The 42,813-nt window shown below is 36.7% G+C and carries 33 protein-coding genes and 1 riboswitch (1 of these 34 running past the window's edge); of the genes, 18 read left to right on the top strand and 15 right to left on the bottom strand.

Annotated elements, in window-relative coordinates; translation table 11 throughout:
* From CBW18_RS21665 to CBW18_RS10875, 5 genes are all read right to left on the bottom strand, one after another.
* Positions 1-1,574, bottom strand: a 1,574-nt coding sequence (locus tag CBW18_RS21665) for a phosphoenolpyruvate carboxylase (RefSeq protein WP_253249007.1), incomplete at its 3' end; no start/stop codon positions are given.
* A gap of 429 nt (positions 1,575-2,003) precedes the next feature.
* Positions 2,004-3,551 carry a DHA2 family efflux MFS transporter permease subunit gene (locus tag CBW18_RS10890; RefSeq protein WP_088301296.1) on the bottom strand — a complete coding sequence of 516 codons (1,548 nt, stop codon included), beginning with the start codon at positions 3,549-3,551 and terminating at the stop codon, positions 2,004-2,006.
* A gap of 7 nt (positions 3,552-3,558) precedes the next feature.
* A complete protein-coding gene (locus CBW18_RS10885; RefSeq protein ID WP_088301295.1) occupies positions 3,559-4,596 on the bottom strand; it encodes an HlyD family secretion protein in 1,038 nt (345 codons plus the stop codon).
* A gap of 8 nt (positions 4,597-4,604) precedes the next feature.
* Positions 4,605-5,924 carry a TolC family protein gene (locus tag CBW18_RS10880; protein WP_088301294.1) on the bottom strand — a complete coding sequence of 440 codons (1,320 nt, stop codon included), beginning with the start codon at positions 5,922-5,924 and terminating at the stop codon, positions 4,605-4,607.
* Positions 5,921-6,547 carry a TetR/AcrR family transcriptional regulator gene (locus CBW18_RS10875; RefSeq protein ID WP_088301293.1) on the bottom strand — a complete coding sequence of 209 codons (627 nt, stop codon included), beginning with the start codon at positions 6,545-6,547 and terminating at the stop codon, positions 5,921-5,923. Before CBW18_RS10875 ends, CBW18_RS10880 begins: the two co-directional genes overlap by 4 nt.
* A gap of 304 nt (positions 6,548-6,851) precedes the next feature.
* On the opposite strand from CBW18_RS10875, the gene CBW18_RS10870 reads away from it, so the two are divergent.
* Together CBW18_RS10870 and CBW18_RS10865 are read left to right on the top strand one after the other, a co-directional pair.
* On the top strand, positions 6,852-7,037 hold the full coding sequence (locus CBW18_RS10870) for a hypothetical protein (protein ID WP_088301292.1): 186 nt from the start codon (positions 6,852-6,854) through the stop codon (positions 7,035-7,037).
* Between the two features lie 46 nt (positions 7,038-7,083).
* A complete protein-coding gene (locus CBW18_RS10865; protein ID WP_088301377.1) occupies positions 7,084-7,653 on the top strand; it encodes a DUF2911 domain-containing protein in 570 nt (189 codons plus the stop codon).
* Positions 7,654-7,906: 253 nt separating this feature from the next.
* Here the strand turns inward: CBW18_RS10865 and CBW18_RS10860 are convergent, their stop codons facing one another.
* Both CBW18_RS10860 and CBW18_RS10855 read right to left on the bottom strand, forming a co-directional pair.
* Entirely contained in the window at positions 7,907-10,279 is a 2,373-nt protein-coding gene (locus tag CBW18_RS10860; protein WP_088301291.1) for a phosphocholine-specific phospholipase C, read from the bottom strand.
* Between the two features lie 29 nt (positions 10,280-10,308).
* Positions 10,309-11,811, bottom strand: a complete 1,503-nt coding sequence (locus CBW18_RS10855; RefSeq protein ID WP_088301290.1) for a glycerophosphodiester phosphodiesterase family protein — start codon at positions 11,809-11,811, stop codon at positions 10,309-10,311.
* A gap of 136 nt (positions 11,812-11,947) precedes the next feature.
* Between CBW18_RS10855 and CBW18_RS10850 the strand changes: the two genes are divergently transcribed.
* From CBW18_RS10850 to ybeY, 4 genes are all read left to right on the top strand, one after another.
* Positions 11,948-15,295, top strand: a complete 3,348-nt coding sequence (locus tag CBW18_RS10850; RefSeq protein WP_253249006.1) for a DUF4175 family protein — start codon at positions 11,948-11,950, stop codon at positions 15,293-15,295.
* Between the two features lie 44 nt (positions 15,296-15,339).
* The gene (locus CBW18_RS10845; protein WP_088301289.1) at positions 15,340-15,579 is read left to right on the top strand and encodes a hypothetical protein; all 240 of its coding nucleotides are present in this window, start codon (positions 15,340-15,342) and stop codon (positions 15,577-15,579) included.
* Positions 15,579-15,869: a type II toxin-antitoxin system RelE/ParE family toxin gene (locus CBW18_RS10840; RefSeq protein ID WP_088301288.1), complete on the top strand. Its 291-nt coding sequence runs from the start codon at positions 15,579-15,581 to the stop codon at positions 15,867-15,869. Before CBW18_RS10845 ends, CBW18_RS10840 begins: the two co-directional genes overlap by 1 nt.
* Before the next feature lie 69 nt (positions 15,870-15,938).
* A complete protein-coding gene (gene ybeY / locus CBW18_RS10835) occupies positions 15,939-16,379 on the top strand; it encodes an rRNA maturation RNase YbeY (protein WP_088301287.1) in 441 nt (146 codons plus the stop codon).
* On the opposite strand, the gene CBW18_RS10830 is transcribed toward ybeY, so the two are convergent.
* Positions 16,380-17,567, bottom strand: coding sequence for a low specificity L-threonine aldolase (locus CBW18_RS10830; RefSeq protein ID WP_088301286.1), 1,188 nt, complete (start codon positions 17,565-17,567; stop codon positions 16,380-16,382).
* Between the two features lie 476 nt (positions 17,568-18,043).
* Here CBW18_RS10830 and CBW18_RS10825 point away from each other — a divergent pair, with 476 nt between their 5' ends.
* The 3 genes from CBW18_RS10825 (at position 18,044) to CBW18_RS10815 (ending at position 23,625) form a co-directional block, all read left to right on the top strand.
* On the top strand, positions 18,044-19,903 hold the full coding sequence (locus tag CBW18_RS10825; RefSeq protein ID WP_088301285.1) for an ABC-F family ATP-binding cassette domain-containing protein: 1,860 nt from the start codon (positions 18,044-18,046) through the stop codon (positions 19,901-19,903).
* A 94-nt stretch (positions 19,904-19,997) separates the two neighbouring features.
* Entirely contained in the window at positions 19,998-21,860 is a 1,863-nt protein-coding gene (mnmG, locus tag CBW18_RS10820; RefSeq protein WP_088301284.1) for a tRNA uridine-5-carboxymethylaminomethyl(34) synthesis enzyme MnmG, read from the top strand.
* A 121-nt stretch (positions 21,861-21,981) separates the two neighbouring features.
* Positions 21,982-23,625, top strand: coding sequence for an Ig-like domain-containing protein (locus CBW18_RS10815; protein WP_088301283.1), 1,644 nt, complete (start codon positions 21,982-21,984; stop codon positions 23,623-23,625).
* Here CBW18_RS10815 and CBW18_RS10810 read toward each other — a convergent pair whose 3' ends face one another.
* Both CBW18_RS10810 and nadB read right to left on the bottom strand, forming a co-directional pair.
* Positions 23,626-24,141, bottom strand: a complete 516-nt coding sequence (locus CBW18_RS10810) for a gamma carbonic anhydrase family protein (protein WP_088301282.1) — start codon at positions 24,139-24,141, stop codon at positions 23,626-23,628.
* Between the two features lie 91 nt (positions 24,142-24,232).
* Positions 24,233-25,819 carry an L-aspartate oxidase gene (gene nadB / locus CBW18_RS10805; RefSeq protein ID WP_088301281.1) on the bottom strand — a complete coding sequence of 529 codons (1,587 nt, stop codon included), beginning with the start codon at positions 25,817-25,819 and terminating at the stop codon, positions 24,233-24,235.
* Between the two features lie 448 nt (positions 25,820-26,267).
* Here nadB and nadA point away from each other — a divergent pair, with 448 nt between their 5' ends.
* The 3 genes from nadA (at position 26,268) to thiL (ending at position 29,712) form a co-directional block, all read left to right on the top strand.
* On the top strand, positions 26,268-27,266 hold the full coding sequence (nadA, locus tag CBW18_RS10800; RefSeq protein ID WP_088301280.1) for a quinolinate synthase NadA: 999 nt from the start codon (positions 26,268-26,270) through the stop codon (positions 27,264-27,266).
* Positions 27,267-27,338: 72 nt separating this feature from the next.
* Complete coding sequence (locus tag CBW18_RS10795; RefSeq protein ID WP_088301279.1) at positions 27,339-28,574, top strand: dicarboxylate/amino acid:cation symporter; 1,236 nt, start codon at positions 27,339-27,341, stop codon at positions 28,572-28,574.
* A gap of 97 nt (positions 28,575-28,671) precedes the next feature.
* Positions 28,672-29,712, top strand: a complete 1,041-nt coding sequence (gene thiL, locus CBW18_RS10790) for a thiamine-phosphate kinase (protein ID WP_088301278.1) — start codon at positions 28,672-28,674, stop codon at positions 29,710-29,712.
* A gap of 136 nt (positions 29,713-29,848) precedes the next feature.
* Here thiL and rmuC read toward each other — a convergent pair whose 3' ends face one another.
* The gene (rmuC, locus tag CBW18_RS10785) at positions 29,849-31,219 is read right to left on the bottom strand and encodes a DNA recombination protein RmuC (protein WP_088301375.1); all 1,371 of its coding nucleotides are present in this window, start codon (positions 31,217-31,219) and stop codon (positions 29,849-29,851) included.
* A 155-nt stretch (positions 31,220-31,374) separates the two neighbouring features.
* On the opposite strand from rmuC, the gene purU reads away from it, so the two are divergent.
* The gene (gene purU, locus CBW18_RS10780) at positions 31,375-32,214 is read left to right on the top strand and encodes a formyltetrahydrofolate deformylase (protein WP_088301277.1); all 840 of its coding nucleotides are present in this window, start codon (positions 31,375-31,377) and stop codon (positions 32,212-32,214) included.
* Positions 32,215-32,723: 509 nt separating this feature from the next.
* Entirely contained in the window at positions 32,724-33,419 is a 696-nt protein-coding gene (locus CBW18_RS10775; RefSeq protein WP_088301276.1) for a zinc metallopeptidase, read from the top strand.
* A 130-nt stretch (positions 33,420-33,549) separates the two neighbouring features.
* Here CBW18_RS10775 and apaG read toward each other — a convergent pair whose 3' ends face one another.
* A complete protein-coding gene (gene apaG, locus CBW18_RS10770) occupies positions 33,550-33,936 on the bottom strand; it encodes a Co2+/Mg2+ efflux protein ApaG (protein ID WP_088301275.1) in 387 nt (128 codons plus the stop codon).
* 35 nt (positions 33,937-33,971) lie between these two features.
* Positions 33,972-34,979 (bottom strand): tRNA dihydrouridine synthase DusB, encoded by a 1,008-nt coding sequence (gene dusB / locus CBW18_RS10765; protein ID WP_088301274.1) that lies wholly within the window; start codon positions 34,977-34,979, stop codon positions 33,972-33,974.
* A gap of 43 nt (positions 34,980-35,022) precedes the next feature.
* Between dusB and CBW18_RS10760 the strand changes: the two genes are divergently transcribed.
* Genes CBW18_RS10760 through CBW18_RS10750 form a run of 3 tightly spaced genes read left to right on the top strand, consistent with a single transcriptional unit; the run spans position 35,023 to position 36,991 of the window.
* Positions 35,023-35,949 carry a CPBP family intramembrane glutamic endopeptidase gene (locus CBW18_RS10760; RefSeq protein ID WP_088301273.1) on the top strand — a complete coding sequence of 309 codons (927 nt, stop codon included), beginning with the start codon at positions 35,023-35,025 and terminating at the stop codon, positions 35,947-35,949.
* A complete protein-coding gene (locus CBW18_RS10755) occupies positions 35,930-36,136 on the top strand; it encodes a putative signal transducing protein (RefSeq protein ID WP_088301272.1) in 207 nt (68 codons plus the stop codon). The genes CBW18_RS10760 and CBW18_RS10755 overlap by 20 nt, the downstream gene beginning before the upstream one ends.
* 45 nt (positions 36,137-36,181) lie before the next feature.
* Positions 36,182-36,991, top strand: coding sequence for a phosphatidate cytidylyltransferase (locus CBW18_RS10750; RefSeq protein ID WP_088301271.1), 810 nt, complete (start codon positions 36,182-36,184; stop codon positions 36,989-36,991).
* Positions 36,992-37,080: 89 nt separating this feature from the next.
* Here the strand turns inward: CBW18_RS10750 and CBW18_RS10745 are convergent, their stop codons facing one another.
* Positions 37,081-37,467 carry an acyl-CoA thioesterase gene (locus CBW18_RS10745; protein ID WP_088301270.1) on the bottom strand — a complete coding sequence of 129 codons (387 nt, stop codon included), beginning with the start codon at positions 37,465-37,467 and terminating at the stop codon, positions 37,081-37,083.
* Between the two features lie 203 nt (positions 37,468-37,670).
* A complete protein-coding gene (gene metE / locus CBW18_RS10740; RefSeq protein ID WP_371566697.1) occupies positions 37,671-39,929 on the bottom strand; it encodes a 5-methyltetrahydropteroyltriglutamate--homocysteine S-methyltransferase in 2,259 nt (752 codons plus the stop codon).
* A 197-nt stretch (positions 39,930-40,126) separates the two neighbouring features.
* Positions 40,127-40,331, bottom strand: a riboswitch (cobalamin riboswitch).
* 218 nt (positions 40,332-40,549) lie between these two features.
* Here metE and CBW18_RS10735 point away from each other — a divergent pair.
* A protein-coding gene (locus CBW18_RS10735) for a M14 metallopeptidase family protein (RefSeq protein ID WP_253249005.1) crosses the window boundary here: on the top strand, positions 40,550-42,813 show its 5' portion. Its footprint extends 418 nt past the window's final position; 2,264 of the gene's 2,682 nt are visible here — the first part of the coding sequence; it begins with the start codon at positions 40,550-40,552; the stop codon falls past the right edge of the window.

The raw sequence follows: 42,813 nt of genomic DNA, 5'->3' as shown, positions 1-42,813 counted from the left end.
GTAGGGTGTGCCGTTAAAACCAAACGTAAGGATAACTCATCAATCAGCTTCTCAATTTTGGAAAGCATGGGCTTGTTATCCGCATTTTTCTTCAGGATAAAAGCAAGTGTGCTTTGCTCATCGGTGGTATTTAACTTTGTAAAAGAGGCATCTTCTACCGCATCAAATAGTACCACCTGACGCTCAATATATTGTATAAAACGAAACAATAAATCAATAATATCTTTGCGTTCGGTATAGTGTGTATATTTTGCAAAAAACTCTTCAATTACCTGAGCCGGCTTCTGGCCATTTAAAATTCCTTCCTCGCAACTTTTAAAAAATAAAGGCAGCAATGTACCGGTATCTTTAATTTTATTCAGGTTTTCTTTTAACTCATCAGAGATATCATGTGATTCACAAGCATGGTCAAAAGCATTTTTATACAGCACATCATGCAAATTGGCTATATTTTCTTCTACGCCTCTAAAAGTAATACGCCGTTTAATTACCCTGAAATCACGATAATAGCAACGGAAAAGAATCTGACGCAGCATTTTAGAAACTTCCAACGTGGTATCCACATGGATATTTGGATTGCCGTCACGATCGCCTCCCGGCCAGAAACCCAGCTCCAGAATTTTCTTGGTTTCGAGGTTATATTCATCCAGATTCTGGTCAATCTCTGCCTGAATATTCGCCGCAGCAAAGTAAAAGGTATTTTCCAAAAACCAGGCTAAATTTAAAGCCTCATCTACAGGTGTAGGCGATTTTTTATTAAAAAATGGCGTTTTTCCGAGTTGCTGTAACAGTGAATTCATTGAGGTGATGTTGTTCTCCCGAATGGCATGGGTTAAATCGGTAATGATGGCCAATACATTTCCCGGATAAAACTGCGTAGGGTGTGCCGTTAAAACCAAACGTAAGGATAACTCATCAATCAGCTTCTCAATTTTGGAAAGCATGGGCTTGTTATCCGCATTTTTCTTTTCTACAGGTGTAGGCGATTTTTTATTAAAAAATGGCGTTTTTCCGAGTTGCTGTAACAGTGAATTCATTGAGGTGATGTTGTTCTCCCGAATGGCATGGGTTAAATCGGTAATGATGGCCAATACATTTCCCGGATAAAACTGCGTAGGGTGTGCCGTTAAAACCAAACGTAAGGATAACTCATCAATCAGCTTCTCAATTTTGGAAAGCATGGGCTTGTTATCCGCATTTTTCTTCAGGATAAAAGCAAGTGTGCTTTGCTCATCGGTGGTATTTAACTTTGTAAAAGAGGCATCTTCTACCGCATCAAATAGTACCACCTGACGCTCAATATATTGTATAAAACGAAACAATAAATCAATAATATCTTTGCGTTCGGTATAGTGTGTATATTTTGCAAAAAACTCTTCAATTACCTGAGCCGGCTTCTGGCCATTTAAAATTCCTTCCTCGCAACTTTTAAAAAATAAAGGCAGCAATGTACCGGTATCTTTAATTTTATAGAATGGAAGGGTTAAAAAAAGACTGTTGAAGAGCTCAAATTTGGAAATGACTTCATTATTGAAGATAGATTCGCGCTGTGTAGTCAAACGGAGTTTTGGCATAGCTTAAGCAATAGTTTTGTATAGGGTAATACTACAAAAAATGCATAAGGTATTAAAATTCTAGCGCTTACAATTTGGATAATTGTAGAATAAATTTTAATTTTAAAATCTTATTTGGCTACTAGCTAGCGAAGTAAGAATATTTGCAATGTTTAAGGGCATTGCATTGATTGTTAATTTTTTGGGTTAAAACAGCCGATGTACAAAATACACCGGCTGTTTTTATTTAGTCCCATCTAAATCTTCCGCAAAAGCGAGTGCTTAAGGCAGCGTATATGAATTTTCGTAATTAATAGCTTTGTTCAACTGTTGTAACCCGTTGAATCATTTATATCAATACAGGTAAAAAGCATGACCATATCATTCCCTCTCTTCTGGAGAGGGAGTATATAAACCATGCCTAACCACAAACCTTATAGGTTAAGGCCTTTAATGCGCATCTGTAACAATATTGGCATTTTTCTTAAATTTCTGCAGATATAAAAGCGGAATGGAAAATAACATAATTAGTCCTGCAACCCAATAAGCATCACTATAGGTAAGCAACATGGTTTGTTTAATTACACTGCCTTCAATTGCTTTCATCGCCATTAATTTTGCATCGATAAAAGAAGTTCCTTTAGCCATAAAGCCGTTGGTTAACGCATTTAACTTTTGCATAAAAGCCGGGTTATAGTCATTGATGTTGGTCAGCAGGTTATTTCTATGGAACCCCGCACGAACGTGAATTAAAGTGGTTAATGCTGCAATTCCAAATGACCCACCTAACTGCCGACTCATGTTATTTAAGCCTGAACCCTGGCCAATCTCTGCCCCAGATAAATCTTGCATCGCCAGCGTAGTTAACGGCACGAACAATAAGGCCATACCAAAACCTCTAATCACCAGCGGCCAGAAGAAGTCACCTGTTCCGGAAGCCAATGTTGAATTACTCAGCATCCAACAAAAAACGAAGAATAAAAACATTCCTCCGGTAGCCATAAACTGTGCCGGAACTCCCTTTTTAAGCATAATACCAATAAATGGCATCATGGCTATGGTACAAATACCTCCCGCAATAAATAGCTTTCCGGTTTGTAAAGGTGTAAATCCTAACAAATTCTGTGCAAATACTGGGAAAACGAACACCGAACCATAAAGTCCGAATCCGAGAATAAAAGAGGTAAACATCCCGATAGAAAAGCTTCTTTTTTTCATAATCCGAAGATTTACAATCGGAAACTCAGTAGCGGTTTCCCTCCAGATAAAAAGCAGTAAACCAAAAACAGATATCACAGCTAATGCGGTGATATATGGTGTTGAAAACCAGTCTTCGCTTTCTCCCTTTTCTAAAACAGTTTGTAAACTACCCACAGCTACGGCCAGCAATGCAATACCCCACCAATCCACAGGCTTCCCTTTTCCATCTTTTGGCGTCTCTCGAATAAAGGTATAGGTACAATAGGCCGCGAGTATCCCGACGGGAATATTTACATAAAAAATCCATGGCCAATCTGCCACTTCTAAAATATAACCGCCAATGGTAGGACCAACAGTAGGGCCAACAACGGCACCTAAACCAAATAAAGCTGTAGCAATACCTACATCCTCACGAGGCCAGGTTTCGATCAGAATGGCTTGTGCTGTAGAAATCAATCCGCCACCGGCAACACCTTGTAAGATCCTAAATAAAATCAGTTCATTTAAAGATGTGGCGTTACCACATAAAAATGAAACCAATGTAAAAACGATAATAGAAGTTAAGAAATAATTTTTACGCCCGAAACGACTGCCTAACCAACCTGACATGGGCAGGATAATTACGTTCGCAACGGCATAACCAGTAGATAACCAGGCGATATCCTCAAGGGTAGCGCCCAGGTTTCCCTGTATTTGAGGGATTGCCACGTTTACAATAGTGGTATCAATCAACTCCAGTAAAGAAGCTGTGATTACCGTAAACGTAATAATCCATTTTTTTAAACCTACTTCGGCCATTTTAAATTTATTTAGTAGAAACTGAGGCCTTAACGCTCATTCCGGGGCGCAACTTTGCCAACATTTCTTTTGATGGATGAATTTTAATTTTGACAGGAATACGCTGAACAACCTTTACAAAGTTACCTGTAGCATTATCCGGAGGTAATAAAGAACCTTTAGCACCAGTTATCGGTGAGAAGTTATATACTTCACCCTGAATTTTTTCATCAGGATAGGCATCCACTTCAATTTCTACTTTAGAACCTGACTGAATTTTTTCTAACTGCGTTTCTTTAAAGTTCGCTGTTACGTAAATACTACCATCGTTTACTATAGAAAATAACGACTGACCTGGTTGAACCAGTTGTCCCTTTTGAACATTCTTTTTAGAGACAATACCTGTCGCAGGTGCCTTAATATCAGTATATGATAACTGAAGTTTGGCAAAATCGATATCGCTCTGGCGCTGGCTTATTACGTTACTGCTTACTGCCAGTTGAGATTGGGTTGTACCTACTTGCTTAATGGCAGCATTATACTGATCCTGAGCAGCTTGAAAAGCAGCTTCTGCTGATTCTTTCGATGCTTTTGCCTGATCAAATGCCTGCTGCGTAATTGAACCGTCCTTGATCAGGTTGGCATAACGGGCATAATCCTTATTCGCCAGGTTAAGCTTCACTCTTGCTGCTGCTACATTTGCTTTAGCCGTACTGGTATTGGCCTGAGTAGCGGCAATTTGTGATTGTGCAACCCCAACGCCTGCACTCGCACCTTTTTGACCAGATTGTGCCTGCTCCAACTTTACTTTATAATCATTATCATCAAGTTTTACTAAAACCTGTCCTTCGGTAACATGTGTGTTTTCTTCAAAATTAATGTCCTTCACATAACCACCTACCCTCGCTACAACAGGACTGATATCCCCATCAATCTGCGCATCATCTGTATCTACGTGTTTGCTGTAGTAATTCCATTCTATGATGCCAAAAACGATACCTATTACTAGTAAAACACCTAAAATGATGGGTACTACTATATTCTTTTTTTTCTTTTCAGTTGTCATTGTTGTATTTATTGCGTTATTTTTCCTGTTGATTTTAATAATGTGTAATAAGCCAAACCTGCATCAGCTTTAGCGATTTCCAGATTGATCTTTGCCTGATATAAAAGTGTTTCGGCATCAATTCTATCGGTAACCGATGCTACGTTGTTTTTGTATTTCGAGGCCAGTAACTTATCATTTTCCGTAGCTTGGGCAATGGAAGTTTCCAGAACCTGGATTTTGTTTACCGCTACCTGATAGGTCTGAAAGTTTTTGTTGATATCCGTTTTAACCTGATCAGTTAAAATATCTTTTTGAACAGTGATGGCACTTTGTTCAATTTTAGCCTCACTTACTTTATTTCTGTTTGTCCAGAGACTTCCAATATTCCATGAAACAGTTGCACCAACCGTTACCGGCATTAAATATTGATTTACAGGCGGAATAAAACTACCACTAGGGTTAATATAATATAGATTGGCACCAACGGCTACCGTAGGCAAAGTATTTGCTTTAATGGTTTTGATATTGTAATCAGCCACTTTATTTTGTACATCAAGTTGTTTCAGCTCCTGGCGGTTGGTCATGGCCTGGGCTATATATTCATTTAGAGAACCCACAGATTTCGGGCTTGCATCCGGATCTGCAATCTTAACCTCTGTATCATCCGGTAAACCGAGCAGAATATCCAGATTATAGTTAATGATTTTACGGTTGCTCTCAATATCCATTTGGTTAAGGGTTACATTAGCCTGTTGCAACTGGAAACGCAACACATCATTTTTAGTGACGATACCCTGTTCAAAAAAACGTTGCGCTTGTTTAATCTGTGCAGCAATCGATTCCAGATTCTGATCAACCACTTTTTTACTTTGTGCCACCTTGTACAAAGCATAATAAGTGTTAATCACCGCATAGGTAATTTCTTCTTTGTTCTTATCAGCATCCAGCCGGGCCACGTCAGCCAATAATTTCGTTGACTCTTTTGCGTATTTTAGCTTGCCTCCGCCATATACCAATTCCTGCACTGCTGCCGTGCCTACAAAAGCATCAGCTCTTTTTGGCAATTGCAAGGAAGAGCCGCCGCCAGGTAAGGTAAATGTGCTTGTCGGAATTTCAGCATGGTTGTAAATGAAGTTTGCATTTGCCGATGGCAGCGCATTATCTTTAACTACTTCAAGCTTTGCTACCGCCTGATCTATTTTATTTTGTGATAATTTTAAGTTTTTACTATTGGCTATGCCAAGTTCAATTGCCTGATTGATGTTTAATTCCTTTGTACTTTGTGCAAATAAAGCTGCAGGAACTAATGATGCCACAAGCAATAATTTAATGGATTTGGGTATCATTTTTTTGTTGTTAAATAAACAGTTACTAGGTTTTGTAAATAAGCGATGGCTCGCTCCTTAATTAGTTTGTTGTCTTTGGGCGTACTTAAATCGATTGTAGTGCCCTGAACAATTTTGTGCGGCGCAATAACCACATTTGTTAGCGTACCCATAATGGTTGAAATGACCATCCTTACATCAACATTGTTAAAACTCCCGTCTTCAATTCCATCAATAATTATCCTGTCAAGAAGCAACATGTTTTGGCTCATGGCATTCTTAATTTTGTCATACATCTCCGGCCTTTGCGTAAGTGATAACTCTCTATGCATCATTTTATGAAAGGCGATATTTGAAAATATCCTGTTGGCATAACCTTCAATTACTTTGTGCAATTTTTCGAGGGATGAAATTTTATCTTCATTAATGATTTTTAATTGAGAAGCAAACCCAGCGATTCTGTTGTTCATAATCTCAATAAAAACCCCTTCTTTTGAACCAAAATAATAATTAATCATTGCCATATTGGCCCCTGATTCTTTCGAAATCTGCCGGGTAGAAGTACCTTCATAACCTGTTTCGCAAAACAACTTTTCAGCTGCATCCAAAATGGCTTGTTTTTTATCTACTTTTTCTGTCTTCATCTCTTTTTGATGGCACAAAATTAATCAATCGTTTGATTAATATCCAAATGTTTTCAATGTTCTTTTACATTAGCCTGATAATTGTGACAAAAAGGATAAAAAAGGACAGCATGTTTACATAAAACAGAGCATCAAAATAATGCTTAACCCTACTGATCTGTATTCGCATTGTCGAATTTTGCAATCATTAAAAACTAAAGGGCTTTAAAAAGCTTTACATTATTAACATTTAGCAATAAATTGAGTACCGATCACAAATTATAATTTAAAATAAATATTAACTTTGCCACCAAATAATTAAAAAATGAACTTACAAGAAAACAGCAGCAATAATTTCAACTGGTTATATTATGCATTAGGATTATTCTTCGGGATTTTAACCGGGGCAATTATCACTCAAAATTATATTTTCGCTTTGCTGGGTGGCGTACTGGGTTTATTAACTGCCGGCTTATTTTTGAATGCCATTGTTAAAGGCAGAAAATACTAAGTGGTAACTTTTGCTTTCCTTTTGAATTAAAATGAACTCAAAGCAGATGAGAAATATTTTTGTTATCGCCTTCGCTTTGTTGTGCTTTAGTGTAAAAGCCCAGGAAAGTTTACCCGCAGAAATAAAGTTTCCGATTGCGGATCCCAGTCCTGCAGATATTCTTTATTTTCCTCTGAATAGTCCAAAGGCAAAGGATGCTGAAAACGTAAAGCCGGTTATTAAAATCATTTATTCGCGTCCTCAGAAAAAAGGCCGGGATATTTTTGGCGTGCTGGAACAGTACGGTAAAGTTTGGCGTTTCGGTGCGAATGAAAGTACAGAAATTCATTTCTTTAAGAAAGTAACTGTTGGTGGTAAAAAAATTAAGGCTGGTACTTATAGTTTATTTGCCATCCCAAATAAGGATAAATGGACCATCATCATCAATAAACAAACTGATAAATGGGGTGCTTTCACCTATAATCAATCTATGGATATCGTTCGTGTTGATGTTCCGGTTAAAACCTTAAACAAGCCAATCGAATATTTCTCCTTAACGTTTAACCCACTTCCGCAAGGTGCTGCATTGTTTGCAGCCTGGGATAAAACGCAGGTTGAACTGCCTATAATTTTTTAATTTAGCAGGCAACTGCACTGTCAGGAGAAACAAAAAAGCAATTTTTCACAACTCTTCCCCAAAGATTTCCCTTTCGGATGAAAGTGCCGATAGTCGGATAGTGATTATTTAATAAGTGCTATTAATCACCGATCCTCCTGACGAACTAAAGCCAAGTAGTGAAATTTTGGCATGAAGCAATCTTTCACGCAATAAGCAATGCTACAGAGATAGCTTTGCCGGCTGAAATAACCTTCCCGCAATTGCGATTTCTCTATACCACATTCCCCATAAAAGGATCAGTAGTTGTTACATCCCCTGTTTCTATTTTCCCCGCATAACAATGTTTAAATATTCTATTCCCCGTTTGGATAATGCTGAAATCATACCAGTTTTGGGATTTTGATAAACCTAAATTGACAGTAACAAAAGAGTGTGGTTTGATTTGCAGGTTTCGGGCTGTTGAACCATATTTCTGATCTGTAATTTGAATATTAACCAGAGATGCACCTTTGTTTTCAATTGAAAAAATCAAATTGCCGGTAAGTTTTTTATTCACCAAACCACTTTGTTCCGGCTTTGCCTGTATAACAATTTGCGGATTATTTTTACTTCCTGTGAAATGCCTGAAAAAACCATTTGGTCCGGCAATACTGAAGTCGTAAATACCCTGATCGAAATCATCCAGGCTGATCTTTTCAGTAAGAATATCACCAGATTTTACAGCATAAGCCCATGTTTTCCCTACCACACCTTTAAATTTGGCAATGGTGTTCATAATAAAAGGTGCTCCGGCAGTTTCGGTTACGCTTCCAAACAGTGTTTTGGCAGATTGAAAACGCAGCTGTATTTCATTATTTATAACAGAAGCATCAACCATTAAGTGATAAGGTAATGCGCAGGCAGGTTTGGTCCCATTTTCCTGTTTTGGGGCATGCACAGATGTTTGATGCGAGAAAGCTTCAAACTTATTAATTTTATCAACCTCAACCCTATTTAACGCCGTCGGACCAGCCTGTGCAGGCTTGTTTTTCGCGTTTTCAATATTGGTTACAACAGTTTGCCTGTTTAAAGGTAAAGGCGACTTTATGTCTTCTCCGTTATAAGGCCTGAACACTGATGTCAGGTCGCCACAGATCGTTCTTCTCCAGTCACTGATATTATTGCTCTTAATTTTCTTCCCTGTTTTCTTGCTCAGCCATTTCTCCATAAACATCAATGAAGATGTATGATCAAATACCTGTGAATTTACAAAACCACCTTTGCTCCAGGGCGATGCAATGACCATAGGTACACGGTAGCCTAAACCAATCGGACTTCCCTTTCTCCGTTCAAAATCTGTAGCATAATCGATTCCTGCTGATACTTTTCCTGAAGATTTATCATTTGGATTTGGCACTATAAAAGGTGGCTGATGATCAAAATAACCATCATTTTCATCATAAGTTAAGACGAAGATGGTTTTCTTCCATACATCAGGGTTCTTCGTCAGAATATTTAAAGCTTCGCTTACATACCAGGTACCGTAAAGTGGGGAACTGGTATGATCAGAAAATCGCTGTGGCGCCACCAACCAGGAAACAGTTGGTAGTTTCCCCTGATCTACATCCTGCCTGAACTGATAGAAAATATCACCTTTTGGGATATTGATGGTTTCTGATTTCCCTTCATCATTAGTAAAGGTAAAAGGCGCGAGATCCAAATAATCTTTCTGACTGATGTTGGTTTGAAAAGCCTTATTGATCAGATTTTTTTCCCGTTGGGATAACCGATCATACTTTTCCTGAACTTCTTTTGCACTTAAAGCCGGTTTAACAGTATGATCACCATTCTTTCTGAAATATGCTGAAAGTTTAACCTGATGCCGGGAAACATATTCAACCGGATTATCGCCATAATTTCCCAGCCAATCATCAATTTCGCCTTCAGGCAACTTTGATGTCCACAGTTCATTCTGGTAAATGCGCCAATCGATTCCATTATCTTCTAAAGTTTCCTGAAAAGTAGGCCAGTCTACGAAAACATTGTTTTGAGATTCTGCCTGGTCATTATTAACTACCGCAATGTCATTCGCGCTGTTCTCGCCACGCACAGTTCCGGTGAAAAAGAAAAGCCTGTTTGGTGTGGTTCCGGTTAATGACGAGCAGAAATGCTGGTCACAAACAGTAAAGGCATCTGCCAAGGCATAATAGAAAGGAATATCATTCCGATCATAATAAGCTAATGACATGGCCGATTTTACGGGCACCCATTTATCATATCTTCCTCCATTTCTGGCAGCAACCTGGTCGTTCCAGGAATGTGGCAATCCGCCCTGCCAGGTAATTTTGGTCTTGTTTATATCAACATGAAAAGGCGCATAAGTATAACCCTGCCCATCTTTTTGCAGCCAAACTTTGTTACCATCTGGCTGAATATGCGGATGTGGATCATTGAAGCCCCGAACACCTTTCATTTTGCCAAACATATGGTCGAAAGAACGGTTTTCCTGCATCAGGAATACGATGTGCTCCGCATCCTGAAAAGTAGTACCAGGTTCAGCATTAATAGCCATTGCCTTCAAAACGGCGGCAGGTAAGGTATTAGCAGCACCTGTTGCGCCGGCTAACAGTGCTGCTTTTTTTAAAAATTCTCTCCTCGAATCCATAAATTGAGTTCACTATTTGTGGTCTAACATTATTTCTGGTAAACCCTTACATAATCCACTTTCATCGTTGCCGGGAAAATTGAATCATCAACACCCTTCTTACCGCCCCAGTTACCGCCAACAGCCATATTCAAGATGAGGTGAAAATTCTGATCAAACGGCCATTCAGGCGCACCTTTACCCGTGTTTTTAAAAGTCAGGTATTTTTGATCATCGACAAAAAAATCAATTCTGTCTTTGTACCATTCAATGGCATAAACATGGTAAGCATCATAAGGATTGATTTTAATGCCTTTCCCCACCTGTGTATAAATGGTATGGTTAAATTTTGCCGTATGAACGGTTCCATAAACACTATCCGGTTCATAGCCTACATGTTCCATGATATCAATTTCACCGCTTTTAGGCCAGTCACCGTATTTCCAGTCGGTAGGCAATGCCCAGATTGCCGGCCATAAGCCCCTGCCTTTGGGTAACATTGCCCTTACTTCTACCCTTCCGTATTTAAAATCAAATTTATTTTTACTCACCAGCCTTGCAGAGGTATAATGATTTCCATCTTTATCTGCTTTAACAGCCGTGATATTCAGGTTTCCCTTTTTTACCTTTGCATTTGTTGAGTCGGCTTCGGTATAGTATTGCAATTCATTATTACCCCAGCCTTTTCCGCCTACATCGTACGACCAGTTTTTGCTAAGCGGAAGGCCCGTATCATAAAACTCATCTGCCCATTTTAATTTCCATCCAAGTGCAGATGGTGTTTTCTTCAGTTCATCAAAAGCTAATTCAGGTTCGTTGGTGGTGATATAATCGACCTGATGGGCCAGTAACCACTGAATTTCTGGTACAGTATTTACGGTCCAGGCATTTACAGTCAGGCCTAGCTGGTGTGCATTTTCAATCCAGCCTTCTTTTTGGTAAATGCTGTAATAATAGTCTACACCGGTTAAACGATCTGTTTTCATTTGTGCTGCACTAACATCACCTTTCAGGTAAGCCACCTTTGCATCAGGCATCAGTTCTAAAATACGTTTGCAATAATCATAATCGAAGCTGATGTACTCGATCCATGCTACAGCACCAACTTTTTTCACCATATCCACACATCGACTGGTTACGTCGATTCCGCGTTCCTTACTAACTAAAGAAGGTTTGATTTCGAGAATCAGTTTGGTTCCGCGTTGTTTCATCCCCGCTTTCAGGTAATCTTCAAGCGTTGGAATCTTTTCTCCATTGCTCATGGTTTTAGTCAGCAGGTCTTCATATTTGACTTTTTCGATGGTTAAACCTTGAAATTCAGGATCATGGTTAATCACTAAAATGTTATCGGCTGTCATCCATACATCAAACTCAGAACCGTAACAGCCAAGTTTAATCGCTTCATTTAAAGATGCTATTGAATTTTGAGGGTAATTATTCTTTTTCCAGGCACCACGATGGGCAATGACCTGGTTTTTATTCCAATGAAACTTTTGTGCAAATGAGGTGGTAAATACCAATACCATAATTGTTGAAATAACGATTCGCTTCATATTCAGGCTTAATATACAAAATCCAAAAGTAGATTTTTACCTGTACACTCATTTAAAATTTATGTAAATTTTATATTAACTATCCGCATCAAAATCCTCAATATTCTTAAAAACCTTGCAAGTTTATATTAAATTGATGGGAACAATTTTTTACATTTACGTTGATATGGTAAGCAACAACTACAGCGATTTACTGAGAAAGATAGAAGAGTTTATCCATAAGTTTTATCTCAATAAGATTTTAAGGGGAAGCATCTATACTGCTGCAATACTCTTAGGCTTGTATTTGCTGTTATTTTTGTGTTTGTATTACTTCCACCCCTCTGTCGGCTTAAAAACTTTTTCATTCTTTGGCTATTTGCTCATTGGTATGATATTGATCGGTTATCTAATCATTCGGCCTTTGCTTTCCATGCTTAAATTAAATAAGCACCTTTCATTTGATGAGGCATCTGTAATTATCGGAAATCATTTTCACGACATTAAAGATAAACTTTTAAATACACTTCAACTTTACCAGCTATCTGCCAGCCATCCGGAAAATAATCAATTGATTCTGGCCAGTATTGATCAGAAAATAATGGAATTAAAACCTGTTCCCTTTTATACAGCTGTTCGCATAAACGATAATAAGAAATACTTAAAATATCTTTTTGTACCCCTGTCTATCATCTTCCTGATTGGACTTTTTGCACCTGCAATTCTTCGTGAAGGCACGAATAGTTTTTTTAAATATGATGAATATATTGCTCCAAAAGCGCCCTTCACCTTTACCATTCTAAACCACAATTTAACCGTTACCCAGGGCGATGATATTACCGTTGATTTAAAATTGGATGGGGATGAGTTGCCCGCTGAAGTATATGTGGAAGATGGCAAGAATACTTATAAATTGGAAAAAAACAATATCAGCAGATTTAAATACAGCATCAAAAATATACAAAGTGATAAAAGCCTAATTTTCAAAGGTGGCGGTTTTAGCTCCTCCGCATTTGCGCTTACCGTAAAACCCCGTCCTGAACTCCTCAGTGCAATAGCCACTTTAAATTTCCCATCCTATTTAGGCAAAAAAGCAGAGGTGGTCTCCAATGTTGGTGATTTACTTCTTCCCGAAGGCACGCATGTAACCTGGACCTTTAAAACCGGACAAAGCAATTCACTAATATTTAAATTGAATGATCAAGAGCATGTTTTAAAAGTGGAAAATAACCAGTCTACATATCACGCAACCCTAAAAAATAACGCCAGATACAGCATTACGCCGAAGAATGAATTTGTTACCTTAAGAGATTCCCTTTCCCATCAGGTTACCGTGGTGAAAGATCAATCACCTGCTATTCAGGTGGAACAGAAACAAGATTCGGTTAGTAATAAAGCTTTGTATTTCAGTGGACAAGTTACTGATGATTACGGATTTAGCCGTTTAAGTTTTAAATACAACATCAAAGAAAACAATAAAATAATCAGTACTGTAAGCAAAGATATTTCGATAAAGGCGAACATCACTGAAAATACATTTTTCTATTTCTGGGATCTAAAAGCAGTTGCTGCCAGGCCAGGACAACAAATTGAATATTATTTTGAAGTTGCTGATAATGACGGCGTAAATGGTTCAAAAATAACCCGCTCTGAAATCAAAACCTTTAAGCAAGCCACAAAAGGTGAAACTGCACAGCAGGTTAATGCAAGCAACCAGGCCTTGAAACAAAAAATGCAATCGGCCATTCGTTTAGCCAACACCATTGAAAAAGAAAGCAAAAAAGTTGCGGAAAGCCTGATCGATAAAAAGCAGATTTCCTTTGAAGATAAAAAGCAAATTGAAGCTTTGTTGGATAAACAGAAACAACTGGATGAAGCTGTAAAAGAGATTAAAGCCCAGAATGATCAAAACATTCAGCAACAGGAAGATCAAAAGCAAACTGAAGAATTACAGGAAAAGCAGAAACAAATTAAAGACCTGTTTGACAATGTACTTGATGATAAAACCAAAGAACTTTTGCAGAAACTGCAAAACCTGATGAATGAGAAAAATAAAGACCAAACGCAGAACGAACTTTCGAAAATGCAGCTGGACAATAAAACCCTTAAAAATGAACTGGACAGAATCCTGGAACTCTATAAACAACTGGAATTTGAACAAAACCTTCAAAATGATATCGACCGTTTAAATGAACTGGCTAAAGAGCAAAAAGATTTAGCGAAGCAAACTGCAGATAAAAAACAGGATCAGGAAGCCCTTAAACAAAAACAGGAAGCCTTGAATAAGGAAATGAAGGATTTAAAGGATGACTTGAAAAAACTGGAAGAAAAAAATCAAAGTTTAGAAAAGCCAAATCCTTTCGAAAACCCGGAGAAAGATGTACAGGAGATTCAGAAAGAACAGCAGGACAGCAAGGATGCTTTAGAGAAGAAAGATTCAAAAAGTGCCGGTCAGAAGCAACAAAAAGCCGGCGAGCAGATGGAAAAACTTTCTAAAAAAATGAAAGACATGCAGCAGCAGGGAGAAGAACAAGAAAATAACCTGAATGCAAAAGAGTTACGCCGCTTACTGGAAAATTTATTGCATACTTCTTTCGAGCAGGAAAAAGTGATGCTCACGCTGAAGAAAATGACAGCAGCGGATCCAGCTTACACCACCAATGTTCAGAAACAACGAAATATTAAGGATAACCTGAAGACCATTGCAGATAGTTTATATGCACTAAGCAAACGTGTTCCTCAAATTGAATCGACAGTGAATGAGGAAATGAATAAAATCAATTTTAACCTGGACAAAAGCTTAGATCGCCTGGGTGAACGAAGTACACCAGAAGCCAACCGCTACCAACAATTTACCATGACTTCTATCAATAATTTAAGTCTGATGTTGAGTGAAGCTTTGAATCAGTTGCAGAATATGCAGAAAAACTCAAAAGGCGGAAGTGGTAAAAAGCAAAAGCAAGGCATGAAACAACTTTCGCAGATGCAGGAACAGTTAAATAAAAGCATGCAGAAAGCCAGAGAACAGATGCAAAAGTCGGGCGGAAACCAAGGTACAGTTGGTAAAGGTCAGATGAGCCAGGAATTTGGAAAAATGGCTCAACAACAGCAGATGATTCGACAAGCGCTGGAAAAGATTAATCGCGAAGAAAATAAGGATGGTTCTGGTAAAATGGGTAATCTCAATGAAGCCATTAAGGAAATGAAACAAACGGAAAGCGATCTGGTTAATAAACGTCTACAACAGGAAACCCTGAACAGGCAGAAAGAACTGTTAACTAAGCTATTAAATGCAGAAAAAGCAGAACGCGATCAGGAAGAGGATTCCAAACGCGAAAGCAAAGCTGCAAAAGAGTTTCCACCTTCCTACCAGAAAATGTTCGATCAATATAAAAAGCAACAGCAAAACGGAAGCGATATGTTGCAAAAACTGCCACCAAGCTTGAACTACTACTATAGAAATAAAATCGCTGAATATTTAAAATCTTTAAATATGGTACAATAGATTTAGCCACAAATTCGCAGCTTATTTTTTATTATATTTGTTAAATGACAAGTACAGCCATAAGAAAAAGATTAATTACGTATTTATCTGATGCAGAGGATAATAAGATAAAAGCTATTTATACTTTGCTTGAAAATGAGATTGAGAATGAAAAATCTTTTGTGCTTACAAAAGACCATTTAGAAATACTTGATAAAGAAAGAGAATTACATTTAAATGGCGTTACAGATTCTTATAGTAAACAAGATGCCCTTGATATTATTAAGGGAATCAAAGTATTATAATGCTTAGGCTTCAAATCAAACCCAGGGCCATTTTAATGGCAAAGGCTGCATATGATTGGTATGAAGAGCAAAAGAAAGGTTTAGGAGATTTATTTCTTGCCGAATTAAGTCGGTGTTACACGAAAATTGAAAAGAATCCTCAATACTATCAAAAAATCGAAAAAGAATATCGGCATTTAGTTCTCAATAAATTTCCTTATGTTATCATTTTTGAAATAATGGAAGATGAAATCATAATCTTTGCCATTTTCCATACGACCCGAAATCCTAAATTGAAATTTAACAGATAATAATCTGCTAATATTAGTCCCCTCACTCCTACAATATTTTCTTAAATTTGCAGTCTTAAATAATTCAAAATGCCTGCAATTTCATTCTTTACAGAATCCATACGTTATAATTTACCGCAAAAACTTAAAGTAAAAAAATGGGTTAAAGAGACTATTGAAAAAGAAGGTTTTAAATTGCAGGAACTCAACTTCATTTTTTGTAGCGATGAATACTTACTGGGTATTAATCAGCAATATCTCAATCATGATACCTATACAGATATTATCACCTTTGATAACTCAGAGGAAGAAAAACTGATTGTAAGTGATATTTTTATCAGCATAGAACGGGTTAAAGAAAATGCCAAAACCTTTAAAACAAACGATTTTGATGAGGTTTGCCGTATCATGATTCACGGAACATTGCATTTACTGGGCTATAAAGATAAAGGCAAAGCTGCTAAAACCATAATGACACAAAAAGAAGATGAATATCTTAGTTACAGAAGCAAATCCGGAATTATCCTCTAATTAAATTTTTGCAAATGCAAGGGCTTCTTTAAATGCATCGAAAATTTTCTTATTATCTCTTCGCAACAATGTGGGATTCATTTTTACCTTCACAAAGCCATCCTCTTGAGGCTGACCAAAAATAATGTTGTGTTCAGCTCTTAACCTTCCATTAAGTTTTTGAGCATCAATGGTTTTGTCTACCGCAACATTAAACTGATTCGTACCATTTTCAAACGGAATAAATGTTAACCCTTTCAGTTGCTTCATTTGTAACATAAAATCACTTGCTTTAGTCATTACCTTATTCATCACTTCATCAATATTGTTTAAATGATGTAGTGCCATTGCCGCACTTGGCCAGTTGGTAAAAATCCCACCTCCATGTATTTTAATCAGATGGTGCATTTGATCAATAACCACTTTATCGCCACATAAAACAGCGCCACCTGTAGCGCCCAGATATTTATATAAGCACATGTAAACCGTGTCAAAATAAGAAGCGTATTCTTTAACTGTGGAATGGGTGAAAGCCGTAGCCATATGCAAGCGGGCACCATCTAAATGCATCTTATAGCCTTGCTCCTTACACCATGCTGAAATCCTCTTCATTTCACTCAAGGGAAAAGCTTGATTAAAGGTTCTTCTAACTGGTGTTTCTATTGAAACCGCTCCAATAGCACCAAAAAAAGCTTCGTTTTCTTTATGATACCTAACCGATTCCTTCAATTCTTCTAAAGTAAAGTAAGTTTTACCTGTTGCAAGCGGAATTAATCTTTTATTAAATAAGGTTTGTGCTGCATCTGCCTCATCACGGTACACATGGCTTGTTTCCTGAACAAAAGCTTTCGTATTATTTCCACATAAAACACTTATAGCCAATTGATTCGCTAATGTTCCGCTTGGAAGATAAACGGCGGATTCCTTCCCTGTTATATCCTTAAACTTATTTAATAGCTTTTCTACAGTAGCACCTTCACCATAACTATCTCTTTCTATAGGATTTAAGCTATTGATTTCCTGAAGTTTCTGTATAAAGTCTTCAGGACGATAAAAAATTCCATCATTAATGAAATATACTGCCTCACTGTCTTTTGAGACTTGACCGTTTTTTCCACTGAATGCATTCAAAGGCATTGACGATGCGATCAATGGCAATGTAGACAGTGTAGATAATTTCAGGAAATCACGTCGCTTAAATTCAGACATATCATTAGATTTAGAAGCTTTCAATTTCTACTTTTTCTTTTTAAAATCCAATAGTAACTATATAATCATCACCTAAATCAATCTATTCTTTCTTACCTGTTTGTCTATTACTTGGCGGCGTTCATCGATGATTAATATACACTTGTATAATAGAACGTTCATGCCTGCAACTTTTCAAGCATGTGTTAGTCTTATTTATAGAAAACATGCCGATGATTTGAAAATACTAATCAATCATCATAAAAATATAGTTTAGTTTTAGTTAATGATAGAAGCAGCGGCGGAGCGAGTCCAGCCGCTGTTTTCGTTCTAAGAGAAATTACTGGAACCGTTATGGCCAAGTAATTCCAATAACAATCAATAATTTGCCATTTTTAACTGATACATAGCTACTTTGAAACATCTATGTACCCTACCAATTATTTTATCCTTACTTTTGCACTAATTTTCCTTTATAAATCCGAAATACAAAAAAATTGAGCACACTAATTGCGGCAGAAGGCTTAGGTCATGGTTATCATGATGAATGGCTATTTAAAAATTTAACCTTGGGTATTAACTCTGGTCAGCGTGTAGCGTTGGTTGGTATAAATGGCGCTGGTAAGAGTACACTTTTAAAACTATTGGCAGAAAGATTCCCTCCGCTCGAAGGAAAAATTGTAAAAAACAAAGCTGTTAAAATTGGCTTTTTAGATCAGGAGCCTCAGTTTACTGAAGGTTATTCTATTAGCGATCATATTTTTTCTTTAGAAAACAAGCAGCAACAGTTGATCAAAGAATATGAGGAATTAATTGAAAATCCGGATCCAGACGAAAAAACGCTGAATCGGTTATATGAAGAACTCAGCGAGCACAATGCCTGGGAGTATGAGCATGAGATCAAAACCATTTTGAATAGAATGGGCATTACTCATTTGCAGCAAAAAATCGCTACGCTTTCGGGTGGACAAAAGAAACGATTGGCCTTAGCCAAGTTACTCATTGAAGATCCTGAGATTTTAGTTTTAGATGAGCCAACCAACCATTTGGATATTGACACCATCGAATGGCTGGAGAAACTGTTGACCACTGGTCAGAAAACAATCTTATTAGTTACTCACGATCGATACTTTTTAGATAATGTTTGTAATACCATCATCGAATTAGACAGAGGTAAGATTTTCAATTATAATGGAAACTACGCGTACTTTTTAGAAAAAAAATCTGAAAGAGAAGCTTTAGATGCGACTGTATTACACAAGAACCAGCAGCTATTAAAAAAAGAATTGGAGTGGATGAGACGCATGCCACAGGCTCGTGGAACAAAATCCAATGCCAGAATCAATGCTTTTTATGATCTAGAAGAGAAATCTAAGAAAAAGTCTGATAATCAGAGTATTAACCTTCAGATGAAGATGTCTCGCCAGGGTGGGAAGATTATTGAGGTTGAACACATTGCAAAATCCTTCGACGATCGTTCAATTATAAACGATTTTAGTTACACCTTTAAAAAAGGAGATCGAATTGGTTTAGCCGGTAAAAATGGTACAGGAAAATCTACTCTCTTAAATATTATTACCAGTCAATTAGCTCCTGATGCTGGAAAAGTTGATACTGGTGAAACTACCGTTTTCGGTTACTATAAACAAGGTGGTTTAACCTTCGATCCGAAAGAACGGGTAATTGATATCGTTAAATCAGATGCCGAATATATTAAGATGGCAGATGGTTCTGTGATCACAGCTTCTGCCCTATTAACGCTTTTCCTCTTCCCGCCAAAGAAACAACACGGCATGGTAGAAAAATTAAGTGGCGGTGAAAAAAAGCGACTAAACCTCATGAAAGTGTTGATGCAGAATCCTAATTTTTTAATTCTGGATGAGCCAACGAATGATTTAGATATAGACACCTTAAATGTACTTGAAGAATTTTTAGAAAACTTTCCGGGTATATTAATGCTTGTTTCCCATGATAGGTACTTACTCGATAAGATGAGTGATCAGTTATTTATTATGGAAGGCGAAGGTGTAGTAAAAATATATAATGGCAACTATTCTGAATATCGTTTAAGTTTAGATCAACCAAAAGTTAAAGAAACAAAAAAAGTTATTGTACCAATAGCAGAATCTACTCCAATTAAAGCTGTAAAGAAATTAAGTTTCAAAGAACAAAAGGAACTGGATGATAGTGAAAAGGCAATGAACGAAGCTGAACATAAAATCGCTGAATTAACTAAAATGCTCAACAATATTGATTCATCCGATTACGTTAAAATTCAAGAAATTTCCTCAGAGATTGAAACCTTAAAAATTAAATTAGATGATTTAACCTTACGTTGGTTAGAATTATCAGAGTAAAAAGTCATTTTCAAATATGTTTCACGTGAAACATATTTGAAATAATACTAAAAACATAATTGTTTCACGTGAAACAATTTAAATAAAGATTAAAATGTTTTCAAAATATGATTTGATTGTGGTTGGTGCAGGGCATGCAGGTTGTGAAGCTGCTGCTGCTGCTGCTAACTTAGGATCATCAGTTTTATTAATTACAATGAACATGGGTACTATTGCCCAAATGAGTTGTAACCCTGCAATGGGCGGTGTAGCAAAAGGACAGATTGTTCGTGAGGTAGACGCATTAGGAGGATATTCAGGTATAATCTCTGATAAATCTACTATTCAATTCAGAATGCTAAATAAATCTAAAGGCCCTGCGATGTGGAGCCCCAGAGCACAGATAGATCGGATGCGCTTTGCTGAAGAATGGCGACTGGCATTAGAAAGCACACCAAATGTTGATATGTGGCAAGACAATGTAGTTGGTCTATTGGTAAAAGATAATACTGTATATGGCATAAAAACATCTTTAGGAATTGAAGTAGAAAGCAAAGCAGTTGTATTAACCAATGGTACATTTCTTAATGGTGTAATGCATATCGGTGAGAAAAAATTCGGCGGAGGTAGAACAGCAGAAAGAGCATCAACCGGAATCACAGAACAATTGGTAGAGCTGGGCATGGAATCCGGAAGGATGAAGACCGGTACCCCACCCCGTGTTGATGGAAGAAGTTTGGATTATACCAAAATGGAAGAACAATGGGGAGATGAAAATCCAGGTAAATTTTCTTTCACAGATACAGAGGTTTCAAAAGATCAAAGATGTTGCTGGATTACCTATACCAATAGTGAAGTTCATGAAACCTTAAAAGAAGGTTTTGAAAAATCACCTATGTTTACTGGTAGAATCAAAGGTTTAGGACCAAGATATTGTCCATCTATAGAAGATAAAATAAACCGCTTTGCAGAACGTGACAGACACCAGATTTTTGTAGAACCTGAAGGGTGGAACACTTGTGAAATTTATGTAAATGGTTTTTCAACCTCTCTTCCGGAAGATGTTCAACAAAGAGCACTTAGATTAATTCCCGGATTTGAAAATGCCAAAATGTTCAGACCTGGTTATGCGATAGAATATGATTTCTTTCCACCTACACAATTATTACTCACCTTAGAAACCAAATTAATTAATAACTTATTTCTAGCCGGACAGATTAATGGAACTACCGGTTATGAGGAAGCGGCTTGCCAAGGATTCATGGCGGGGATTAATGCACATCAGAAAATTAACGATCAGCATGAATTAATCATGAAAAGATCAGATAGTTATATTGGTGTTTTAATTGATGACTTGGTTACTAAAGGGACAGAAGAACCTTATCGAATGTTTACTTCAAGAGCTGAACATCGTTTACTATTAAGACAAGATAATGCAGATATTCGTCTCTCTCCTATTGGCCATCAGTTGGGATTAATTTCAGATGAGCGTTTAGAAAAAGTTAATCAGAAAGTTGCTGCTGCAGACGCACTGGTAAAATTTACGAAAAGTCAGGGTATAGAAATGATTGATGCTAATCCAATGCTTGAAAGCCTGGGATCTAGTTTGCTTAACCAAAATGTAAAAATTCATAGTTTGGTTGGAAGACCGCATGTAGGTTTACAGGATATTATAAAAGTTAGTAAACTACTTGCAGAAAATACAAAGGATTTAGATCAAGAAACAATTGAACAAGCTGAAATCAAAATTAAATATGAAAGCTATTTCGAAAAGGAAAATGAAATCGTGGCTAAAATGTTGAAGATGGAAGATAAAGAAATCAAACCAGATTTCGACTATAATAAAATAGTTTCCATTTCAAAAGAAGCCCGTGAAAAGTTATTTAAGATTAAACCACGTACTTTAGGTCAGGCATCCCGAATTTCAGGTGTTTCACCGTCGGATATATCTGTTTTAATGGTTTATATCAATAAGTAGCTGATAATCAATGTTTTAAATAATAAAAAGCAGACGTTATATTAATTGATTTAAGCGAATAAAAAATATTTTTAATGATAATATTCAAAAACAATAGAAAATACATTATATCGATTAAAACATGCCAAATATAAAAGATCAATATTTGAACGTTAAAAATATCTTACTTGTAGCAGTGATGTTATTATTATTTGGCTGTGCAAGTATTCAAACTCCTCAGGGTGGTCCTAAAGATACAAAACCTCCAAAGGTTTTAAATATGACGCCCAAAGATCTGACCAGAAATTTCAATGCAAAAAAAATCGTTATTGAATTTGATGAATTTATTAAACTTAATAATGAGTTTAAAGAATTTTCAATTTCTCCCGATCAGGAACGTCCGCCAATTTTAAAGGCGAGAAAGAGAATCCTTCAAATTGAGTTACAAGATTCACTGGAGAAAAATACAACCTATACATTGAACTTTGGAAAATCAGTGGCCGATATTAATGAAAATAACATCATCAAAAATCTATCATATGTTTTTTCAACCGGTTCTAAAATTGATTCACTATCCATTAGTGGAAAAGTGGGTAATGCCTTAACAGGTGTATTAGAAAAAGAAGCCGTTGTTTTTATTTTACCTATTGAACGGGATACCTTATTTGGAAAAAAACGTGCACCTATTTATACGCTAACTGACAGCTCCGGAAATTATAAACTGAATAATTTACGTCAAGGTACTTATAAAGTATATGCCTTAAAAGAAAGTGAAAGTGGAGGCGATAAAATATATCAGCAACTTTCTGATGAAGTTGGGTATATTAAAGAACCGCTGGTTATTGATAAAAATATTGAAAATGTAAATTTACAGGTATTTAAGGAAGTGGCCCCTGAATTTAGAATATTGGATAGAAAACTGAATAATGATGGAAGTATATCTTTAATCTTTAATCAACAATTAAAGGCTCCAAAAATAACAGTTATGGAACCTCCGGCAGCTGACGTAGGAAAGAAAGTTTTTTTTAGCAAAATGAAGGATACCGCAAAAGTATGGCTAACTGATCTTAGTTTCGATTCTGTTAAACTGGCCATTCAAGATCAGGGAAAGGTTTTGCAAACGGTCAATTTTAACCGCGGGAAGAAAGATAACTACACAAGGGATCTAACAATAACTGACAATATCACCTCAGGAAAGCTTAATCCATATCAGCGATACACATTGACCTTTAACTTTCCCGTTAATAGTGCAGACCCTTCGAAAATTACCTTATTGGAAGATTCAGTTAAACGAACCAACTTTGAACTCATTAAGGATAGTGTAGACTTTTTAAAATATTATATCAAATATAGCTGGCGCAATAAGCGAACCTATGATATTAAGTTTGCACCTGGCGCCTTTACAGCCATATTTAATGCTAAAAATAAGGAAATCAATAAAAACTTCAAGCTGGAGACTATTGACAGCTATGGCACACTAGCTTTAAATATCACGGTACCTGACACTACGAAAAGCTATATTGTTGAATTTATTGATGAAAAAAAGAATCCGATTAAAGGATATACGGTGTCTAAAAACAGTATCATCAATTTTGCCAATTATCCCGCCGGAAAATACTTTATCCGGGTAATTTATGATGAAAATAAAAACGGCATCTGGGATACCGGAAATATAAAAGCAGGTACACAACCAGAAAAAATCTGGTATTCTCCTGATGAAAAATCACTCCGTGCAAATTGGGAAAGGGTAGATAATTTAACTATTCCACCCCCTCCAAAAGAGTAGTTATGGATGGGTAAACCAATTAGAATACATGATATAATTATCTGGTAATTTATTTAATAAAGCCTTTTGCTCTTCAGTAACAGGCTTTATTTTTTTAGCCGGTGTTCCTGCATACAGGTAACCACTTTCGCATATGGTATTTTCTAAAACAACAGAACCTGCTGCTATAATACAATACGATTCAACCACAGCATGATCCATTACAATAGCACCCATTCCGATTAAAACATGATCCTGAATGGTACAGCCATGTACAATGGCATTATGGCCTACGGATACCCTGTTACCAATATGTGTGGATGCTTTTAAATAAGTGGCATGGATGACCGCGCCATCCTGAATGTTGGATTCATTTCCGATTGTAATGGCATTTACATCACCCCTGATCACCGCATTAAACCATACAGAGCAATTATCCCCAAGTATTACATCGCCAACAATGGTGGCATTTTCTGCAATGAAATTATCCTTTCCTATTAATGGATATTTATCTTTTACCGGCAGTATTAAAGGCATAACATGATTTTAAGTCACCTGAATTCATTTCAGGGTATTTAAGCATTGTTTAATATATCAGACGCTGAATTGTTCAGCATGACGATACTATTTAAAAAACGGTATCAACTAAGTCATTGGCATGGTTTGGATAATCCGTTGTAAAATGTAATCCCCTACTCTCTTTGCGCTGCATAGCTGACTTAATAACGATATAAGCGGTTTGTATTACATTTCTCAATTCGCAAAGTTTAACCGAAACTTTATTTCTTTTATAAAATTCTTCTGTTTCTTGATATATCAGGAATAAACGACGGTGTGCACGTTCCAAACGAAAATCAGAACGGACAATACCAACGTAATCACCCATAATTTTTTGCAGCTCCCTTAAATTATGTGTTACCAGAATATCTTCATCTATTTGAATCACACCTTTAGAATCCCATTCCGGAATATGCTCCGGGATAACGTTATTTTTAAAATTTTCTATCGCATCCTGGAAAATGCGGTGTGCAAATACTGTTGCTTCTAATAAGGAATTAGAAGCAAGTCTGTTGGCACCATGTAAACCAGTTGATGAACATTCACCACAAGCATAAAGATTTTTGATAGATGATCTTCCATATTCATCAACCAGAATACCACCACACATATAATGCGACGCTGGTGTAACCGGAATATAGTCTTTAGTCATATCTATCCCAATGGATAAACATTTGGCATATATATTTGGAAAATGCTTCAGAATATCAGCTTTACTGCGCATGGTAATGTCCAGATAAACAAAATCATCACCAGACTTTTTCATTTCATTATCTACGGCTCTGGCTACAATATCGCGTGGTGCCAGTGATTTACGTTCATCATATTCATGCATAAATTCTTCGCCGTTTTTACGTCGCAATACACCGCCAAAACCCCGAACAGCTTCAGAAATTAAAAATGAAGGATATTCCCCAGGATGGTATAAAGCGGTTGGATGGAATTGAATAAACTCCATATTCCTCACTTTTCCTTTTGCACGGTAAACCATCGCCATCCCATCACCAGTTGCAATTACTGGATTTGTTGTGGCCGAATACACATGACCGGCACCACCGGATGCCATCACAGTTACATTTGCCACAATCTTTTCCACATCGTTAAGCTCTGTGTTAAAGGCATATACACCATAACAGTTAATATCTTCGGTACGTTTATCCACAAACTCACCTAAGTGATGCTGGGTAATTAACTCCAATGCAAAGTAATGTGTTAATATCTCTATGTTGGAATTGTCATGTATTTCATTTAGTAACACGCGCTCAATCTCATAACCAGTGATGTCTTTATAGTGCAAAACACGGTGTTCAGAGTGCCCACCCTCTTTAGCCAAATCATAAAAACCGGAGTTATCCTTATCGAAGTTGATACCATAGTCGATGATCTCCTGAATTCGCTGAGGACCCTCTTTTACAACGATTTCCACAATTTTTTCATCACATAAACCATCACCGGCAATAAGTGTATCCTGGATATGCTTATCAAAAGAATCACCTTTATCTACCACTACAGCTACTCCACCCTGAGCGTATTTTGTATTGGATTCATCCTCATTTGATTTGGTAATAATTAAAACCTTACCAAATTTCGCAGCCTTAAGTGCAAAACTTAAACCTGCTATGCCTGAACCAATTACCAGAAAATCTACTTTTCTCATTTAAAAAACATTTACTTTATCAACGGTGTTGATAACTATAGAACAACTGTTAGCTTTATGTATAAATAATGCTAACAAATAAATTTGAATGTTTAAAGCTACTCTAAAAAGGCAATTTGCCACAATCTTTTACCCAATTTTTGAGCATCTTTTAGTAAGTAATTAACTTTTCACACACTTATAAACAATTAACATTCCAATATTGATAAGATTTAAGTTGTTTTTTGATAGTGCTGAAAATCAATCTGATCATATTATAAATATGTAATCTAAATGTTAGTAAACGATTAACAACTTAGATAAACGAATGAATTTTCTAAACTTGCCAACAATACTAACACACTAATAAACAAACAAGATTTATTTATTTTAAATAACTTATTAATTATTGAGACGTGGAAAGCTTTATCTTTGACCAACGTCAAAATTCAAAAAAGGAAAATTTAAGATGAGCATAGATGTTTTAGAAGAAATCAACAAAAAAGGTTTTGTAGAGGAAGAAATTGATCCAACGCTAGATCTCTTTGTTGAAATTGAAAAATTAAAGAAGGAAAAAAATGTCATTATCCTGGCGCATTATTACCAAGAACCTGATATACAAGATATTGCGGATTATATTGGGGATAGTTTAGGTTTATCACAGGAAGCTGCTAAAACAGATGCAGAAGTGATTGTATTTGCCGGAGTACATTTTATGGCTGAAACAGCCAAGATATTATCACCATCAAAAAAAGTTTTATTGCCTGATGTTAAAGCAGGCTGCTCACTGGCCGACAGTTGCCCACCCCATTTATTCAAAAAATTTAAGGAAAAATATCCAGATCATTTAGTGATAACCTACGTGAATTGCACGGCAGAGTTAAAGGCACTAAGTGATATTGTTTGTACCTCTACGAATGCGGTTCAAATTGTAGAAAGTTTACCAAAAGATCAGAAAATCATTTTTGGTCCCGATCGTAATCTTGGTGCCTATGTAGCGAAGAAAACTGGAAGGGATTTGGTACTCTGGAATGGTGCCTGTATGGTTCATGAAATTTTCTCTCAGGAGAAAATTACCAAATTAAAAGAGCGCCATCCAAATGCGAAATTTATTGCTCATCCTGAATGTGAAGAGCCTGTTTTAAGAATGGCTGATTACATTGGATCCACTACTGGACTTTTAAAATATGCCATTGCCAATCCGGCAACAGAATTTATTGTGGCTACGGAGAGTGGAATTATTCACCAGATGGAAAAGGCTTGTCCGGACAAAACATTCATTCCGGCACCGCCAAATAACAGCTGTGCTTGTAATGATTGTCCATACATGAAAAGAAATACTTTAGAGAAACTGTACTTATGTTTAAAAAATGGTTCTCCGGAAGTAACTGTTCCAGCGCATATTATAGAAAAAGCGCGTAAACCGATTCAAAGAATGTTGGATATTTCAGCAGAATTAGGTCTTTAAAAAAATTGCTACCGAAACACGGATGAAATTGATTTGATTCATTCTGTGCTTCCGCTGTTAAAAGGATTATCAATGAAAATAAACAACATTATTAAAAATTATTCTGACTTATTATGGCTTTTGGCGGGGATTACCGTTGGAAGCATAGTTGGTTTAATTTTTGGGAAAGGTGTTGAAAGCATAAAACCTTTAGGTGACATATTTTTAAACCTGTTGTTTACAGCGGTAATTCCACTGGTATTTTTTGCCGTATCATCAGCGATAGCAAATATCGACCGAAGTAAAAAACTAGGAAAATTACTCATTATTATGGTGTTGGTTTTCTTATCTACCATTGTAATTTCTGCGGTGTTGACACTGGTAGCGACCAGAATTTTTCCTATAAATCAGGCTTTGGGAAATAACCCAATTTCAATAGAAAAAGAAAAAATTCAATCTTTTGGTGAACAAATGACCCAGCTGCTAACCGTTGGCGAATTTTTTGAGATCGGAAGCCGGAAAAATATGCTGGCACTGATTATTTTTTCAGTTTTAGTCGGATTTTCTACCCTTTATTCTGGTAAAGAAGGTGATGGATTTAAATTTTTTTTAGTATCAGGTAATGAGGTAATGAAAAAACTGATCATCCTGATTATGAAATTAGGGCCGGTTGGTTTAGGTGCTTATTTTGCTTACCAGGTTGGTGTCTTCGGACCTCAGCTGTTTGGTACTTATGCCAAAGCTTTGGGCTTATATTATGGTGTTGCTGCATTTTATTTCATTGTATTTTTTACTTTATATGCTTTTATAGCCGGGGGTCTTAAAGCCATAAAAATATTCTGGAAAAATAATATTGTGCCCTCATTAACCTCAATTGGTACCTGCAGCAGCATTGCCACCATCCCGGCAAATTTAAAAGGCACACTTGGAATGGGCGTTCCGGCTTATATTGCCAATGTGACGATTCCACTGGGTTCAACTTTACATAAAGATGGTTCCAGTATCAGTTCAATTATAAAAATAGCGGTTGTTTTTGCTATTTTTGGTAAAGATCTGGTTCATGTTGATACCATTATTTTGGCATTGGGCATTACTGTTTTAGTCAGTATTGTAGAAGGTGGAATTCCAAATGGCGGCTATATTGGTGAGCTATTAATGATTTCTGCTTATCAATTGCCACCTGAAGCACTTCCTCCTGCTATGATTATTGGTACTTTAGTAGATCCTATGGCCACTTTATTAAATGCTACCGGAGATAATGTTGCCGCTATGTTAATTGCCCGGTTTACTGAAGGAAAGAACTGGATGGAACATAAGCAAATAACTTAACAATTGTCATCCTGAGCTTGTTGAAGGAATTTTATAAAAACCCGGGGCTTGGCTCTGTTAATCATCATTTTAAAATTAAAGATTTTAGGTAAAAAATATGTTTGAAAATAAAGAACGCACAGATATAAATGAATTAGGTGAATTTGGTTTAATTAAACACCTGACTACAAATTTTAAAATCAGAAATGATTATTCGGTAAAAGGTGTTGGTGATGATGCTGCTGTATTAGATGCAAAAGGGAAACAAACTTTAGTTTCTACCGATTTACTTTTAGAGGGAATTCATTTTGATTTAGCTTATGTGCCTTTGATGCATTTAGGTTATAAAGCTGTTCAGGTAAACCTGAGTGATATTTATGCCATGAATGGTAAAGCCAGTCAGATTACAGTTTCACTGGGATTATCGAGCAAATTTCCATTGGAAGCCGTAGAGGAAATTTATAAAGGAATTGAGCTGGCCTGCAATAAGTTTAATATTGATTTAATTGGTGGAGATACTTCTTCAAGTAAACAAGGATTGGTTATTAGCATTACCAGTATAGGCTATGCTGATGCGGATAAAGTGACTTACAGAAACGGTGCGCAGGAAAATGACTTGCTATGTGTTTCTGGTGATTTAGGCGGAGCTTATGTAGGACTTCAAATACTGGAAAGAGAAAAATTGATTTACCTGGAGAATCCTCAAATTCAACCTGATCTGGAAGGGAAAGATTATATCATTGAAAGACAACTGAAACCTGAAGCCAGGATGGATATTGTTGCACTTTTGGAAGATATGAATATTAAACCCACTTCAATGATTGATATATCAGATGGTTTAGCTTCTGAAATTTTGCATTTGGCTACAGAAAGTGATAAGGGAATTACGATATATGAAGATAAAATTCCGCTAGATCCAATGACTTATGAGACAGCCCGCGAATTAGGTATTGATCCAACGGTTTGTGCGCTAAGTGGCGGTGAAGATTATGAATTGCTGTTTACGATTAGTCAGGAAGATTATAAAAAATTAAAGCATGATGTTGATATCACTGTAATTGGCCACGTAACAGATAAAAATTCAGGATGTAAAATGGTTTCTAAATCGAACAATGTTCACGAGCTGAAAGCGCAGGGCTGGAATGCTTTTAATAAGTAGAAAAAACGGTTGTCATTGTTTAAGATGAATAACGAAGCAATCTTTTAAAGTGTCTTTCACATGAAAGATTGCTTCATCCCCTTAATACAAAATTCTGGCCTTTGTTTGCGATCACGCTACCCGATTAGGTAATTTTTTATTCCTCCTCCAAGTACCTAATATCAATCTGCTTAGTTGCCTTTGCACCTAATTTCTTAATTTTTTCAGAAGTGTTTGTCAGATTTCCTGAACCCACAGAAAGTTTATTAAGTGCCTTTTCGTAAGCATCCTGCCCATTTTTAATGTGTTTACCAATGTTTTCCATGTCAGCAATAAAGCCTACAAACTTATCATACATGGTGCCGCTTAAACGGGCAATTTCCATCACATTTCGGTTCTGTCTTTCCTGCTTCCAGATACTGGCAATGGTGCGTAAAGTAGCCAGTAAAGTAGAAGGGCTTACAATAACCACCCGTCTATCCCAGGCAAAATTAAATAATTCGGCATCTTTTTGAACGGCAATACTAAAAGATGATTCAATCGGAACAAAGAGCAAAACAAAGTCAGGTGAATTAATTTGATACAAATCCTGATAGTTTTTAGAAGATAATTCCTGAATGTGATTCTTAATAGAGCCCAGGTGTGCTTTTACATAGCCTTCACGCGCTTCATCCGTCTCAGCAGATACAGAGCGCTCATAAGCTATCAGGCTAACCTTAGCATCAATAATAAGGTGTTTATTATCAGGAAGGTCAATTACCACATCAGGCTGGTATCGGACGCCTTCAGCAGAAGTATGCGAAGCCTGAATACGGTATTCCTGATCACGAACTAAACCCGAACGTTCCAATATCCTTTCCAAAATAACTTCACCCCAGTTTCCTTGCTTTTTATTATCACCTTTAAGCGCCTTGGTTAAGTTATTGGCATCTTCCTGAATCATTTTACTTTGAATCTGCAATTCTGATATTACACCTTTCAGAATGTTTCTTTCGTCAGATTCCGCTTTATACACCTTTTCCACTTTATCTTCAAAGGCCTTGATATTTTCTTTTAGTGGATTAAGAATTAAATCTAAATTGATTTTATTTTGCTCTACAAACCGGGTTGATTTCTCTTCCATAATTTTATTGGCAATGAGTTCAAAATCCTTATTAAGTTTCTGCTGAGATTGTTCATAGCTTGCCTTTTGCTCTACCAGTTTTTCTTTTTCTGCAATGTAAAAAGACCGGGTACTTTCCAGTTCTCTATTGGCATCAGCCAGGCGATCGCGTTCACTTTGCAATTCATCAATTAATCGCTGTTGCTCCATTTTCAATAAATTTGTGATGTGTTCCTTTTCTGAACTGGTATTGGAAACCCGCTCCTCTGCTTTTGCCAGACTAATTTTCAATGACTCATTCTCCGCTTTTATTTTCTCATAATCATCAGTAGAGATTAATGATAAAGATGATTTGGAGTTTTTAAAGAAAAGGGCAACCATTACGATTAAGATAATGAGTAGAAGGGCAATTGAAGCGTATTCCATAATGATAAAAATTTTAGTAAAAATGAATATTTTATATTTATTTACCAAAATAATTTGCTAAACAAGATCTCTTATCATCTGTTAAAAAGGATTAAGAAACATATTTATTAAGAATCTGCTTTCAAATTTCTTAATATTGAATATTAATTATTAAGATGAACAAATTAACAGTACTTATTTCTTGTCCCGATCAGGTAGGTTTAGTAACCAACATTACCCGTGTATTGGCATCACATCATCTTAACATTGTTGCCATGCGTGAATTTGTGGATGAGGCAAATAAAGCATTTTTTACACGTATTGCGTGTACAGGAAATTTTGAAGAGACAGTAAAATTAAAAGAAAAGCTACTGGAAAACCTGCCCAATAATGCTGAAGTGAATTTAATTACGGAGCAGGAAAAACAGGTAGCCATTTTAGTCACTAAAGAATATCATTGCTTATCTGAAATTCTGATTAAAAATCAATTTAAAACATTGGGTGCGAATGTTCAATGTGTGATTGGTAATTATGAAACACTTCGAAACTTTACAGAAAAGCTGGGTATTCCTTATTTCTATGTATCGCATGAAAATAAAGATAAAGAACAATTTGAATCAGAGATAAAGGGAATTATCAATCAATTTGATATTGATTATCTGGTTCTTGCAAAATTTATGCGTATTCTTTCTGCTGATTTTGTAAAAGATCATGCGGGTAAGATTGTCAATATTCATCATTCATTTTTGCCTGCATTTATTGGTGCAAATCCATATCGGCAAGCGTTTGAACGTGGTGTGAAAATAATAGGTGCAACAGCTCATTTTGTTACGGATAATCTGGATGAAGGGCCCATTATTACGCAGCACACTACACATGTAGACCATAACTTTGGTGTAAAGGAAATGATTCGGGCAGGAAAAGAAATAGAAAAAAAGGTACTTCTTGAAGCATTAGAATTAATTTTTGAAAACCGGGTATTTGTTAGCGGAAATAAAACAGTCGTTTTCAAATAACTTCATTTAATCATAGCGTTATGTAGATTAAACTTTGCTTACATCGGGTAGGATATAGATTCTTGATGTTCAATTTTTGATACAGGTAATTTCGACGGCTTAATTCTGTTAACACTAAATAATCATCACTTAAAAGTAAATATGAACATACTGTATCTCTCTCGTAGTTTAGCTTATTGAAAAAGCTTTTTTAAAATATTTTCCTGAAGGATATATTAACTATATACTCAATTATTTTAATTGAATAAATGTGCTTTTATATTCAGGAGAGCTATGTTTTAGTCACTAGCATGGAATAAAATTTACAATTTGCTAAAATATCAATGGTTGAGATTCATTGTTTCAAATCACATTAGGAAGACTTCAATAAAATCATATCTGATTTAAAAAATGAAATATTTTTCGGGTTATTAAAAGCATGCTTGATAAGCTATGTATTTAGTATTTATCGCATTAAATAAATGGGGAACGCTTTTTGATATACAGTTAAATGAAAAACATACAAAAAAATGGGAGTTTATTTAATATTAATCATCCCGGTATTATTGCTGAGCATGTTTGTACAATGGCGATTTAGAAATAAATTTTCTCAGTATGCCGAAATGCAAATCAGCTCTGGTTTATCGGGCAAGGAGGTAGCAGAAAGAATGCTGCATGATAATGGAATTTACGATGTGAAAGTGATGAGCACCGAAGGACAATTAACCGATCATTATAATCCATCAGATAGAACCGTAAATCTAAGTACAGATGTATATTACAGCCGCAGTGTTGCCGCGGCCGCTGTAGCCGCACATGAATGTGGACATGCGGTTCAACATGCCAAATCTTACTCCTGGCTTAACTTAAGAAGTACTATGGTACCTTTGGTTAGTATTTCATCTAATCTGTTGCAATGGGTTTTATTAATTGGTGTTATGCTATTGGTTGTTAATGTTACACCAATTGTTTTGGCCATTGGTGTTTTAGGACTGGCCTTGGTTACAGTATTCAGTATTATAACCCTTCCGGTAGAGTTTGATGCCAGTAACCGTGCATTGGCCTGGTTAAAAAATAATCAGGGTGTTATGCAAACGCAGGAAGAAAACAGGCAGGCTAAAGATGCATTGTGGTGGGCAGCCATGACTTATGTAGTGGCAGCAGTTGGTGCCTTAGCCAACCTTCTTTATTATGCGTCCATGTTATTTGGAAGAGGCAGGGATTAAAATATCAGATTATAAAAGTACATACGGTCGGGAATCAATTCCGGCCGTTTTTGTTTAATGATCTGAACCAAAGGGAACAGCCTTAACGTTTCTATAAAAAATAATGATATTTTATCTGTTGAAAATTAAATTAATTCAATTTGTAAGGGGCAACCAACTGGAATTCAGGAATATTCACTTCAAACTCTGAACCATCTACATCTCGTTTCATCAGATAGGCACCCTTCATGCTACCCATATCTGTTTTTAAATTACATCCTGAAACATATACGTGGGTATTCCCTGGCTGAATCACAGGCTGTAAACCTACAACGCCCTCGCCTTCAACTTCTCTTCGGCTACTATTGGAATCAAAAATAAACCATTGTCGACGTAATAATTGAACGGCATAATCAGAAAGATTAGCGATTTCTACCCGATAAGCAAACATAAAATGTTCATTAGCCGGATTGGAATATTCTGGCTGGTAAATCGTTTCTACTGAAACTTTAACTCCATCTGTAATTGCTGTAACCATGGTAATATACGAATGTATAAAAAACTTTTCAAAAATCAGGCCAGTACTTTAGTGGCATCATAACTGGCAAATTTTTCTGCCACTTCTTCCAAAATGCTATAAATGTTTTGAATATCAGGTTCTGCCACTAAACGCATGCGGTAAGGTTTAAAGTCAGGCAAGCCTTTAAAGTAATTGGCGTAATGCCTCCTCATTTCAAAAATTCCGGTTTTAGGACCTTTCCATTCCAACGATTTATCCAGATGTGTTCTGCATACTTCAATTCTTTCCTCAATGGTAGGGCCAGGTAAATGTTCTCCGGTTTTAAAAAAGTGCTTTACCTCTCTGAAAATCCATGGATAACCAATGGCAGCTCTGCCAATCATAATGCCATCTACCTCATATTCCATACGCCAGTTAGCGGCCTTTTCAGGGCTATCCACATCACCATTACCAAAAATCGGAATTTTAATTCTGGGATTACGCTTAATTTCCCGGATTAATGACCAGTCTGCTTCGCCCTTGTAAAGCTGTGCTCTTGTTCTGCCATGAATGGTTAAAGCTTGAATACCAACGTCCTGAAGTCGCTCAGCCACTTCATAAACATTTTTACTGTCATCATCCCAACCTAAGCGGGTTTTTACAGTAACTGGTAAATGTGAAGCCTTAACAACAGCCTCTGTCATTTTAACCATTTTATCAATATCCCGAAGCAAGCTTGAGCCGGCGCCTTTGCAAACCACATTTTTAACCGGGCAGCCATAGTTAATATCGACCAGATCTGGTCCTGCAGCCGACGCAATTTCCGAAGCTTCACGCATGTGGTCAATGTCACCTCCAAAAATCTGGATGCCTATCGGCCTTTCATACTCAAAAATGTCTAATTTCTGCCTGCTTTTTGCCGCATCACGAATTAAGCCTTCAGAAGAAATAAATTCAGTGTACATTAAATCCGCACCATTCTTTTTACATACATAACGAAATGGTGGATCACTCACATCCTCCATCGGGGCAAGCAATAATGGGAATTCACCTAAATCTATATTTCCTATCTTAACAGACATTTTCTATCTTCAACGATTAATAATACATACAAAAGTACAAATAATGAATTTTGTAACACCTAATAAGGAAGAAATCAATCCCTTTTTACAATTACTTTTACTTCTATTTTACGGAATTGCTGGCGGACTGGTTTTTGCGTTAATTGGATTAGTGATTGCCTTCTTAATGTATGGTACAAATTTGATTAGTAATGTAGATGCACTTTTAGCGGGTGAACCGTCATATCTGAATGGGTTGAAAGTCATGCAAATTTTTTCCTCAATAGGAACCTTTATTGTGCCAGGAATAGCCCTGGCCCTCACGGAGAAACAAAAGGTAGCTAAATTTTATGGGCTTGGTAAACCAAAATTTCCGCTGATTATTTTGGTTTTCCTGATTATGATCGCCAGTATGCCATTAATGGAATGGACAGTAATCTGGAACCAAAAGATGATCTTGCCTGAATTTTTAAAAGGAATTGAGCAATGGATGAAGGAGAAAGAAGATGCTGCGATGGGGATTACAATTAAACTCCTCACCGTAAGGAACAATTTCGATTTTGTAGTTAATTTAATCATGATTGCAGTTCTGCCTGCTATCGGTGAAGAACTGGTGTTTCGCGGAGGTGTGCAAAGATCACTAAACAGGGCTTTTAATAATCCGCACACTGCAATCTGGTTATCAGCCATTATTTTCAGTGCCATACATGTTCAGTTTTACGGCTTTATCCCACGGATGCTTTTAGGCGCAGGCTTTGGTTATTTATACTATTTTAGTGGTAGCCTTTGGTATGCTATGCTGGCGCATTTCATTAATAATGCATATGCTGTTTGCACTGCATTTTATATGCAAAAGCATAATATGCCAATGGATAAAGCAGATGAACCTATTGGATTTCCGTTGTATGGTTACTTAATTAGTGCAATAATTACCATAGCTTTGTTTAACTTTTTTAAAAACAAAGCAGAACGTGAGCGAAAACTGGATTAAAGTTTATACAACTTCCGATGCATTTGCAGCAGAGGTATTAAAACAAGGATTAACTGAGGCTGGTATTCCGGCGGTTACAATAAATAAGCAATTATCTGCCTACCATTTAGGTGAAATCCATGTGTTGGTGAGTAAGGACGATTTTAACAAGGCCATTGAATACATCGTTGAAAACGAAATTGAATAATAGTAATAAGACCTTAAGTTCTACACCTTTTACCCACTATCACAAATGAAAACAAGGGCAATAACCGCTTTCTTTTTTACTATTGTAATGTTAGGCTCCATCTTTTTAGGAAGTTATGCCTTCACCATATTTTATTTAGTATTAAGTATTTTATCTCTTTTTGAGTTTTATAAGCTAATTAAAAATTCAGGAATCCGGCCTCACCGTAATATTGGTTTAATTGCCGGAGCATTGATATTTTTGATGGCGGCTGGTTTGCATTATCTAAAATATGATGTTAAATATCTTCTGCTTTGTATTCCATTAGTTTTTTCTGTCTTTATCACAGAACTTTACAAGAAGAACAAAATTCCATTTGCCAATATCTCCTATACATTTGTAGGGTTTGTATATGTAACCATTCCTTTCTGTTTTTTCCACGCTTTAGGGTTTTTAAAAAACTGGAGTGAATACAATTTTCATTTTCCGCTGGCTTTTTTATTGATGCTTTGGGCTAATGATACGGGTGCCTATCTTTTTGGTGTAAAATATGGTAAGCGCAAATTATTTGAACGTCATTCCCCAAAGAAGAGTTGGGAAGGTTTTTTTGGGGGAATGTTTACCAGCGTTTTGGTAGCGTATGGTTTGTCATTTTTATTTACCGAAAATCCATCATGGGTTTGGGCTGGAATGGCCATATTAATAGCCAGCTTTGGCACACTCGGAGACCTGGTAGAATCTATGCTGAAGAGAAGTCTAGATACTAAAGATAGTGGTGGATTATTGCCCGGCCATGGTGGCTTGTTAGATCGTTTTGATGGGTTATTATTAGCCGCACCAGTGGTTTATGCTTATTTGTACCTGATTTTGTATTAAACCATTTGGATTTTATATAGTATAAACCATATAAGAAAAATATAAGGTTAATGGGTTTTACTATAGCACTTATATGGTAAAATAAAGCTTTATTTAATCACCTGAACTGGTTTTTTGTATTCATCAATCGCTACAAAGGTAAAATCGCCATGTACGGCCAACTCTCTTCCTTCTGCATACATTTGCTCAATGTAAATTTCTACATTCACCTTTAAACTGGTATTGCCTACATGATTTACTTTTCCTACCAATTCAATAATGGTTCCTGCCGGAATTGGTTTCTTAAAGTCGATTCTGTCGCTGCTTACGGTTACCATTATTTGCCTGCTGAATCTTGTAGCCGTGATAAATGCCACTTCGTCCATTAAATGCATGGCGGTACCACCAAAAAGGGTATCATAATGGTTTGTTGTATTTGGAAAAACGGCTTTAAAAATACTGGTTTTTGAATTTTCGATTCTTTCTTCTAAGGTCATGGGTTAAATATAAAGGGTGTAAAAAGCTTTGACAACTTTCTTTCTTAAAAAGTTGTCAAAGTAAGGTTTTATTTTAGAGAAAACGATCGTGTTTCTTTGCCTGATCGACCACACGGGTATGGTAAAAATGAATTAGTTTTGTGTGGCTGTGCTTAAAACATCTTCATTTTTACGCATTTCTTTAGCGGCTTCCACCATTTCGATCAGGGCTTTTTTGGTTTCAACCCACCACGGGTTTTTAATCCGCAATCTGGATTTACCCAAAGCTGATCTCCAGGAATAACAGCCTTCGCTTTTTTAAGTAAATGAACCATTTCTTCCCTTTTAGGTACGCGTGGAGAGTGAATATCATAAACTCCAGGGCCAATTTCATTCGGATATTTAAAGGTGGCAAAAGCATCTAAAAGCTCCATTTGGGATCTCGAAGTTTCAATAGTAATTACATCAGCATCCATATCTGCTATGTTTTGAATAATATCGTTAAATTCAGAGTAACACATGTGTGTATGAATTTGTGTTTCATCCTTAACACCGCTTGCAGAAATTTTAAAGGCATTTACAGCCCAGTTCAAATAAGTCTGCCAGTCTTTCTTCCTTAAAGGTAAACCTTCTCTGATAGCGGGCTCGTCAATCTGAATAATTTTAATCCCCGCATTTTCCAGGTCGACAACCTCATCCCTGATGGCCAATGCAATTTGCGTACAGGTTTCTGACCGTGGCTGATCATTACGCACAAAGGACCATTGTAAAATAGTTACTGGTCCGGTTAACATCCCTTTCATGTATTTGGATGTTAAAGTTTGCGCATACGATGTCCATTTCACTGTCATAGGCTCCGGGCGTGAAATATCACCATAAATTATGGGCGGTTTTACGCAACGGGAGCCATAGCTTTGTACCCAGCCATTTTTCGAGAAGGCAAAACCTTCCAGCTGCTCGCCAAAATATTCAACCATATCATTGCGTTCAAATTCACCATGTACCAGAACATCAAGGTCTATTTCCTCCTGCCATTTTACTGCCTTTGCAGTTTCTTCGGCTATAAGTGTATTGTATTCATCTTCCGTAAAAGTTCCATTTTTAAACTTAGCCCTCCAGCTTCTTACTTCTGCTGTTTGCGGAAATGAACCAATTGTTGTTGTAGAATACTTTGGTAAATTAAGTTGTTGCTGCTTAATTTTTCTCAGAGAAAAAGGACTTTTACGTTCTGAATCTTCAGTCTTTAAATTGGCTACGCGTTCTTTTACTATAGGATTGTGGATAGAGGTAGATGTTTTTCTGTTGTTTAAAGCCTTTTTGTTTTCCTCTAGTTTTTGCAGGGTAGATGCAGGGCCTTCGTTCAAGATCAGCTTTTTCAGGGTTACAATTTCGGTTACTTTCTGTTTAGCAAAAGCCAGCCATTGTTTTACTTCAGCAGTTAAATTTTCTTCATTGGTCTCATTTTCCAAATCAACCGGAGCATGGATTAAAGAACATGATGGTGCAATCCAGACACGTTCTGTGCCTATTTTCTCAATAGCTTGATTAATCACAGCGATGGAATGTTCAAAATCGTTTTTCCAGATGTTTCTACCATCTACAACACCTAATGAAAGGATGGTATTTTCTTTAAGTTGAGGCAATACCTCAGCCAGTTGATTTTCAGCCCTTACCAAATCTATGTGTAAAACATTTACCTGAAGTGATGTGGTTAACGCCAGGTTATTACCAAGACCTTCAAAGTATGTTGCAAGAACCAGCTTGATTCTTGGAAAGGCTTTCCGAATTTCCTTATAGGCATATTCATATGCTTTCTGTTCCTTTTCTGATAAATCTAAAGCCAGAAAAGGTTCATCAAATTGAATATATTCAACATCCAAAGCATCCAAACGGGCTAAAATTTCCAGATAAACAGGAAGCAGGTTTTTAATTAAATCAATCTTTTCGAAACCACTTTCTTTTTCTTTACCCAACAAAAGGTAAGTAACCGGGCCAATTAAAACCGGTTTTGTGATGATCCCCAGTTGCTTGGCCTCATAAAATTCATCAATTATTTTGGTGGAGAAAAGTTTGAAAGGTTGTTCTTTATGAAATTCAGGAACAATATAATGGTAGTTGGTGTCGAACCATTTGGTCATTTCCATAGCAACCACATCCAGCCCATCTTTCTGATAGCCCCTGGCCATGGCGAAATAGAGATCCAGCTCAGTGTTTCCCTTTTTTAAAATCACTTCGTTATACCTCTTCGGAATGGCACCAAAAGTTAACGAATGATCCAGCACATGATCATAGAAAGAGAAATCATTCGAAGGAATGAGGTTAATTCCGGTTTCCTGCTGAAGTTTCCAATTCTCGTGGCGGATGTTTTTTCCTACCTGAAGTACATTTTTGTAGCCCGTTTTACCTGCCCAGTAATTTTCGCAGATTTTCTTTAATTCGCGGTGGCTACCAATTCGCGGATAGCCTAGGTTTTGCGTTAGCATTTCTTTTAAAGATTAAGTAAATAAATCGTTTAAAAGTCCTCAAGCAATATTCTATAATGATTTCTGTAAAAAATGAAAAGGAAAGGCAGGGGCATATAAAACCCACTCATCAGCCAAAAGCTTAAAGCAAATTTTAATAATGGTTAATTTTATTGTGAACCTATCAGACCTGACCTGTTGCTTTTTTACGCGAAAGCACCGTCAATTTGATATCTGGCAGGTCTCCTGACTTATTCCCGGTTTTATCGCCTTCCCATCCCGAAAAACAGAACAGTGGCATTATTGATAAAACCGTTGTCTTTATTTTAAAAGACAGAATTTACAGTTGCGCGACAGCTCGTGATTTGCACACGATTCCCTTTTAATCTACAGCTAAGTAAAACCGATATCGGTTGATGAAAAATAAAGTTAAGAACTTGCATCAATACAAATGTATTTATTAACACGCAGTAATTGTAACAGGAAACAAATATTATTCTGTTTTCAAAATATAAAAGTCAAAAAAACTTAGCTATTTTTTGGTAAAAGATGTCGTGTAACAAATTTACGGCACTCTGTTTTTACATTCTTTTCGCTATTATATTTGAGCATCCAACAAACCAACCTAAACTATGATTAAAATGCAATTTAGAAAGCTATTCCTGGCTTTTCTAATCGTAAACGGCAGTGCTTTTGCGCAGGAAGTACCTTCTCCAAAATCACATTTTGGTTTTGATATCGGCGATAATTACCAGTTGGCTACCTATACGCAAACCGAGGCTTACTTTAAAAAATTAGCCGAAACATCTAAGCGTGTGAAACTGGTTGATATTGGCAAAACTGAAGAGGGAAGAAATCAGTATATGCTGATTGTTTCTTCACCTGAGAACCTTCAAAAGCTGGATCGTTACAAAGAAATTTCGCAACAGCTTGCCCATGCAGAAATTACAACTGAGCAGGCAAAAGCACTATCTCGGGAAGGAAAGGCAGTGGTTTGGATTGATGGTGGTTTACATGCAACTGAAACCGTTGGTGCACATCAGTTGATTCAAACTGCTTATGAATTTGCTTCTAAAACGGATCCTGAAACCACTAAAATTCTTGAAAATGTAATTATTTTATTTACCCATGCCAATCCTGATGGGCAGGAATTGGTGAGTAACTGGTACATGCGTGAAAAAGATCCTGCAAAGAGAGTGTTATCTGGTTTACCTGTTCTTTATGAAAAATATGCCGGGCACGATAATAACCGGGATTTTTTTATGCTGAATTTGAAGGAAAGCCAAAACATTGGTAGACAGCTTTTTGTAGAATGGATTCCGCAGATTATGTATAACCATCATCAGGCAGGCCCTGCCGGAACTGTTGTCGCTGGGCCACCCTATCGCGATCCTTTCAATTATGTTTTCGATGCTACACTCTTAACCAGTTTAGATGCGGTTGGGGCGGCCATGCATACCAGATTAAATGTAGAAGGAAAGCCTGGTTATACACAACGTGGAGGTTCAGTGTTTTCAACCTGGTATAATGGTGGGTTGAGGACAACCACTTATTTTCATAATATGGTTGGTTTACTGACGGAGATTGTTGGTAGTCCGACACCATCAGAAATCCCGTTAGTACCTTCAAGGTTATTGCCAAACAGTGATTCACCTAACCCGGTTACTCCCCGGAAATGGTTTTTTAAAAACTCCATTGACTATTCTGTTTCTCTAAATTACGCTGTATTAAATTATGCGCAGCGACATGCAGACGAATTGCTTTTTAATATTTATCAAATGGGCAGAAATTCAATTGAAAAAGGTAAGAAGGATACCTGGTCTTTTTCACCTAAAAAGATTGAAGCCATTAATGCGGCAGCAAAAAAAGGCGGATCGAATACTGCAGATGTTGGTGAGTATGATTTTGGCTCCAGACAAATGATGAGTGTAAAATATTTTGATACCGTGATGAAGGCACCGGCAAACAGAGATGCAAGAGGGTATATCCTATCTGCTGATCAGGCTGATTTTAATACGGCGATCAAATTTTTGAATGCGCTGATAAGAACAGGAATTATTGTGCACAAAGCAACTGCTCCATTTACTGTTGCCGGGAAAAAATATCCTACCGGGAGTTATGTGGTTAAAACTGACCAAGCTTTTAGGCCACATGTATTAGATATGTTTGAGCCACAAGATCACCCGAATGATTTCAAATATGAAGGTGGTGCCCCTATACCACCCTATGATGCTGCCGGATGGACATTGGCTTATTTAATGGACGTAAAATTCGACCGTATCCAGGATGATTTTAGCGGACCATTTGAAAAAAATCCATATGGTAAGTTACTGGTTCCTGAAAATAAGCTCACTGGAAAAAGTTATATATTAAGTGCTGCACAAAATGATTCTTATACCGCTGTTAATGATCTATTGAAAAATAAAGTAGAGGTTTACCGTTCGAAGGAAAACGGAGATTTTTATGTTTCTTCTGCCGGAAAATCTGTTTTGGAAAAGGCGAATGTGAAATTAAAATCTGCGACTATTCCAAAAGATAAAACGAAAATTTCTGCTTCAAGAATTGCCTTATGGGATAATTATGGTGGATCAATGGCATCCGGTTGGATGCGTTTTATTATGGAGCAGTATCATTACCATGCTACCGTTATTTATCCGCAGGATATTGATGCAGGAAGTTTAAAATCTAAATATGATGTAATTATTTTCGTTGGTGGCGCAATTCCGGCACTACAGGGTGGTGGCTTCGGCTCAAGAGCTTTCGGGCCTAAAGCAGAAGATATTCCTTTGGCATACAGAAATCGTTTAGGTAGGATTACCGCAGATAAATCTATACCTCAATTAAAGCAATTCTTAGAAGAAGGGGGAAATATTGTAACCATTGGCAGCAGTACAAATCTGGCTTA

Origin of the sequence: Pedobacter sp. AJM (assembly GCF_002197755.1) — a bacterium.
In the GTDB taxonomy this organism is placed as follows: domain Bacteria; phylum Bacteroidota; class Bacteroidia; order Sphingobacteriales; family Sphingobacteriaceae; genus Pedobacter.
Note: the sequence above shows the minus strand (reverse complement) of the source record. Positions and strands in the feature narration are given on the sequence as shown.

Excerpts from the sequence above, each read along its gene's own strand:
- CBW18_RS10890 (WP_088301296.1), bottom strand. The coding sequence starts at position 3,551 with ATGGCCGAAGTAGGTTTAAAAAAATGGATTATTACGTTTACGGTAATC.
- CBW18_RS10885 (WP_088301295.1), bottom strand. The coding sequence starts at position 4,596 with ATGACAACTGAAAAGAAAAAAAAGAATATAGTAGTACCCATCATTTTA.
- CBW18_RS10880 (WP_088301294.1), bottom strand. The coding sequence starts at position 5,924 with ATGATACCCAAATCCATTAAATTATTGCTTGTGGCATCATTAGTTCCT.
- CBW18_RS10875 (WP_088301293.1), bottom strand. The coding sequence starts at position 6,547 with ATGAAGACAGAAAAAGTAGATAAAAAACAAGCCATTTTGGATGCAGCT.
- CBW18_RS10870 (WP_088301292.1), top strand. The coding sequence starts at position 6,852 with ATGAACTTACAAGAAAACAGCAGCAATAATTTCAACTGGTTATATTAT.
- CBW18_RS10865 (WP_088301377.1), top strand. The coding sequence starts at position 7,084 with ATGAGAAATATTTTTGTTATCGCCTTCGCTTTGTTGTGCTTTAGTGTA.
- CBW18_RS10860 (WP_088301291.1), bottom strand. The coding sequence starts at position 10,279 with ATGGATTCGAGGAGAGAATTTTTAAAAAAAGCAGCACTGTTAGCCGGC.
- CBW18_RS10855 (WP_088301290.1), bottom strand. The coding sequence starts at position 11,811 with ATGAAGCGAATCGTTATTTCAACAATTATGGTATTGGTATTTACCACC.
- CBW18_RS10850 (WP_253249006.1), top strand. The coding sequence starts at position 11,948 with ATGGGAACAATTTTTTACATTTACGTTGATATGGTAAGCAACAACTAC.
- CBW18_RS10845 (WP_088301289.1), top strand. The coding sequence starts at position 15,340 with ATGACAAGTACAGCCATAAGAAAAAGATTAATTACGTATTTATCTGAT.
- CBW18_RS10840 (WP_088301288.1), top strand. The coding sequence starts at position 15,579 with ATGCTTAGGCTTCAAATCAAACCCAGGGCCATTTTAATGGCAAAGGCT.
- ybeY (WP_088301287.1), top strand. The coding sequence starts at position 15,939 with ATGCCTGCAATTTCATTCTTTACAGAATCCATACGTTATAATTTACCG.
- CBW18_RS10830 (WP_088301286.1), bottom strand. The coding sequence starts at position 17,567 with ATGTCTGAATTTAAGCGACGTGATTTCCTGAAATTATCTACACTGTCT.
- mnmG (WP_088301284.1), top strand. The coding sequence starts at position 19,998 with ATGTTTTCAAAATATGATTTGATTGTGGTTGGTGCAGGGCATGCAGGT.
- CBW18_RS10815 (WP_088301283.1), top strand. The coding sequence starts at position 21,982 with ATGCCAAATATAAAAGATCAATATTTGAACGTTAAAAATATCTTACTT.
- CBW18_RS10810 (WP_088301282.1), bottom strand. The coding sequence starts at position 24,141 with ATGCCTTTAATACTGCCGGTAAAAGATAAATATCCATTAATAGGAAAG.
- nadB (WP_088301281.1), bottom strand. The coding sequence starts at position 25,819 with ATGAGAAAAGTAGATTTTCTGGTAATTGGTTCAGGCATAGCAGGTTTA.
- nadA (WP_088301280.1), top strand. The coding sequence starts at position 26,268 with ATGAGCATAGATGTTTTAGAAGAAATCAACAAAAAAGGTTTTGTAGAG.
- CBW18_RS10795 (WP_088301279.1), top strand. The coding sequence starts at position 27,339 with ATGAAAATAAACAACATTATTAAAAATTATTCTGACTTATTATGGCTT.
- thiL (WP_088301278.1), top strand. The coding sequence starts at position 28,672 with ATGTTTGAAAATAAAGAACGCACAGATATAAATGAATTAGGTGAATTT.
- rmuC (WP_088301375.1), bottom strand. The coding sequence starts at position 31,219 with ATGGAATACGCTTCAATTGCCCTTCTACTCATTATCTTAATCGTAATG.
- purU (WP_088301277.1), top strand. The coding sequence starts at position 31,375 with ATGAACAAATTAACAGTACTTATTTCTTGTCCCGATCAGGTAGGTTTA.
- CBW18_RS10775 (WP_088301276.1), top strand. The coding sequence starts at position 32,724 with ATGGGAGTTTATTTAATATTAATCATCCCGGTATTATTGCTGAGCATG.
- apaG (WP_088301275.1), bottom strand. The coding sequence starts at position 33,936 with ATGGTTACAGCAATTACAGATGGAGTTAAAGTTTCAGTAGAAACGATT.
- dusB (WP_088301274.1), bottom strand. The coding sequence starts at position 34,979 with ATGTCTGTTAAGATAGGAAATATAGATTTAGGTGAATTCCCATTATTG.
- CBW18_RS10760 (WP_088301273.1), top strand. The coding sequence starts at position 35,023 with ATGAATTTTGTAACACCTAATAAGGAAGAAATCAATCCCTTTTTACAA.
- CBW18_RS10750 (WP_088301271.1), top strand. The coding sequence starts at position 36,182 with ATGAAAACAAGGGCAATAACCGCTTTCTTTTTTACTATTGTAATGTTA.
- CBW18_RS10745 (WP_088301270.1), bottom strand. The coding sequence starts at position 37,467 with ATGACCTTAGAAGAAAGAATCGAAAATTCAAAAACCAGTATTTTTAAA.
- metE (WP_371566697.1), bottom strand. The coding sequence starts at position 39,929 with ATGCTAACGCAAAACCTAGGCTATCCGCGAATTGGTAGCCACCGCGAA.